The sequence below is a fragment of the Caballeronia calidae genome, from assembly GCF_900044055.2.
Taxonomy (GTDB): domain Bacteria; phylum Pseudomonadota; class Gammaproteobacteria; order Burkholderiales; family Burkholderiaceae; genus Caballeronia; species Caballeronia calidae.
This window is the reverse complement of sequence record NZ_FCOX02000020.1, coordinates 55909-113579: the sequence shown is the minus strand read 5'-3', so window position 1 is coordinate 113579 and position 57671 is coordinate 55909. Positions and strand designations below refer to the sequence as shown.

Genomic DNA, 57671 nt, shown 5'->3' with positions numbered 1-57671 from the left:
GAACAGCTCTCCTGCCACTGGCATTGTTGGAATGTTCACAGACCTCATCTTTACCTTCGATATCCCACGTACTTGACACGAATTTCGCGAAGTTTCGCGAATTACGATGCAAGCGCTAGCCGGTATTGAGCTATGCGGACATTGAACAAGGTAATCACCTACTACATTAAATTCGCACGATCGCTCTTGAATAGCCGAGGGTTTTCCAGCCTCTGCATGGCCGCGAACACATTCGAAGGAGCAACAATATGCTCAGTGGATAAAAACAACAGTTCGCACTCTTTCTTATTATCAAATCCTTTGATCGGCTTCTTGCAGGTACTATTCGGCCCTTGAGGTTTTCGAGTAGAGCCTCAAGTTCATATTCCTCGCGCCGTTATAAATCGAAGCGACAGACTTCACCGCAAAAGACGATCGTTCGAAATAATTCGACGGCGCCTTGCGGCGGGACGCTTTTTGTCGCCATGTGCAGAGAAACCGATAACAAGGCTCGATATGCCGGCGGCATCGAAGACCAATCGACAGTTGTTCAAGACTACATGGCCGTTTTTGGCAGTCGTTGCCTCGCTGCTTGCGCTTGTCGCGACGAGCCTCTCGATCATGTCGTCTGTTCGCGCGTATATCGGTGGTGAGAGCACGTGGTCGAAAGGCCAAAAGGACGCAGTCTTCTATCTCATCCGCTATGCACAGGCCGGTGACGAAGAAGCCTTTCGCCAATATGAGAGTGCGATCGCCTATCCGCTCAATCTGAAGCGTGCCCGGCTCGCGCTCGAAGGTCTGGATCCCGATCTCAGTACGGCCCGACAGGCGCTCCTCGAAAGCGGCGTCGATCCCGCCGACGTCAGCGCGGTCATCTGGGTCTTCCGGACCTTCCGCCGCGACAGCTACTTTGAACACGCTGTCACGTATTGGACACGCGGCGACGCGCTCGTCGACCAGCTTGTCGCAACCGGCCAAAGACTGCGCGTCGCCAAGTCCGCCGGCGCACCCGGCCAGATCGACGTCGAGCTCTTGACGGGCGAAATCTGGAACATCAATTCGGCGATTGCGCCAGTTTCGCGCGCATTCGCCGACGTGCTGGGCTCCGCGTTCCGAAAAACTGCGTTGTTACTCTTCGGCATCAACGTCGTCGTTGCGGCGCTCCTGGTTACCTTGTCCGTGTGGTATGCCCGCCGCTTCATTACCGCGCGACTTGCCTCAGAGCACGCGTTGAGGCGGAGCGAAGCGCGCGCGAAAGCCACGCTCGGCTCGATCGGCGAGGCCGTCGTTTCAGTCGGGCCAACGGGTCTCGTTGAATTCATCAATCCCGCCGCAGAGCGCCTCTTCTGTCGCGAAGCCGACGGCTGCGTGAGGCACGAGTTGACTGCAATCGTCTCCATCGCGCGCGAATGGGACCGACGTCCCGTTGATCCGATCGAACAGGCGTTGCGCGGCCCCGAGCCGTGGGACCCGAGCACCGATCTCGTGCTCACCAACCGACAGGGCACAGAGACCGTGGTTCAAGCCATCACGTCCGTCGTGCACGATACGTCCGATACGATCACCGGCGCCGTGCTGCTGCTACGGAACATGACCCGCGAGCGCGAATACGTTTCGAATCTTTCGTGGCAGGCGTCGCACGATGGCTTGACAGGCTTGTTCAATCGCACGGAGTTTGAGCGGCGCCTGTCCGCATTGTTCGACGCGCAATCGGACATCGAGCGCGCGCAGCGCCCCTGCATGCTGATGATCCTCGACCTTGACCAGTTCAAAGTGGTCAACGATACCTACGGCCACGCGGCGGGCGACACCATGCTGCGTGAGGTGGCGGCCCTCTTCAGGCATTGCCTTCGTGAAGAGGATGCGCTTGCGCGCTTGGGCGGCGACGAGTTCGCCGCGCTCATGTCCGATTGCGACGAGCAATCCGCGATGAAAATTGCCGAGCGCCTCAGGCAAGAGGTCGCCGCGTTCCAGTGGTCGTGCGAGACACACACGTTGTCGACGAGCGTGAGCATCGGTTTGGTCGATCTGCGCGGGCTCGATATGGAGACCGCGATGCGCTTCGGCGATATCGCCTGCTATCTCGCCAAGGAGCGCGGGCGCGATCGCGTGCACCTGGCCGTGCGCGGCGACAAGGAACTCACGCGTCATGCGAGCGCCATGTCATGGTGTGGTCGTATCAAGGACGCATTGGCGAACAATCGCTTTTGCCTCTACGCTCAGGAGGTCCGCGCGGTCCAGCGTGCAGACAGTTTCGACGAGTCCGCGCAGCATCCACGTCACATGGAAGTGCTGCTGCGCATGGTCGGCGACGGCGGCAAGATCGTATCGCCCCACTACTTTTTGCCCGCTGCCGAGCGGTACGGACTGATGTCCGCGATCGACCGCTGGGTCGTGCGCGCCGTGTTTGCGACGCTCGCCAGGACAGGCAATCCCGAGGGCGTTCAGTATGCGATCAATCTGTCGGGAGCGTCGATCGGCGACGAGCGCTTCCTCCAATTTCTGACCGACCAGTTCGAACTGAGCACCATCGCCCCCGAGTCCATCTGCTTCGAAGTAACCGAAACCACGGCGATTGCCAATCTCGCGGCCGCCGCGCGATTTATCCGCGAGTTGAAGAAGCGCGGCTGCAAGTTTTCGCTCGACGACTTCGGTGCTGGCATGTCCTCGTTTGGCTATCTGAAGCATCTGCCGGTCGATTACATCAAGATCGACGGCGGATTCATCAAGGACATGCTCAAGGACGCCGTTAGCAAAGACATGGTGGCGGCAATCAACGACATCGGCCATTCGATGGGGCGTCTCACCATCGCGTAATACGTCGAGAACGAAGCCATCCTGCGCGCGCTGAGCACGATGGGCGTGGATTTCGTTCAGGGATTCCATGTGGGTCGACCGGCCCTTTGGGCGCAGAACGTTGAATTTCTTGCAACGACGTAGGAGGAGATGTTGGATCCCACTTTTCAGCGGGTCAGCGACTTAAAGGACATCGCCAGCTACCCAGCCTGGTTGGGCGATGTTCTGACCGAAACGAACGAGACCAAGCAAACTGTCGTCGTCCATCCCATCTTTGCCGCGATGCGCGAAGCAAAGCTGACGTCGAAACAGGCCGAAGCGTTTCTCGTTAACGGCTGGCCGGTCGTCGAGCAATTCCCACAGTACATGGCTATGAATCTTCAGAAGCTGCGCTACGGGCATTCGCGCGGCGAGGATCTGGCGCGGCGCTATCTGACGCGCAATATCCGCGTCGAGCAAAACCACGCTGACTATTGGGTCGACTGGGCGGCAGCGCACGATGTCAATAAACGGGCTTTGATGAAAGGCAGTGGCCCGTCCCTCGCCTACGCACTTTCTCACTGGTGCTGGAAGAGTAGCAGCGGTGACTCGCTTGCCGCGAGCATCGCCGCCACCAATTTCGCGATCGAAGGCGTCACCGGCGAGTGGTCGACGTTTGTTTGCAGCAGTGACACCTACGCGAACAGCTTTCCCACATCGATGCGCCGCAAGGCCATGCGCTGGCTTAGCCTGCACGCGCACTACGACGACGCGCATCCGTGGGAAGCGCTCGAGATCGTCGCGACGCTGCTCGGCAATGCCCCCGGCGTGGACGAGGTGCACGCCGTGAAGCGCAGCATCGAAATGAGCTACGAGTATTTCAAGGTAAGTCTCGACTGCTGTCTGTAGAGACTGCCGGTCCAATTGCTTTCCTTTGTTGTGCGTTCATCGCCCTGAGCTTGGTGACTGAGGCGATGTGGACGCGCTCGCCTGTCACCGATTGAATCTGAAACGAGAAGAGAAGAAATGAAGCTGAAATACATTGCATGCGCCGCCCTTTCAACAATAAGCATGGCGAGCGTGACGAGCGCACATGCGCAGTCGGCGGGCGATTTCCAGGTCAGTGCCGGCTGGCTGCACTTCGCACCGCAGGATTCGAGCGGCCCGTTCAACGTCACCGCGCTGGGCCAGACTGTCACGAAACAAGGCGCGAGCGCGTCAGTGAGCGATGCGGACACGTTCGGTTTGACGTTGCAGTACTTCGTCACCGATCACATCGCCGTCGAAGCGGTGACCGGCGTGCCGCCCAAGTTTCATCTCACCGGCGAAGGCACGCTCGGGCCATTGGGCGAACTGGGTACGGCCCGCGAGTGGAGTCCGACGCTACTGCTCAAATACTACTTCCTGAATGCCCAGAGCAAGTTCCGCCCCTATGTCGGCGCGGGTGCCTCGTACGTGTGGTATTCAGACGTCAAGCTGAGCCAGCAAATGGCCAACGGCGCATTCCTCTATTCACCGCAAACCGGCACCGCATTGACGGGACCCACCAGCGTGCATATCAGCAGTTCGTTCGCGCCGGTCGTGAACGCCGGGCTTTCGTATAACTTCAGCAAACACTGGTCGGCAGCGTTCTCGGTGTCGTATATGTGGCTGTCCGCGCGCGCGACGCTCACTACGAACTCGGCCGTTGGGCAGGTCAAGAGCGAATCGAAGCTCAAGCTGGATCCGATCGTGACGTTCTTGTCGGTGGGATACACGTTCTGAGCCCCTGAGGTTCCGAGTTGGGAGAGAGAGGTCGCCCCGAACCCTGAGGGCTCGGGCTCTCTCGGCGGGTGCCGATGGTTTTTGGGGAGCTCTACTCTCGGCCCTCGCCTGGATCCCGGTGGATGACTGATGCTGACCTTTTCTGCGGCAAGGCGAGCAGAACTACGCGGATGGGTGCGCCGTACGGGTTTTTGTGTGGTTCGATGGATGGCGTCGTGCAAGCATGGGCAGTCTTGTGAGAATGGCTTATTCTCACGACCGTGGTTTTTCAATGGATGACAGAATCAACCTGTTCTAAGTTTCCCGTCGAGGTAAGGATGTGCGAATAGTCTTTCGTGGCCTCGATCAGTGGAACGGACTTACCGTTGAAATCTTGAGGGGGAACCGACAAAGGTTGTCCGGGGTTAAGCATCTAGAGTTCTCGGCGCCTGACGTCGCTAAAAGGGTCTTCGCTCAGCGCGCTAAACTTGACGCCCCTTGCTGGCCGCCCACCGGTTGCGAAGCCTTTTAATGCGGTTGGTGGCAACGACGATTACTTGGATTACGTCGGCGGATAAACTTCCATCTCGCAAACCGGCCGTTTCGCCGTCTCATGACTCCGCAAACAGTGTGAACCAGCAATGCAATGCGGTGACAGCCCGAGGGTCCCGGCCCGGTCTTCGGGCAAAGTCACGAAACAGCAATCACCTACGGTTACCAATGGGTGAAATCGACCCGTTTCGGACGTTCGACGTTCTCTATGCCGAGCGTCGCTTAACGGAGTGCAACGGCCGCGCATGTGATTTTCCGCCGGTATCGTCGGCGTTTGATCGCCAAATCCTCTTTCGCCTCGCTCCATATGGGTTCCATTCGAATGGATTTACGCCGTCGAGGAGCACACGAAGAAAACTGTCGACAGCCTTGCCGCCGCCGACAAGGGCAAGGCGAAACCTAAAGCCGCGCACAAGCTCGCGCAGGCGAGCAACGAGGGCAGCGCATCGCTGACGCCCAGAAGCGCGCCGCCGCCGTAGGCGAATAAATCAAGGCCAACGCTCAGGCGGAAGCCGCGTGAATCATCGGCTGCTTCCGACGTCAGAACGCATCAAAGACGGAGACAAAGAGGAAATGGGAAAATTGATCGTTCCGTAGTCGGTAGGCAAATCCAAGGACGTCTCGATGCGTTACAAACTACGACCCTGGGCCAGCGCGGTGATGCTCGTTGAACGCGGCGACGAAATCAGCGTGGTAGTCAGCGATCTCCCTTACCGTTGACTGCCAAAGCTCTCTTTTCTCCTCAACTGTCGCAAGATCTTCACACCGTTCCCGTATAAAGTGGAGACGCTCCCAATACTGCTCAAAAGGGGGCCGGCACGCCTCGTTTAGCCGATACAAGTAATATGAAAATGAGCCTAGCGAGTCATCCAGTGTTTTAGCTTCTTTTGCTTTATAAGTTCCCTCTTCAAGTTTGGCCATTGCGTAGTAAAAGATATCCATGGCCTTAAGAAGCTCACTGTATGCGTTACTCTCTTCGGTCAGGCGAACTTTAAGAGCCTCGATATCGCCGGACAGGACGAATTTCGCTTGTTCCAGCTTGGTTGACAGCTCGAGCTTTGAGTCCTCGACCTCCTTAGAAAGGTCAGCCTTATATCGTTCCACCTTCAAAGAAAGTTCTGCTTGACGTTTTACGTTCACGTACGCGATCACTGCGGCTAGCAAACTTGTGAGCGCGGCAACAATCGAAGGGAAGATCTTCGCAAAATTGTCACTGTCAATCCCGTAATGTCTGCGCAAAAGAAAGTAGGCCGCGCCGACAAACACAATGTATCCGGTCGAAATTAACCCGCCAGTCATTTGCATCTGCCTGTCAGGTCGTTACAAGCACATCCATGTTGTTTGCAGCTCCTAGCGCAAGGGGCGTCATGGCAGTCATGTTGACGCAACTCCGCCGCGGACGCGACCGTTTGTGGAATCCATTTAAACGCAACTGCGTTCTGCCCGCGCAGTACGCACTCCGCATATGTGATTTTTTCTTTGAAGACTTTCCGCACCGCTCCGAATTCATAGTCGTCGGCATCGCACCACGGAATTAGGAAGATGCCGGTACCAAGATCGCCTTGTTGCATGTTCGCGAGATGGACCGGGTCTGTTTGATTATGCATCGAAAACCTCCGGGTAAAAAAGAGCTGTCCTGCAAAAGCGGTATTGCAAGCGACAGGGGCATTTAGCAAATGCCTGTCTCTGTTCCTTGGCCGCCGAATCTGGATTTACGATAGAACCCAATCCTTTCACCTTTATTTCAGTATGTGCGCTGACGCACGTTGCGCTTCGCACGAGGAAGCGAGCAAAGCGCAGCACAAGCGGGTTTTTTCGTGCTATGACTTTATAGGCGGTGGGCACAGCAGGCGCGCTTGAATGGTGCGCCGTTACCGCACTGGAACGAGTTCCCCGCGCGGCTGGGGGTGCCCGGATGGACGGGCACGTATTGGGCCAAGCAGTTATCGACCGTCGACGTCTTATCGAAGCCGGAAACGAACTTCTGGATGAGGACCGCATGTCGACTTCCACGCGGCATGTTCAAGACGCCAACCTTCGTCTCACAAGCGACGAGCGCCATCGAGCCGTTCAGCACGATAGTCGTAAATTCTTTGATCACTTCACTCCAGAGCGGTCAGCAGATTGCGCGCACCACGCCGGTTCAAGGCTTTGCGCAGTCCTTCCGGTTCTTGATCTCTTGGGCTGCTCTCTGGCCCGCTCCAACAATGCGCATGAACGCACCATGCGGCATTTGCGCTCGCGGTGATTTCGACGCCATCGGCGGCTCGACTCCCCTTGGTATTGAACCGGCCATTCGAGCGGCCGGGCTTCGAATCAGGCGAGGGGCAGAAATTGGCCGAGAGGAGCGGTGCCCCAACGCGAATGTGGCTGCAGAGCCAAACAGCCTGTCGTGCGGTCGCGGCGAATATTTAGATCTCGGTTTGATCGGAGATCTCGAGCGCATCGTCGACCTCTATTCCGAGATATCGAACGGTGCTTTCGAGTGCTATGACCAAGCAGAAGTTGAATCGCTCCGAGGTTCCTCGTCCGCTTGTAAATCAAAGTCGCCTTCGTCCGACGCAAAGAGTGTGCGCTGTGAGCGGTCAGATCGAGGCCGATCGCAGGAACCCATTGATGCCCCTTCCGGTCGTTTTGTCGCGTTGAGATATGCGGCGACCTAGAAAAGCGGCTTTGGAAAAGGTACTCGTCGGACCTCAGCTTGGCCTTCTCGATCTACGCAGCGACCGCAGCGCGAGCGGGCTCTGTGACCTCGAGCTGCACGGGCCGTTGGTCTTGCGCTGCATTGTCATTGCGCGCGGGAGTATCTGTTTAGGTCTTAACGCATCTGCAGTGCGAGCCTGATGACCATCAGCCACAGAACAGGGCTCGACAAGGCGTAGACGATGAATCTCCACATGACGATGTTGACCGTGCAATGAATGGCGCTATGAACGATGCGCAAACCGACGTAGGTCCAGGCGGCGTAAAGGTAGGCCTCGTCGACCCTTTGAGTGAGTATCAAAACGAGACAAAGTGCATAGAAAAGTACCGGAAGTTCGAAAAGATTTTTCAGATTGTTGGACGGGCTGTTGATATTGGCGGGAATTCTTGAATTCAAAAGCTCGGGCGTGGCCACGCTCTGTGCGTCAATCTTGTTGCCGAGAATATAGGCGAGGCGTCTGATGTACATGAACAGCCAAACCGTGCCGGTCAGGATAAACATGACAATGACGGGATGAAGGATTTGCTGCTGATTCATCGCCAAACCTCCTCTAACTTTTGAAAAGCGATATAACGCCGCTTCGCGACCCGAACAGCCGCAGGTGAACGCAGCGGAGCGCAGAGGCGCGCAGAGTCATTGCGGAAGCCGTTACTCATTTCGCAAACGACGATCGATGCGCGGACCTATCCATCTGAGCGGTCCAACGACTCACCGTCACACCTGTCGATGCGTTGGGGAGTACCCTTGACCAGAGACGGAACTGCCTGTTTGCTGCGAAGGGAAATTTCGGTGCCTCACTTCTGATAACCCGCCTGCTTCACGGCACGATCGGCGGCAGCGTTGCCCGCCTTCAGCGCCGCCTCTACATCAGTTTGCCCAGCAACGACGCCTGAAATCGCCTGCCCCACCACGGTTCCGAAAGACTGGAACTCGGGGATGCCAACGAATTGAATCCCGCTGTACGGTACCTTCTTGAGCGACGGGTCGTTCGGGTCGGCCGATTCGATAGCTTTCAATACAAAATCTCCGAACGGAACGGCCTGCTTGTACTCGGGACGTGCAAAAGTCGACTTCCGGCTCGGCGGAACGGATGCCCAACCCTCGTCCTTTCCAACCATCTCGATGTACTGTTTCGACGTGGCCCATGTAACAAACTTCTTTGCGGCATCCTGCGACTTCGAGGTCTTGGGGATCGCGAGCGACCACGACCACAGCCAGTGCGATCCCTTCGGCGTCACCGCGACCGGCGCCGCAGCGAAGCCAATCTTATCCGCCACTTGCGACTGCGACTTGTTGTAGAGCGTGCCCGCGGCGGCTGTCGCATCGATCCACATCGCGCATTTCCCGGACGACATCAGCGTCAGGTTCTCGTTGAAGCCGTTCGAGCTCGCTCCGGGCGGTCCGTCGTTCTTCAACAGGTCTGCATAGAAGTTGATCGCCTTGCGCCACTCCGGCGTATCAATCTGCGCATTCCATTTCTCATCGAACCAGCGTCCACCGTAAGTGTTCACCACGGTCGACACGTACGCCATGTTTTCACCCCACCCTGCCTTCCCGCGCAAACAGATGCCATACTGACCCTTGGCCTTATCGGTGAGCCTGTCGGCGAATTGCTTGATCTGATCGTAAGTCGGCTGATCGGGCATATCGAGCCCAGCTGCCTGAAACAGGTCTTTCCGATAAAAGGTCATCGAGCTCTCGACATAGAACGGCAGCCCGTACAGCTGGCCATCGTAGGAAAGCCCGTCCCGCGCAGTCTTGACCACGTCATCGAGATCGTAATCCGCCGGCAGATTGGACATCGGCACCAGCCAGCCGCGCTTGCCCCACTGCGGCGCTTCGTACGTACCAATTGCAACTACGTCGAACTGCCCACTGTTGGTGGTGATGTCGGTCGTCGCCCGCTGACGAAGCACGTTTTCCTCAAGGATCACCCAATTTAGCTTGATATCGGGGTTCGCCTTCTCGAAGCTCGCGGAAAGCTTCTTGAGTTCCAGCATGGCCGGGCCGTTGAGAGTAGCGATGGTGAGATTTGCCGCGCTGGAAAGTTGTGCCGCGCAAACCGAAAGGCCAGCAAACGCAACTTTGAGAATCAGCGCGCGACGCGTTGAGTTTTTCGTCTTCATGACAATCGCTCGATCATGTTCGCCTTCGTTTTTCGCAGCGAAAGCTCAAACCGGCTCGATCGCGGCGGACCGCTCCCGAAAGCAGGACGCGGCCCGCCTGCGGCGCACAGAAGGATTCACTTTGATTGTAGCTTCTCGACGTGAAAACGTAATGAAATTGGAAGTAAAGGCTCCCGATGGCAGACCCTGAACCAGTCTTGATCGATTAAATCAGCGGCTCATACATTGATCGTTGTTGCGCGCGTCTTGCATCCCTCGTTTGAAAAATCCTTCCGGCACATATACTTCATAAGGTGTCCTTCCATGCATGTGGTACACACGCGGCATCACATGGAGTACCAATAGGTAATAGCAGCCGCTGAGCAAGCAATCGAGACTCCAGAGACCGCGTTGCCAGGACGACGTACTACGAAACCGAGTCGATGACACCGACTGCTACCTGCTCGCTTCGCGGTATTGTCGATTCTCACTTGGCCTTGCTATATCCCGAATTCCAACAGCGCGGAGGTACCCATGAGAGGCACAGTGATTTTCGCCAGTAGCCTGCTTTTGCTGGATCTGCTCAGCACTAGCCCGTCCATTTTCGCGCAGTCGTCACCTCCGCCATCAGAGGAAGCAAAAAATGTTGAAGCGCTAGTGAACAAGGCTGCAGACCTGATTAATAGTAGGGGGGCGGCAGCATTTCAAGAGTTCCGGAAGAAGGACTCTGAATGGTTTCATGGAACCACATACTTATTCGTTTACGACATGACGTCAAAAGTTCTGTTGAATCCTGCGTTCCCGGCCAGAGAGGGGACAGTCGTCACCGGACAAAAGGACGCGAATGGCAAGTTGTTTCACGATGCCCTGATAGAGACGGCTGCAACCAAGGGATCAGGCTGGGTCGACTACATGTTTCCGAAACCCGGGCAGTCTAACCCTTCACACAAGTGGACCTATGTGAAATCAGTGAAGATCGACGGGGTATCCGGCGTGGTCGGCTCCGGCTTTTATCCTGACTAAGCACGGCCTTCGGGTTGCCGTGCTATTACGCGCGGTCGCTCGGCGGTCTGTGGCTGAATATCTGGCCGTAGGCCGCGATTACCACCTGTGAGCCCGCGAGCACAATGGCTTGCCAAAACGAAGCCTGGTTGGCTGTAAGCACCGGAATTCCGAGAGCGTCCTCGAGAGCTTTGATTATTCCGACGGCGCGGAAACCGTTGCCGCCGATAAAGACAGCGTCGGCGCTCTTAGGCGTGTGGGTGTGGACCCATTCAAATAGCTCGCTGGGTCGAATTGCTTGCTGGTCAGACGGCAGACCTGCTGGCCCGTTGTGAACGACCTCGAACCCGGAATCTTCAAAGTATCTGGCCCCCTTCTCGTCCATGGCCGCCGAGAACCAAGGCGGGCTGATTAACGCGAGCCTCGTGGCATCAAGGAGTTTCAGGGCCGCGACCGCCGCTGCGCTGGGAATCACGACCGGAATGCCCCGTGTGCGAGTCTCGAGACGCTGTCTTAGCTTGGCGTCATCGGCGCGGCCGCGAACATAGCTGCTGCTAGTAAACGCATAAACGATTGCATGCAGGGGCGCTGAGGCAAGAAGTTCAGCCGCATCATCGACAAGAGGCGGATCGGCGAACGCACGCACGGGATCATCAGCAATGGTCGCGTTCATAATGCCGCCGGGCTTATAAGCGGCCAAGGGAACCCGCGCGGCGTGAATCGAAATGCCGTCCGGCGCCATTGCATTGAATTCAGACTCAGGGTTCACATCGGCGTGCGGGGTGAGAACGCCGATCCGCCTTTCGCTCCAACCATCCGGCTGCCACATAAGCTTATCCTCCGGCGCAACTGCGCGCGAGACGCACAAGTTCTTTGGCCGTAGAGAACTTGTCGTCAATAAGGATAGGCTATCCGCCGGCGAACGCCTGTCCTGATTCCGGCCACCGGCGGCTGGCACCGTCAGCCACATTCTTTTGACATTCGATTCTCGCCTTCCCACCCGCGATAGGGCTTTCGCACGCGTCCTAATTCACCGGGCTCGTGCAACTCATTGATGTCGGATCGCAGGACCCCGGCCCGAGCGGGTGCCAACTAAAATAGCCGGCCGCGTCCGACCCTAAGCCGCCGAACATGACGTCGTCAGTCCAGCGCCTCGTTGAGATGCGCAGCGGTCATTGGCTGGCTGTCCCAGGCGCCGGCGCGCCGGTCCAATGTCGCTGTCCGTCGGCAACGCCTACCGTTTGGATACTGCGTAGCAGGCACGCTCGAAATGAATGATAGCCGTGGAGCGATGATCTCCACATTGTGGCCGCCGTCGTCTGTTGTGAAAAGTGAAGAGGATCTGTACGTATGCCGAATGAGGGCCGATCCCTCCACGCAAGCATCTCGGATTTCTAGAAGGACTTCATCGATGTCGCGCGATGACCGAAGGCTCCTCCGCTACGCATCGGTTGTCGGTCGACAGTGCCAATGCAGTCGCCCTCATCGGCGGCCATTGTCAGGAAAGCTTGAGGCTGTGGCGGTAGAAGACGACGTTGGCTCGGCGTTCAAAAATGTCCTATGCTTGATCGGCAGCATCAAAAAGAAAACTCGCCGGGAGACTACGATGTCAAAAAAGACTCAGCCCATGCCGCTTTCGATCGCGTGTCTTCTGCAGATTGCAGGTTCTTTTGCAGTGCGGATGAAGTCGCTGCTTTGGCTTGTCTTCATCGTTACTAGCTTCCCATTTCATGCCCTCGCCGGCGTTGACGACTGCAAGTCAGCGCTTGTTCTTTCCACCTACGCTCGCACAGAAGATCGATTTCACGACGCTCGCATGGCAACTCATGTATCTGAAAGCGAATACAGCGACATTCGGCGTAAGGCGGGTGGCTCCGCCGTCATTTATGGCGTACCGGTAGGCGCAAACTATAGCGACTTTAACCAACGAGCCAACGCACGAGAAAATTCGTCCGGTTCCTCTTTGACAAACACTGAAGCAATCAATGTGATGTGGACGGGCATAGACCAAACGAGTCAGACCGCCTACGCAGATTGCTTGGCGACATTGGCTGCTACCTTGCCCGGTATCCATCTTTCAGTTAAGAGTGCGAGCGCGACCGATGTCGTCATACTGGCCCACTACGTACCGGTAGGAAGCAATCCAAGCTCGCTTCACGTGAAGTGGTCGGCTTTCGAGTATTCAAAAACAGCATTTCCGGACGAGATACCTGCTGGCCAAACGCTCATTCTCCTGAAGCGCCCATCAAAATCACTGCAGCTAGTTGTCAATGCAAGCGCCATCGGGTCTAGCGACGGCGTAGAGATAAATCCTCTTCCGCTGGTGGTATTACCGACTCCGGTCCCGCCTCCTCCGGTTGATATTCCTGAGTCTCGATTCCGGGTGCATGCCGATACGCCACCTCCGCCTTGTGACAGCGCGGGCAGCCCATTGCCTGCCCGTGTGCCGACGCATCTACGCGGCCTTTACAACCTCGCTCTCCTAGATACCGCATCGGCTAGCGCTTCTTCGATCATCCCTGGCTATCCGGCACGTCATCAAATCCGCTTTCTGAACGACGGTTGGTTTAACAACTGTCGCAGTTGGATTCCGCAGACCATGCCCGCCTGGGCGCAGGTAGACCTGGGTGACAATTACTTAATTTCGCTAATCATCTTTGGAAGCGAATACCAACAATTCTACAGAGATCGTCGCCCGACAAATTTTGCAATCGACCTCTCGAAATCGGGCTCGCCGGGAAGCTGGACCACCGTGTATCAGTCAGGACCCGGAGAAATCGTGAGCGACATGAGAGAGTTTCCAATCTCTCCGAATATTGCAAGGTTCGTGCGCGTCACCATTACCGACTCTCAAGGAGGAGCGCCTCGAATTGACGAACTTCAGGTATATGGAAAGCCAGTCCCGTCCGCCGCGAAGTAGTAATTGCGTAGAGGTTCTCTACATGGACGCTTCCGTTATTCGTCAGACCTTGCTTGTCGGCGAATGGTCGCGCTCGGTTATTTTCCTGTTGTTTGTTTTTGCTACACCGGTGGAATGTATTCCGGAAATGCAGTCGCCGAGGCGCCCGTCGCAGCGGGGGTCGCAGGTTTAGATCCACCTCAGAAGCTTGTTCACGATCTCTTCGATTTCTACAAATACCTATCCGAACACGAAGAAGAGGTCAAAAAGAAGGACAAGGCGCGTGCTGTGCCAATCTTAGCTGTGGGCCTACACGTGACGGCTGCGGAACAGAGGGCTCTTGCCAAACAGAGTCGTAAGGCATTAAGACATGAACGCTGGGTATGGCCGAGGATGCGACGTGCATCATCGGTCCGCGAACGCCCGAAGCCAGACAGAAAGCCGACACCTGAATGTCAAGTCCACGACACCGACGAACGACTCTTTGTGGCCGAGAGTACGCATCCGCCGATGCGTAAGCTCGATATTCGCGGTCGCAAACCCTCGATCGACAGAAAAAGAACTTGAAACTATCTCACACGATCGCCCGAGTTACGTCGCGTGGCAGATCGCGGCCCGATGCTCAGATGCGCCTCTTACGATAAATGCTTTAATCAAAAGAGCGCGCATCGCAACCAGCTTCGCTCAACGAGTAACATGGACCCGTCTCGATCTGAGGAGGGCTATGACCATATTCGGCCGTTTACAAGTTCGCCGCGCGGACGCCCGCACGTCTCTCGACCGCAACCTTTTCGACTCGCTATCGCTGGCTGCACCGATAGGAAGGACACCGCCGACGGGCAAACTAAGATGAGATTGGACCTCCCCAGCGCGCTGTCAGATGCCTGTCCGTTACGATCGTAACGATCAGGCATCCGCAGAAAGTTCGCCTTAGTGTTCCACTGGCACGGCCACCAATGCATCCCGCTGATTGCTGCGGGCGAGCGCGTGCGCCACGAACCCGGAGGCCCTGACGTCTTCCACAAACCTCTTCAGGAACTCCAATGCCTTCTGGCGGCCTTTCGGCGTTCCTATTGCCTGCTCGATCACCATGAACCGACCGTCCATGACCCTAAGATCGGGCTGGCCGAAAGCAAAGGCAATCAGCTGTTGACGAACACCTGCCGCAACCTCGAGTTTCTGATCCCGGAACACGTCGATCACCGTGGGCGAGGTCGGAGCACGAACGAGTTGCGCATTTTTGATCGTCCGCGTGAGGTAAAGATCGTATGCGCTCCCTTTCCCTACTGCGATGCGCACGCCCGCTCGGTCAACATCGTCGATTGTCCGCAGGGGCGAGTCCGCCGGTACAAGGTAGGTTCCTTCGATCACGACATATGGCGCGGTGAACGCGACGTCATTCGCGCGTCCGGGATCAATGGCCAGGAACGCGATGTCCCACTTGCCGGCCTTCGCGGCATCTGCGACCTTACCGGCTGCCTCGAACGGAACCAACTCGACAGGCACTCCCAGGCGCCGTGCCAGTTCGCGAGAGAGATCAACCGAGATTCCCCGCGGCTCGCCGGTCGTAGCGTCTCTTTGAGCCAGGACGGGATTGCCAAAGTTGATGGCTGCCCGCAGGGTGCCTTCCGGTGCAAGTTCGCGGACCAACTGAGGCGAAACTGGCTGTGCCCAGGTATGACTGGCGAAAAGGAGAAGCGCCAAGGTTTGTAGAAGTCTCAATATGTTTGTCACGCGTTTGTTCATTTTGCTGCCGTTCTCGTTAAAGGCCACAAATTTCACAATCTCGCTGTCGGGGATCGCCTGGAGAGACGACTGGCGCACATCAGCGAGGGCGAGTCCGAGCTTACTCGTAGCGCTGCCGGTTATTTTCCTACCGGCTCCATGCCTGCCTTCCGGATCGCCGCCGAAGCCTTGCCAGAAGAGAGAAACGCGATCAAACGTTTCGCGTCGTCGACCTGATTTGAACCTTTGATGATTGCGGCCGTAAATTCCTGGACAAGTTGAAATTCGTTCGGAAGTGCACCCACAAAGTCGACACCAGGCAAGTGTACGAGTTCGCTCACCGGCCCAAGGGCCATGTCTGACTCGCCGGCCGCCAACATTTTGGTGGACTCTACGCCTCGGGCCACCACCCTCACACGTACCTTGTCGGCGATGCCAAGCTTTTGAAGCACAGTATCTTTGATGTACATGCCACTGGTGCTACCTGGCATCGTGATCAGACGCGCCTCCAACAGGCTCTTCCTAAGTGCGGCCTCATTAGTTACATCCGGCTTCGGGCTGCCAGCATGGACCGCGGCACCAAGTGGAGTCGTCGCTAACCCAACTTCCGTCCCTCTGAGGATCCGGCCCGTCACGCTCAGCTCGTCCAGTCCTTCCTTCGAGAGGATCACCAAATCAGCGTGTGCGCCGCGTTCGAGCTGGGCCTTGATCGTGCTCGGGCCCGTACCCTGAGACGCGCCGGTCGTTGTCACGATCTTGATTCCTGTCGTTCGCTCGAACTCCGGCAGCACCTCCTGATACGCGAGGCCGAAGCCTCCCGACATCAACACGGTGATCTCTGCACGCGCCCCACTCGAAAACGCCACAATTGCGCCTGCAAACGCAATCGCAAGACCTTTGAATAGACGAGTCGTCATTGTCTTCTCCACAAGTTCTTTTTTTGAAAAACGGTTAGCAACGTTGAGATTTTGGAAGCTTCTCCATGGGATCGGGATCGTCCTATTCGACCACGATCTTGTCGGAGGAAGCCGTTGGCAAATACTCCACCGGACTGAACCTTCGGCCGGTCACCTCTCCGTTTGAGTGGCAGATCTCGCGCGCGACGGCCCTTGCATTGGTTGCGTTGTAGGACCAGATCGTGCCGCTCAAGCCAAAGTCGCTCGCATTCGCGAGTTCTTGGAAGGCACTGTCTGCCCATTTGTCGTCTGGTCACGATCATTGGGGATAAGCGAGATACCGTGCGCAAGGTCGATCCGGTCGCACATCGGTGCGGTTGGACATATCTCAATGCGCGCGACGAGAACTCTGACGATGACTGGGCTGGGGCGTTAGCTACGCGTTCCAGGTCCCATCGAGATAACTCTTCTTTCTGGAGTCCGGCAGCATCAAAGACGCCACGAACGCCACTCCGACCAAGGTGGCGACGTACCACGGGAACCATGCCTCGTGACCCGCCGCCTTGAGCGACAGGGCAACGTACTCGGCCGTGCCGCCGAAGAGTGCATTGCCAACCGCGTAGGTGAAGCCAACGCCCAGGCAACGCACCGTACTCGGGAACACCTCGGCTTTGACCACACCGCTGATCGACGTGTAGAACGATGCAATGACCAGCGCCGCAAGCGCGAGGGCGAAGGCCGTGTAGGGGCTGGACGCTTGACCGAGCGAGAAGAGCAACGGCACCGAGGCCAGCGTGCCGAGCCCGCTAAAAAGCAACATGTTGTTACGGCGGCCAATCCGATCCGACAGCGCGCCGAATATCGGCTGCAAAAGCATGAAGACGACGAGCACGCCCGTCATGACCATGCTCACGGTCTTGGGCGCCATATGAGCCGTATTCACGAGGTACTTCTGCATGTAAGTCGTGAATGTGTAGAAGTACAGCGAGCCGCCCATGGTCAGGCCCATAACGACCAGTACAGAGCGCTTGTGCTTCAACAGCGCGGAGAGCGATCCCGCCTCTTTGCTATGCATCGCCTCTTCCGAGCCGGTTTCCACCAGCGACCGACGCAAATACATTGCTACTACTGCTGTCGCAGCGCCGATGATGAATGGCATGCGCCAGCCCCAATCCTTGATATCGTCCGCTGACAGCAGCGCCTGCAGGAGCACGAGAACCAGCAACGCAAGCAGTTGTCCACCAATGAGGGTTACGTACTGGAACGACGAGTAGAAGCCTCGCTTCCCTTTGCCGGCGACTTCGCTCATGTAAGTCGCCGCGGTGCCGTATTCACCGCCGACCGACAAGCCTTGCACCAATCGGGCCACTAGAAGGAGTGCGGGTGCCCAAGCGCCAATCGTCGCGTAGGTAGGAAGCAAAGCGATCATGAGGGACCCACCGCACATCATCAGCACTGAAATCAGCATTGAGTTCTTGCGTCCATGTCGATCGGCGATCCAGCCGAACAGCCAGCCCCCGAGCGGCCGCATGAAGAATCCCACCGCGAAAATTCCCGCTGTGGCCATCAATTGGCTAGTCCGATCGCCGGCTGGAAAAAACGCAGCGGCAAAGTAGATCGAGGTGAACGCGTAGGCGTAAAAGTCGTACCACTCAACCAGATTGCCCGATGATGCGCCGACGATCGCCTTTATACGCTGGGCGCGGCTGCCCCGACCTGTGACGAAATCAGCTTCATTAGTTGGTGATGCTATTGAATTCATGGTGTCTCCGGTAAGCCTTGTATCGACTGGATCTGGTTGCAATGCGCCTTTCAGCGTGGGTCAAGGCAACGATTGAAATGCAACTCGGCCGATGACAATGCAGGAGCGGTGCCAGTTGTTCACCAAGTAAGGGAAAACCACGAATCTATTGGAGTGGTGCCCACTGGCCGTTGCTCAGTTCGGCCTCAATGACGCGTTTCTCGCGGTCGCAGACGAAAATTCACGGGAAGTCAGCCTGTCTCGAACCCGCGAGGCGCGCAGAAATCCGCTCAGCCGGATCCTAAAATGTGTGGAAGTCCGCACGCGCCAACGTGGGGTGTGCGGACTTCCGCACACCCCTTGATTTCTAGCGCGCGCATAAGCGAGGGCTAAAGGCACACCAGAACGGGCTCCCGCTGCCTGAAGACACGCATCGTTGCGCTGCGGCCCGACGGGGCTGCGGAGACGCCGGACTCTTGCAAGGAGAAAGATCGACGATGATCCGGTGGCGCCCGACTCCCAACACGATGAGGACGGCACGTGTCTGAGCCGTCCGCGTGTCGTCAAGCAGCCGGGAGAGGTCGAGGGACTCGATACATGGCTGGATCGCCGAAGTTGACGATAGCGATCACCATTGACCTCAGCTTGTGGCGGGCAACGTCCAGAGGTGCGACTGCGCTGGTAAAGGAGCGGCGGGACATTATTTTTGATGCTGAGCGGCAGGGGCCGCCATGCCGCATAATTGCCTCCCAACTATTCTTTCGCTGACTCAATGCGGTGTTTGCGCAGCTTGTCGTACAAAGTTCTGCGCGACAACTGCAAGGCCTCCGCGGTCTTCGACACGACGCCCTGATTCTGTCTGAGTGCGGCTTCGATCAGTTGGCGCTCGAACGCATCGACCTGAGCTGGCAGACTTGCGCCGCCGGCTGTGGGCTCAGTCTCTTCTATCGCGTCGATTGCTTCTTCAGCGTCCTCTGCAATATCAAGCACCAGTCGATCGGCGAAATTGCGCAATTCCCGCACGTTACCGCGCCATTCGGCCTCCATCCACTTTCGCAACTGCCCCGGGGTCCACACGGGTTGATCAAGACCGAACCGCGCGCTAGCGATTCGCGTGAAATGCTGTAACAACAGGGGGATGTCCTCTTTCCGATCACGCAACGCCGGTAGGTCGATAGTGACGACATTGAGCCGGTAGTAAAGGTCGCTTCGGAACTTTCCTTCGTCGCTCAACTTGCGCAGGGACTCCTTGGTGGCCGCGACAACGCGGAATGTTACGGGGACGGGTTCGTTGCTGCCAAGGCGCTCGACTTCCCTCTCTTGCAAGACGCGGAGAAACTTCACCTGCATGGCCAGCGGCATGGCCTCGATCTCATCCAAAAAAAGCGTGCCTTGGTGGGCGTGCTCGATCTTGCCGATGCGGCGTTTCTGAGCGCCGGTGAACGAGCCGGCCTCGTGGCCGAAAACCTCGCTATCAAATACTGTTTCGGGAATGGCGCCGCAATTTATCGCGACGAATGGGCCCTTTCGTTGACTGGAGTCGTGAAGGGCTCGCGCGACGACCTCCTTCCCAGTGCCGGTCTCGCCGTTGATCAGGACGTCGACGTCAACGTCCGCCAAGGCTGCCACCCGTCTCCGCGCGCGCTCAATCGCAGCCGAGTGGCCTAAGAGCAGGCTCCCTTCTTCTTGTCGTAGCGCGTCGCGCAGCCGGCGATTTTCCAGAACCAGATGCCGCTTTTCGAGTGCCCGTCGCACGACCTCAATAAGCCGATCGGCGGAAAACGGCTTCTCGATGAAATCGTATGCACCTTCCCGTATCGCCTGGACAACAAGGGCAACGTCTGCAAAACCGGTCACCAGGACTATCGGTAGTTCGACGTCGTGCTGGCGCACCGCGGCCAGCATCGCGAACCCGTCCTGGCCAGGCAGCCGTACGTCCGACACGATGGCCCCAATTTCCGGATCACTGATGCGAGGGACCGCTTCTTCAACCGACGTGCAGACGTCCAGCGGAATCTGCTCCAGCCGGAAGGCCTGCGCCACAGCACGGCTGACGGAGGGGTCGTCCTCAACCAAAAGCACTTTGAGCTCCATCAGGTCGTCTCCTCGTCCCGATCACTCGGGGCCAACGGCAAGATCAATGTGAACACCGCACCTCCTTCGCTATGGTTTTCCGCCCGCAGCTCTCCACGCATCCCCTGAACGATCGCTGCCGAGATCGCCAATCCCAGGCCGAGCCCTGCGCCGGGCGCTTTAGTCGAGAAAAACGGCTCAAAAAGCCGATTGAGCACGGGCGTGGCTATTCCAGTGCCTGTGTCACGGACGCGTAGAAGGACGTGCCGCGCGTCCAGCGTGAAGCGGACACAGATGCGCTTGCGCGGCGAGTCCTTCATGGCGTCAAAGGCGTTCCTCAATAGATTGATCAGCACCTGCTCGAGACGGACGTCGTTTCCGAGCACCCAGATGGGACGAACCGGTGGCAGGACGTCAAACTCGATGCCCGCGTTCTCTCCTTCACGCCGCACGAGGGCGACCGCGTCAGCAACAACGCGTTCGACGAGCACCGGCTCGAATGCTTCCGTACTTTTCTGCGCAAATCCCTTAAGCTGGCCAACGATGGAACCGGCCTTGCGGCACAGGCTGCCGATCTCGATCATATTATCAGCGGCCTCGCCGAGCTCCTGGGCGCTCAACAGCTTGTGCGCGTTCTCCGACAGGATCCGCATGGCGGTTAGTGGCTGCGCGATTTCATGCGCGATGCCCGCCGACATTTGTCCGAGGACGGCCAGTTTGCCAGCCTGGATGGCCTGATCCTGCGTCGCGCGTAGCATGCCCTCTGCCTCGCTCAGTTCGCTCAGTTTGCGTTCCATATTGGCATTAGCGTCGACCAGCACCTGTGTGCGATCGGCAATGCGCATTTCGAGCTCGTCGTTGATGCGCTGCAGTTGGACCCTTGCAGCTTGTCGCTCCAGCAGCCGCCTGCGCCGCAGCCAAAGTGTGTAGGTCAGCAGCGCAACGAGCGCCGAGGCCGAGCCTGTCGCGATGGCAACGTTACGGGCTCCGGCAAACGTCGCCTCCGTGTTGCTGAAGGTCAGGAGCTTCCAGGACAATGGGCCCACCTCGCTGGTCTGCATCAACAAAGGTGACGTCCCGCTGTTGCCGGCAACGTATACCAGGCCTGTGTGCGCAGCCGACGGAACTGCACTGCCCCAGAGCGGCTGCGACGCACGCATGGGCAGTCTCGCGAGGGCAGCGTCGCCGTACTGACGCGTCTGAAGGAGAGTTTTCTGAACATCGGGCGCGAGGGGGCCGAGCGTGCGATATCGCCACATGCTGTTGCTGCTGAGAAATACAACGCCGTCGGCGTCGGCCAGCGCGACCTCGTCGGGCCCATCGCTCCACGCTCGCTCCAGGTCGCCCAAGCTGATCTTGACGACCACAACGCCGATCGGTACTGGCGCAGCTTCGCGCTTTTGAGACGGATCGGCGTCTTGCTTGTAGAGCGGGTAGGACAGGAAGTAGCCCGGCTCGGTGGTGGTCGTGCCCACTCCATAGAAGCGCCCTGCCCGGCCTTGCATTGCGCCTATAAAATAGGGGCGGAAAGAATAGTCGTTCCCGACGAAGCTGCGTGGCTCGCTGGAATTGCTCGACGCCAGCGCCCGGCCTCGGTGGTCGAGAAGGTACACCACTAAAGGCTTTGTCTTTTCCTGAACTCGCTTCAGGTAGTCGTTGACCGACTGTGCCCGCCGGCCGTCCTCCGGATGCTCGAGGAGGTCGATCAAGCTTCCTTGCTGACTTAATACGTACGGCATCGACTCGTACTTCTCGAGTGTCTGGCCAGTCACGGCTGTCAGGAAGTCCAACCGCTGACGGCTTGTTCGGCTCAATTGACCGAGACTGGTTTCAAGGACATGTTTGTAGGTCACAAGCGCAAGCGCCGCGATCAGGACGAGGGCAATCAAGCCAATGAAAGTCCGACGGCGCGAAGCGCGCTGCCCGTCGGCCCTCAAGGCAGACTCACCTGGCGATCTGGCGGACCTTGAATCGTTCCCTCTGTTCGTCATCGATGTTCCTGTAGGTAGTCTCGGTCTTCTTATACTCTCTCGCGACCGCCACTATCGTATTAGCCAAGCTGGCGGAGAAATATGCGCGTGGGGACTTGTCGCACTCACCGTGCAGCGCCGGGCATCCCTGTCCCTTGGCTTGCCGAGCAAAGTGAGTTGAGCGTTCTTGTCTGGCAACCAGCAATCCAAACACGGAACGGGCCGATCGGACAACCTCCGTTAAGCAATGCCGTCCGCCACATAGAACAGAGCGACTCCCGCGCGTGCATGACAAGTAGCCTTAGATTCAACCCCTCAAAAAGCCCGTCGCTTGCGCGCTTTTCTAGGGGAACTGAGGTCTCGGGGTTGTTTTTGAGAGAAAAATGCGAGAAGTCCCTTGTTTTAAGCCCTCTTCCGATTGCGCATTGCAGTAACCGTTGCTACGCTTGCCGGCAGCTTAGGACGGCGCATGTGCCGAGCGCTTGATGCTCCGGGGTGCTTCGTCTTAAGCAGCGTTTCATTTCTCAGGAGAGCCTCAATGGCAACGAAGAAAACTGCTGCACCGAAGAAGACTGCTGCACCGGTTAAGAAGGCCGTAGCCGCGAAGAAGGCTGTGGCTGCGAAGAAGCCCGCCGCACCCAAGAAGATTGCTGCAACCAAGACCGCACCAGCTAAAAAGGCTGCAACTGGCGCAACGCTTAAGCCGGTGAAAGATACGTTCACCAAGGCGTCGCTCGTTACTCATGTGGCTACGCAAGCCGGCGTCGAGCCGAAGCAAGCGAAGGCTGTGCTGGCAGCGCTCGAGGACACGATTCTGGGTGCTGTGAACAAGAAGGGCTTGGGCGAGTTCACGCTGTCCGGCTTGCTCAAAATCAACGCGCAAAAAGTGGAAGCAAAGAAGCGTCGCTTCGGCAAGGACCCGTTCACGGGTCAGGAGCGCTGGTTTGATGCGAAACCGGCGTCGGTGAAGTTGAAAGTTCGTGCGCTCAAGAAGCTGAAAGACGCAGCTGCCTAACGCTCACTCTTCATGTTGTCCCAAAGCCCGCTGCGTGCGGGCTTCTTCGCATCTGCTTCACTAACCCTGGTAGTGGGCGGCTTCGATATAGTAGGCTGCGGAAACCAGTCTGCTGACCACTGCGGTTCGCGTTTTTGAAGAAACGCATTCGCCCCTTCGCGCCGATTTTGGTGTTCGAGAAGCTCAACGAACCGCTCGCGTTCTAGCGCCAGGGCCGCATGACGCGGAACACCTTGTCGTGCAAGGTGAATCAACGACTTGCTTGCAGCTACAATCTGGGGGCTTAACTTGGTTACGCGTGACGCCATCTGAAGCGCGACCTCGACCGCGGCACCTTTCTCGACAACTTCTTCGACTAGCCCAATCCGTTGGGCGGTATCGGCATCGACCTGTTCGCCGGTAAGAATCATTCGCTTTCCAACCTTCGCCGACGAGCCACGGGAGCGTTTGCGTTCCGCAACCTGACGGCAAAAGACCAATCGTTGCTTCTGGCAGTGCGACGCGTGCCTGCTTCTCGGTGACAGGAATGTCGGCGGACAACGCGCATTCGAGACTGCCACCCATGGCGTAGCCGTTGACGGCGGCAATAACCACGGCTCTCGAATTTTGCACGGCTTCGAAAGCACTTCCGAATCTGGAAGCGGCATGCCGCGCTACATCTCGCTCGCCTGAGGCGAACGTGTTTGCGTCAGCCCCGGCGCTGAAAAACTTTGGCCCCGGACCGGTGATAAACGTCTGCCCGAATCCGCTTGTCAGCATCTATTTGACGGAAGGTCTCGCGAAGCGTCAGGAGACCCTCAGGGGTGAACGCATTCGCTGGTGGCCGGTTGAGGGGGTGAGCAATACGAACGTTCCGTCGTTCTGTTCCGAAACACCTCCCCGGCGACGACGATGCCTCGGATCGCACTCCGGGACCCGTGAAGCGCGTTGCCGAGCACCAGTCCCGAGTGGGTGCCGCCAGATGAACTCGCATGCACGATGGTGACGACCTCACGCCCGTGCTCGGCCATTTGCGCGCGAAGCTCGGCATACGCGAGGGCAAAGCCCAAGGAGCTTCTCTCCGACGCACAGCCAATGGGAAGCCGATAGACACTCTCCCCCGCATTCTCGAGTTCCGTCACGACCGCCTTGGCGTGCTGAGCGAGTGCGGCCCAACTGGCATTGCCAACGAATCGCAGATCCGCCCCGAGGAGCCCGTCCAGAAGCAGATTGCCCACTGGCTCGAACGGTTCGTCGCGGCTGGTGCGGGCGCTTTCGATGCTGGAGGACGGGCTAGCGGTGCAGACGGTCGCGTTGGAGTTGGGCTACAGCACTTCGTCCGCTTTCATCGCGATGTTCCACCGGTTGATGGGGGCGACGCCAGACGAGTTCCGCAGACGAATCGTGCAGCTGTAGCCTGGTTGGAGCGAAGTGCTATCCGAGGGTGAGCCTAAGGGACATCTGCAGCACAAGATCTTATGGGTCGCGCAGCGCAAGTAGGCGCAGTCTGTCGAAATCGACTATTGAATGACGGAAGCGAACCAAGATCTACCGGTTGCCTTGTGGGCGGCATAAGGCCGCTATTGGGCCGATCGCAGCCCGAGGCGGCAGGTCGAGGCCGACCCCAGCCGTCACCCGACTACTAAAATTCAGACACTCGGCAGCATCTGTACCATCCAGGGTGGACTTTCGGGGGTTGGTTCTCCTTCTTACAGGCGATCAACGCGACCGATGCGCCAGACCCAAGTGTCTGCTCGGTGCGCCGCGCCTGGTCAGCGCAGTTCGCCCTGAGGGACGACAACAACGGAGCCCACTGTGAGGTTGATGACCATTTTCATTGCCCTGTTGGGCTCGGTTGCCGTGCCCGGCCTCGCAGCCGATGTCGGCTTCGAGGAGGTCAAGATAACGAATGGTGCCGAGCCGCCGCTCACTGCCGGCATCTGGTATCCGACGAATGCGCAGGGGACGTCGCACTCCCTGGGCGATTTCACGCAGACTGTAGCGCCGGAAGCTCCGATCGCTGGCAGCCGTCTGCCACTGGTGGTAATGTCGCACGGCGGCGGAGGCTGGTATGGCAGTCACTACGACACGGCTCTCGCCCTGGCTCACGCGGGCTTCGTCGCGGCAGCGGTCAGTCACGCCGGCGACACTTTCGACGACCAGAGTCGAGTCTTGCAACTCTGGCGCCGTCCCGAGCAGCTTCACCGGCTGATTAGCTACATGCTCGACGAGTGGCGTTGGCACAGGCGGCTCGATGCGGCCCGCATCGGCGCGTTTGGCTTTTCCAACGGTGGCTTCACCGTGCTCGTGGCCGCAGGTGGTGTCCCGGACCTTTCGAAAATCGCCCCGTTTTGCGATGTCCATGCGGATCATGATCTGTGCGATGCCCTGCAGCATGCCGGTGTCGAGCGCCATTTCGGCTCGAATGTTCCCGCCAGCGCCTGGATCCACGATTCGCGCATCAGGGCAGTCGTCATCGCTGCGCCGTCGTTCGGGTTTGCTTTCGGTCGCGCAGGACTAAGCAGCGTTCGAACCGCGGTCCAAATCTGGAGCGCTGCCGACGATCGTCATCAACCGCATCCCTACTATGATGAGCCGGTACGCGACGACTTGCCCCGCGCGCCCGGCTATCACGTGGTTGCCAACGCAGGCCACTTCGACTTCCTGCCACCCTGCGATGCGCGTCTTTCGCGGATGCGGCCGGAGATCTGCAACAGTCGTCCGGGCTTCGACCGGGCGACGTTCCACGACCAATTCAACGCCGATGTGCTGCAGTCTCTCCATGACACGCTGCCATAGGAAACGTTTTGTCGTTCGTGCGTTGACGCCGCGAGCCAGGACGTCGTGACCGTTGCCTTTCGGTTACCTCGGCCGTGCGCCCCTTTCGTGGCCAGCTGCCGAAGATGGCCGCCAAGGCTATAGCCAGATCAGAAGTTGATCATCAAGCGGAATCACACAGGTGGCACTTGCATCTCCGGCAGAGAAATGGCAACACCGCGGCGGTGCAGGGCCGAGAGCACGTGGTAAACGCCCTTAAAACACAACACCGGCAAAGTAGCGCGCCAGCTGCCACGCAGGTTGCCCGCGAGCAAATTCACGATGCCGTCGCGCATCCAAAGCCGATTGGAGGGGCCCATGAACAGGGTGCGCATGACCGGGTCGTTCACACGATAAATCAGCCAACTGATCCGATCCATTGCCTCGGACAGTTCAAGGTTGGCCGCGTCCGCCATCTTCTTTCCTCGTACAGGATCGTCGAGCCAGACGTCGGCGGTCCTCGCACCAAGTTCGCCGCCCGTCATCGCCATGAGCACACCGGTCGAAAACATCGGATCGACGAACCCGTAGGCGTCCCCAATCATCAGGAAGCCATCGCCATTGCCCACATGCGCCCGATAGCTATAGTTTGCGGTGCTGTAGATGTCCGATACGCGCTCGGCACCCTGCGTACGTGCTGAAACGGTCGGGCTCGAAGCGATCCGCGACATCAACAGATCAGTTGGCGTACCGGTGCGCCCCTTCCAGGCCGACTGGTTCCCGACGAAGCCGACGCTCATGGTGTCGTCGGGCAGCGGAATCAGCCAGAACCATCCGTCCTCGGCAAGGTGAATGCTGATGTATCCGGAGAGCTCGCCGGCGCGCCGCGTCACTCCTTTGAAGTGCGCATAAACGGCCGCCGTATTGTTGTACTTGTTCGAGGTCTTGACCTTCATCCGCGACGCGAGAAACGTATCGCGGCCCGATGCGTCGAGCAGGTAACGGGGTTGCCATTCCAGGGTCGCCCCTGATTCGTCCTGCGCCGAAACCACGTGGCGCGCTCCGTCGTGCCCTGGCCGAACGTCGGTGACGCGAGTTCGCTCGAAACATTCGGCGCCGTGCCTGCCGGCATTCCGGAATAACAACGCATCAAGGTCCGCGCGGCGCACTTGCCAGGCATGGGTACGATCGCGATCGAGTGCATTGGCGAAGGGAAAGGCGCAGCTCCGACCGGTACGGTCCGATACGAATTCAGCGCCGGGCTTATGCACGCCGATCCCCCGAACCTGATCGAGTACGCCGAGCCGCTCGAAGATATCGAGATTGCGCGGCAACAGGCTCTCACCGATGTGAAACCGCGGATGCGCATCCTTTTCGACGAGTACCACGTGACGGCCTTTCATCGCCAGCAATGCCGCTGCCGTCGCGCCCGCCGGCCCACCCCCGATAACCAGTACGTCCGGGTTTGCCGAGTGAGTCTTCGATTGATCCATTAACGAGCTTCGGTATGGTTAAAGTGGCCTACGAACGGCGCGAGGGTATGGCAGCGCAATCTTCAGCGGGCAAGAATACACCGTAAGACGTCGCTCTTCGCCGATCAACCGGCGGCGCTTGTATGCTTGCTCCACAAGGGAGCGCTCAGTCCGCATATGATACGGTCTGAGTCCGCGAGACCGTCTCGACGCATTAATCGAGAGATCACCCTCGGATCCAACGCCTGCTCGCTTTCTTTGAGCTGATCACTTGATGCGGAAATACGAATATCAAATACAGCGGTACCGACGAAGCGTGACTGTTGCCTGGCACGCCACGCTGCCAGCCCAAACGTTTTGAATCGCCGCTTTTCAGGCAAGCACGCCAGGTTCAACAGCACGCGCGCCGGACACGTCGTTTGGGTTGAAGCGGCGCTCGAGGCCGAGTCGGCAGCGCCCGCAAGCACGGCCAGATAGCCTTTCAAGCCTTTCCCTCGTGAGGTGAGGTCCGTTTGTCCACAGGGTTCTCAACAGAAAATGTGGATAACATGTCTCAGACGCAAGTACGGACGTCAAGGCTCTCTCGTTACGGGCGCTCAATCAGCGATGCCCACCCTACGCGCGAATAGACCGGCATTAGCCCGGTCAGGACGAGGCCGTCGAAATATTGCGCACATGCGTCCACCATCTTTAGAGCAAGGTCCCTGCGAACGAGATCGCCCGGCACAGCAAGCAGATTTTTTTCGACACAAAAGTCTTTGCATCTCGTGTCACTTACTCATATATTTCTGTGCAAGCGCCTCATACAGCGGGGCGCAAACAGCTTCGACACCTGACTCGAGATCAACGCGGTCGCCATCACCCACAGCATCAGCGCATGTCCATTGATCATCTCGATGACGATCACGAACGCCGTAATCGGACTTTGCGTGACCGCGGCGAGGTGCCGACCATGCCGAACGCGATCAGCATCGGCAACTCCATGCCGCCGAAGACGAGATGGAGCGCGTTGCCAATGCCCGCTCCTATCGCGAGCGACGGCGCGAAGAGTCCGCCCGGCACGCCGGGAAAATAGGAGCCGACCACCGACGCCATTTTCAGCAGCGGATAGCTCGCGCCGAGCGTCGAATTGCCTTCGAGCCTGCCGCGCGCTTCCGCGTAGCCGCTGCCGAAAGTGTGACCGCCGGCGGCGACGCCGATCACTGCGATGAACAGGCCGCACGCCGCGCGGAACGCCACGTAGCAGGTTTGACGTTTGACGAGGGTCGCAATCTGGCTGCTGGAGCTGCGGCACAGCAGAGCACCTTCCCAATGGCCTGGTACCGCGCGATCCTCCACGCTGGCGAGGCGCTCGCTGATCGGTACCGTTACGCGAATCCTTCCGTGATCTTCGGTCTTGAGTGTGCGACGGCGAGAGCGGCTCATGGGATGGTGGACGGCGCTCGTAAAAGTCGCCTGGCAATGGCCTGTATCGAATCATCAGCCACAAGCGCTCGCGATATCTCCTCGCGCTCCTCCAGGGTCAACGCCAATTTCGATCGATGCCTTTGTGGTGGCTGGATCCCGCCTGTCTCAGCGAGAACCCCCTGCACCAACGAGTGGTTTCGGTCGAAAAGCTGAGCAATCTTCTGCAGGGATTCGCCTTTGCGCCAACGCTCCCACATTAGCGCCTTCTGCGTCTCACTGTAGTAAATCCGGCGTCCCTGTTTCAGCGCACCACTCCCGCCCTTACGCAGCGCTTATTGTGTTGCATCGACCGGTTGATTGCGCCGGGTACAACGGACACTCGCGTAGCCGCCTCGGCACGAGGCTGCCGATTTTCATTCCTCTGGCGCCTCACGTGCAGTGCTCTCGTGGCTACTCCTGCTGCAGCCGGGCATGATGGTACTTAATCACATCCATGACCGCAGCCGTCATCACCGAGGTTGAGACTCCGAACATAAGGATGCCGTTGGCAGCTTCGATTGGGCCAAGCATGCGCCATTGCTTGGACATGACAATGTCGCCGTAGCCCAGCGTGATGAAGTTGACCGCGGAGTGATACAGAGCAGTGGCAAAATCGGAAAACTCGCCTAAGAACATGAACAGCGCAGCCCAGATTGCCATTTGGGCGAAATTGCAGAGCAAGGTCAGCAGCATCACGGTTATCAATAGCAGGACATCCACCCATAGCAAGTCCTGGTTCTTAACGTTGCGCCGGAAGCGCGCGTACCGGCGCAGGCAGATGGCTACCACGACGCCTTGCAGCAGCAGGCACAGGACCATGGCCGGAGCGGCCGCCAGTACATTGTGTAGCATGATCGACTCCGTCTTCTTGGAGAGCGCGCAGGCAAAAAACGCCGCATTCGGGACGCGGAGATCGCAAGTTCAAAACTTGCTACCCCAGCCAATCATAGGTCACATTGCGTCAGCCGCACCCAGCCATGTCGCGCTCAAATATTGCCGAACGTTCGCTGAATGAGCGAAGTGGTCGCCAGAATGCTTCGCCATCTCATCCGGGTCGTTGGACAAGAGCGATCGCTGCACGAGCGTGACGGCTCCTCTGTGCACTAGACATTCGCGCAAGGTCGAAAGCCGCGTCATTCAGAGACCGTTAGGGTCATGCACCTGCAGGGACGCAGCGATCGTTTGACCTCCAACACTACGGCGGGAAGCGAGCGCAGACGGCGCCGGAGGTTATTAGATGAAAATCTTTGTCATGCAGCAATGTCATGCGGTAGAGCAGTTCGTTAAGACATCTAGCAGGCGGCACGAGCTCCGCTAACCGCACATCGAAATGAACGTAAGAAGCGCTGCGCTCTTTTAGTGCAGCACCGTGATCGGCTTGGAGCTCAGTCTCCACAAGCGCACGAACATACTCCACTTCCTTACTCGGCCGAGACCACCCGCATCGAGCACGACGACGTCAGCCCGACCGGCATTTGCATATGCTGCGATCGTCCTCTCAGGAGGGCCAAAGACGCGCTTCCATGTGTACGGCACGCCGGCGTCGTCCAACACGGCTCGGGTGAGGGCCAGTGCGTCGCGCATGATGAGTTTTTCGCGTCGACGCCACTGCGCACGAGATCGAAATGCCGCGGCGCGTCCCTGCCCCATCTCCTCCAGTACTTCGACTAGCTCGACCTGAGAGACACAGTTCTCGCTGAAGAGGAAAGCCGCGTGACGCGCCGCTTCAGGTGCACCGGCAGGGCAAATTACGGGAATGAGCAGCTTCAACATCACGACTCTCGACGACGGGGCTTGCGTGGTTGTATTGCATCATCGAACTCGTCAAGAAACTGAAAGGCTTCGACTCATCCATATAAAAAACGCGTAAAAATTTCGACCTCCGGATGCACTTAGCGTCGCGTCAGAGAATGCAGCGGCTATGCTGATTACACTGCCTCCCCGTTGAATGATTTCCGGAAGACGCAATGAGTACGCTCGACAAGATGTGGCGGTTAGTTGTCGGCAACCCGCTCGATCCCCTCGATCCGCGCACCCGGCATGCGATTGCCGTCACGCCGCTGCTAGCGTGGGTCGGACTCGGTGCCGATGGCTTATCCTCTTCCTGTTACGGTCCGGAAGAAGCGTTTCTCGCATTGGGACAACACACGCCGCTCGCGCTTTTTCTTGCGATCGCCACGGCGGCGACGGTCTTTATCATCGCGCTGGGTTACAACCAGGTGATCGAGTTGTTTCCGACGGGCGGCGGCGGATATCGTGTCGCGACAGCCCTGCTCGGTCCGCGGCCGGGTCTCGTCTCAGGCGCGGCGCTGCTTGTCGACTATGTACTGACCGTCGCGACGTCGCTGGCGAGTGGCATTGATGCCTTCTTCAGTCTGTTACCCGTCGGCGCCCAGGAATTCAAGCTCGCGACCGAACTCATACTGATCGTCCTGATGACGGGCCTGAATTTCCGCGGTATGCGCGAGTCGATCCTAGTGCTCCTACCGATTTTTCTAGGGTTCGTCGTGCTCCATCTTGGCCTTATCGTCTATGGCGTCGCCGTGCATGGCAGCAATCTCGCTTCAGTCGTGCCGGACGCGGTCGGTGAAGCCCATGGCATGTCGCACGCGCTCGGGCCCCTCGTCGTCCTGGCGTTACTGATGCGCGCGTTCTCGCTCGGCGGCGGAACGTACACGGGGCTCGAAGCCGTGTCGAACAATGTCAACATGCTTGCCGATCCGCGCGTGCCCAACGGCAAGGTCACCATGTTCTACATGGCTACGTCGCTCGCGTTTACAGCGGGCGGCATCATCCTGCTCTACATGCTCTGGCATGCGAAGCCCGTCGAAGGACAGACGCTCAATGCCGTCGTGTTCGGCAGCGTGATCGATCACCTCGGGCTCGGGTCCGTATTCGCGCGGCATGCGCTGCTTGCCGCCGTCCTCGCATTCGAGGCAGGGCTGTTGCTGGTGGGCGCGCAAACTGGCTTTCTCGATGGCCCCGCTGTGCTGTCGAACATGGCGTCGGACTCGTGGGTGCCGCGCCATTTTCGCGATCTGTCCACACGCCTTGTGCGGCAGAACGGCATCATCGTGATGGGCGTCGCGAGCCTCGCGATCCTGTTCTGGACGCATGGCAACGTCGACGTGCTCGTCGTGCTGTACAGCATCAACGTGTTCCTGACTTTCAGCCTTTCGCTGCTCGGCCTGTGCGTGTACTGGTGGAAGCATCGCGTTGACGGAAGCCACTGGATCAAGCATTTCGCGTTTTCCGCGCTCGGGCTGGCTGTGACGAGCACGGTGCTCGTCATCACGCTGATCGAGAAGTTCACCGCAGGCGGGTGGCTGACGGTGCTGGTGACGAGCGCCGTCGTCGTACTGTGCGTGCTCATCAAGCGTCACTACAGCGATACGCGTGCGCAGATCGCAAAAGAGGATGCCATTTTCGCGGGCGCGACACCCGAAGTCGATGCCGCCGACGCGCCAGGCCGCCCCGATCCTTCCCTGCCGACCGCGATTTTGCTGGTCGGGAAGCACCGGGGCGCAAGCATGCATGCGTTGCTATGGGTGAATCGGCTGTTCCCGGGACACTTCAGGAACATCATCTTTCTCGCCGTCGGCGAAGTGGATGCGCAAAGCTACGAAGGCGCGGAGCATCTCGATAAATTGCGGCAGACGATCACCTCATCGCTCGTTTACTACGTCGCGCATTGCAGACGGCACGGCATTGCCGCCGACTACCGCATCGCTTTCGGCACGCATCCGATCGGCGAATTCATGAAGCTTGCCGAAGCGACGATGGACGAGTTTCCGAACAGCGTCTGCTTTGCCAGCAAGCTGATCTTCAAGCGGGTCAATTTCCTGACGGCGTGGCTTCATAACCAGACGCCGGTCGAAATACAGGCACGCCTGCATTTGCAGGGCCGGCAGATGGTGTTACTGCCGATGAACGTCGGATAGAACAGCGCCTAACTACAGGCGACAGAAAGCATTTAGCGTCTCGAAATTGGCGAACGGCGCACTCATGGCACGCGCGCCAGGGCAGGCTTAATGTTGCTCGCGAAACCATGGGCGGCTCAACTGTATCCAAGCGGACGCTTGTTGCGATCGTCAGCGGCAGGAATATCGGTCGCGTGACCTTCCAATCCTAACGCCCAGCCCAGGTCGTGCGCGAATTCAATGCATACGCGCTCCCACTCCTTGGTCCCTACCGTGAAGTCACGCGGATTGCTTTTGCCGCACGCCCTTCGAATCGCTTCGATGCTGGCCGCGAGCGCGCGAGCTTCGGCTCGCAGTGGATCGTCAAGAAATGCTTTGGGGCGTTGTTCGCTTTTCATTGGTGGGTTTTCGGCGCGTGGCAACCAAACTTTAACGGACGCCCGCAAACGCACGAGTAACACATCGGTTAAGAGCTGTCGTCTCGCGATCGAGCGTTTCGGAATGCCGTAACGTACCAGACGCCCCCAACCGTTACCCGACAGAACGCAACTCGTATCGATGGGGTGCGAATGATATGACGAGCGAAGCGTCGGCGAACGGTTTCAAAGTTACCTCGGCGCCCTCCTCTCCCTTGTTCGATCCGTCTCTAGCGGTATCGCTAGGTTGCAACCGGGCCAATCCGGCAACCGTCGACGAATGTGCACATTTCCGGTCGCTTCTGACCAAGCGCTGATATCGCCTCGTCTATAATCGAGACGTCAGTATGTCAACGATTGAGGGAGCGCTACCCTATGCGTCAAACCCGCGGGCCATATGCGGGATCTCGAAACAGCGGTGAACGTCGACCTCGCCACGTAGAACAATCCTCGCCGAATCGGCAGAGGCAGCCGCACACGAAGGCGCCTGATCGCGACCCTGCCCAAACAGCCTCGATTTTCAAAACGCGTTCGTTTCAGTTTTTGGTCAATGCAGTGGGCGCAGAAAATATCGCGTTGGGACTTGAATCCAGCATGACGCGAGTGGCCGAGCTGATGAAAGGCGAGCGATTTACGCCTGAGACCGCCTTTCACATGGAGACCACGCTCGGGTTGCCGCACGGTTTTTTTGATCAATCCCATCCCGTGCTCACGCCCGAGACCATTGCGCGGCTGAAGTCGCCGCTCGACTTCGTACAAAGTGACGAGGAGCCGGAGGCGGAGTCGCAAGCACCTGAGCCGGCTGCCGCCCTAAACGTCGGCCAGCAATCATTTCTTGAGGAAAGTTTGCCCGAGGAAGCCGAAATGCCAAAGAAAGCACCGATCGGCTCGTCCCCGACCGCCAGGAACGGCGCAAGCGAAATGGCTAAACAACCTCGCCATCGTGCTGCCCGTAGCGAAAGCCCTGCGAAATCCAAGACGTCCGAAAAAGCATCCCAGCAGCAACCACTGGCTTTGAATGACCGCGCAGCGGTTGAAAACATTCGACGCGCTAACCTCCACGTTCTGACGACCCGCAACGGATCAAAAGTCAAACTTGGTGTGGTCATGGCGATGAGCGGATCGAACATGGCCCATCGCCTCCATGGCAAGAAGCGCCTGGACGATGTTGAAGCAGGTCGTTTCACCGAGCGCCTTGGTCTGCCAGTCGGCTGGTTGGACACGCCGCGTTCTGAATCCGAGATTCCAGAGTCGGTGTCGCTTCTTCTTACCCCCGGTTTGCGTGGGCGCGCAGCCGCTCAACAACAGGAACCGCTCTCGACCGCAACGAACGATGGTGGGTCAGAGAAGCGACCCAATGCGACCGGACGCAAGCGAAGCGCGCGCAGGGTCAACCTAGGCGATGCGCAAGAGTTGACGGTACCGGCGAATGTCCCAAATGAGGAACCGATGGCCGTCGGCCTGCAAGATCCCGTCACTGATTCTCCTGGCGAGCCTGCCGGTCGCTCAGTGGACGAAAGTGAGGAGGTTTTTCCAGGCCCCTCGCCGACAACGATCGAAGCGCTGCCCGCGCCCATGGCGCAGCGAGATCTCGCATCGCCCCCCGTCGCATCCGTGACGAGCCTGGATAATCTTGACGGGATCGCACCGATCGCGGAAGCGCTGATCAAGACGCTAGCCGGAAAAGCCCGCACGGGTCGACTGGATGAGTTGAAAGCGTTGGAACTCCTGCAGCAAGCGATTCGGTTGTAAATGCGCGGCGACGCGCGAATGTCGATCGTGCTGGACGCCAGGCACCCCTCTAGAGAGCGGTGCCTGGCGTCAGCGACACATTCGCCTTCTCTAGCGACGCGATGCCTAGATTAAGCTCGACCGCAGCGTCCCAGCGCCACTGACACTACACCAAATCTTGCATGCATCCGCAGTACGGACTGTTCGCTCATCGCAAAACAGATAGATGCTACTTCGGCATCCTTATAGAATGGGGATGGAAAAAGGAGAAAGGAGCGCTCAGTGGAACGTTCAGACGGCACGCGAATATCGGAGGTTCCAGTCGCGCGACCCGCGGGTCGATTTCTGGTCGACCGAACAGTCGTTGAGATCAGCAACGAAGCGGCTGCCTTGAGGGAGAATGCTGGTCGCTTTCGCTGGAAGCTTCGAACACCGGGAGCAAGATGGTTCGCGTGACGACCTAGGCTGCTCGATGCTCCGAGGGCACAATTGATACGATAGTGCGATCGCATGGCATCGGAACCAACGAGGTACTGAGTAACGCATGGATATTTTCTATCACTCGCAGAGTTTCGAGCAGAACGTCAAGAACGGCTCCGTCGGCTTGATTGGCTCCAGTAGCACGAAGATCGTCGAACTCTCACAGCGCTTGCCCAAGCTCGTATGGGTTTTCAAGACTCCAAAGGGCATGAAAGGCTCAATACAGCTCGTGGCGTCGCTGCTCATCAGCGAAGAGCCAAGCGTCGCGGTGCAAACTGACCAGCCACACGTCATCTACTACGATGCCTTCTCCCCGCAATCCGTCATCTACACGAAGACTGGGACGCCGGATCGTATTGATGAAGTCTCAAGACATTTCCAGTACCGATGGCGTACTGCATTCAGCACGAGCTTTCGAGGCGACGCTGGATTGCAGGCGATGGAAGCAGATGTCGTGCGTGGGTTGCAGGCGATGGTCACAGAGTGGGAGACGGTGCAGATGCTCGAACGTGTGAAAGATCGCGACAGCGTGCGACCGATCAACCCGTTCGCTCAGCCGCGCTGAACGGCTCTTGCGGCTAGAAGCTCATCGAGAAAAGAGCCCGCTGAGATCGGCGGGCCAAAATGAACACGCGTCATGCACGCGGTCGCGCGCTGCAGACGCTTCTCGTCAGGCAGACTCGAGCACGACGTGAGCCAATTGGTGGTTGCTGGAGATTCAGGCGCCTTCAAAAAGTCAGCCGTCTACTTGGCCTTTTGCTCGTTTATGGCGAGCGTTTCGACGCGAGTAGCGCGTCGAACTCATCCCGTGCCCTCTGCAGTTCGCTCATTGCTGCCGCAAGCCTCGCCAGATGTAGGGTGGGTGCGTCCGCGCCCTCTTGTTTGAAGTGCGTTTCCAGCGCGATCGACGCCGCTTGCACGTCCCTCGCCGCTTCGGCGACACGAGCGATCGCCGCAGCCTCAATTGCATTCTTTTCGACTTGCCCCATCACCTTGTCCACAAAGTTTCGAGCGATGCTTGCACCCGCAGCCATGCAGATGGTACGCCCGAATTACCGCATTATTCGCACTCTCAAGAGAGTGAACCAGACCGTGGGAGGTCAGTTCACGCCGCTCGGCGGGCACTCGGCGAGTTTGCAGCTGCAGAAGTAGTCGCGGTCAACACGGCGAGTTTCTCAACCGAAATTCAATACGCAGGCGAGCAGCATGTCCCACCCGCCTGACCGACAACGATTGAGCCGGCACCCGCCTCCGCCCTGCCCCAGTCAACAGCCGCATCGCTGCCCTTCCCTTCCCTGACCAGCCTGGACAATCTTCACGGTATCGAGCCGATCGCGGAAGCTTTGATCGAGACGCTAGCGGGCAAAGCACGCACGGGTCGATCGGACGAGTTGAATGCGTTGGAGCTGCTGCAGCAAGCAATATTGCTGTAACGCCAGGGCCAACTGCCGCCAGCCATCGTACTGCGATGCCGGGTCTGGCGAGCGGCGCACAGCGCGAGCGACCGCTGTCTTTTGAGCGTCGATACGGCAAGGGCGCCTGCTCGTCTCATCAGGCCCGCGCCGCTTGCCGCCACGGCGCTGACTGATGTTCGCGTTGTCGCATCGATCTGGCATCGATGCGGAACTGCGACTGAGTGGTCGGAAACTTAGTGGTCGAGAAATTGCCGGAGCTTGTCCGCCCGACTCGGGTGCATCAGTTTTCGCATCGCCTTGCTTTCGATCTGCCGGATCCGTTCGCGCGTCACGTCGAATTGCTTACCCAGTTCTTCGAGCGTGAAGTCGGACGCGGTATCGATGCCGAAACGCATCCTCAGTACCTTCGCTTCACGCGGCGACAGCGCATCGAGCGCCTCGTCGATCGCATCGCGCAGGTTGGCATGCACGGCCGCGTCTGCGGGTGACGCCGCCATCGGATCTTCGATCATGTCGCCAAGCGTCGCATCCGCGTCCTCGCCCACCGGCATCTCGAGTGACACCGGTTGCTTGGCGACCTTCAACATGCCGCGAACCTTTTCCTCTGTCACTTCCATGCGCTCTGCCAGTACTGCAGGATGCGCCTCCTGACCGGTCTGTTGCAGAATCTCGCGCGAAATCCGATTGAGCTTGTTGATCGATTCGATCATATGCACCGGCACACGAATCGTGCGCGCCTGATCCGCAAGCGAACGCGTCACCGCTTGACGCACCCACCATGTCGCGTAGGTGGAAAATTTCCAGCCGCGTCGATATTCGAATTTGTCGACGGCTTTCATCAGGCCGATATTGCCTTCCTGAATCAGATCCAGGAAGTGCATGCCGCGGTTCACGTACTTCTTCGCGATCGAGATCACGAGGCGCAGGTTGGCTTCGATCATCTCGCCCTTGGCCTGCCGCATTTTCGACTCGGCCGCCATCATCTGGCGGTTGATTTTCTTCAGTTGCTGCAGCGGCAGAGCGGCAGCGGCTTCGATCTCGATCAGCTTTTCCTGCTCCGCCTGAATCGCCGGCAGACTGCGCTCCAGCGCGGCGCCATACTTGTTCGAGGCCATGGCCATGCGTTCGGTCCAGCCCAGATCGGTTTCGTGTCCCGGAAAGGACTCGACAAACTTCTCGCGCGGCATCCCGCACCGGTCGACGGCAATCTGCAAAACACGGCGCTCGATCGCGCGCACCTGCGCGACCTGCTGCTGCACGTCCGCGCAGAGCCGATCGATCGTGCGCGCCGTAAAGCGAATGGGCGCCAGTTCGCGCTGCATCGCCTCACACACGTGTGCGAAGGCAACCGCGTCCGCGCCCTGGGTCACGTCGGCGCGTGGAAGTTGAGCGAACAACTCGCGCACGCGCGCAAAAATGGCAAGGCTGTCGTTCGTGAGCTGTTTCAGGCGAGCTTGGTCTGCCTTCGCCGAATCCCCTTGCTCGGTCTCGCCGCATTCGTCGATCAGTTCATCGCCCTCTTCGTCGGCTTTCTGCTCATTGCCGTCATTGCCATCATCGCCATCGGCTGCGTCCGCGGTGAGCTCAGCCGCATCAGATGAGTCCGGGCCCCCCGCATCCGCCGGGGCGTCTTCATTGAGACCGTCAACCAATTCGTCAATGCGCAGTTCACCCGCCTCAATTTGCTCCACGCTTGAAAGGATCGCGGAGACCGTCGCCGGACAGGCCGCAATCGCGTGGATCATTTCGTGAAGGCCGTCTTCGATGCGTTTCGCAATCTCGACTTCCCCGGCGCGCGTCAGCAATTCCGTCCCGCCCATTTCACGCATGTACATCCGCACGGGATCAGTGGTGCGGCCGAATTCAGAATCCACCGTGGCGAGGGTCACTTCCGCTTCCTCGTCAGTCTGATCGTCCGACATGGCGGCCGGCGTAACGCCGTTCAGGAGCAGCGTCTCCGCATCCGGCGTCTGCTCATAGACTGTCACGCCCATGTCGTTAAAGGTGCTGACGATGGTTTCGATGGCAGCGGTCTGCGCGAAGTTGTCGGGCAAGTGATCGTTGATCTCTGCGTGAGTCAGGTAGCCGCGCGACTTGCCCAACTGGATCAGCGCGCGCATCTGGCGCTGCCGCTCTTCGTCCTGCAGTGCCGAGGACATCGTGTCCATCGGCAGCAAAAATGCAGCAGCCTTGGCCTTGGGCCCACGTCGGCCTCGGGCCTTAGGCACGAACGCGGTTGTAGCAGACTCAGAAATCTCACGATCAAAGCTTGTCATGCATTCTCCTTGGCAGGTGTGCTCGGCGACGGCGAGTCCGGCGGCTGAGAACATCGCGGCCGGCGCGTCAAAGACATTCAAGGGCTGAAGGCAGACGCGGCTTGTGATATCGCAACGAGCGGGGGACGCGGCCTGCTTACACGAGCGGGCCGGATGAAATGGCGCTTCAAGAGTCAGTGCGATGTAAGCACTGCCTAAAATTATAGCACGAATTGCTGCGACGCACCAAATTGAGGCGCGATCGAACTCCTCGTGTCCTTCACGAGGTAGCCAGACGTCGCATCCACAGCCAGTGCCGGGGCCACTCTAGAGCGCCAACGCGGGTGGCTATTAGACCGTAGTACGCAGAAAACGTATCTCTCGATACGAAACAGGAGGACATTGATACGAAACGCGAGAAAAGTGCTCGCATCGCGGCGACAGGTCCGCTGACTGTCGATTTGCCTTGGCCCCGGGCGCCTGCTCCCGTGAAACATACGAGGCGAACCGCGATATTAGGTTTTAATATTTATAATAAACAATAGGTTACATCGATTAACAAAAATCGACTTTATGTTTCACGAAATAAGGGTCATAGCATGCGACTTTCTGGATGAAATTGCGCAGGATTCTTTTGGCCTCCACCGGGAGCGATCCTTAGATTTCCCTGCTTCGTCGCCGCCACAGCGAGCTTCGATCACCTAAAAAGTTGAAGACGGCGCCACTCTCGGGGGCGCCGGACGCTATCTTCGGCTGTCAGCGCCGGTGTGGCAATGGGGCCATCAAACTAAAACCACGGCTCAACGCGCGCGGGCGGTTGAGGCGTCAGACATGTTCTCAATCGTCATTTGCAGATGATCGTTCGATATTTAGACTACGGGTATACCCGTTTGTGATAATTGTGGTGCTATTACACTATCAGGCATGGTGGAAGCCGCTCGCTCCTCCGCTGCTTCGCCTCACGCGTGCGAAAACGATACGAGCGGCCGCCGTGTGCGGCCCTCGATTCGCTTCTCGGCGCGCGCCTGAGTCGACGTTTGGAACCGCCCCCACGCACTAGCGACGCTCTCTTACACCGATCGGCGAGGACGGAACGAGCACTGAGCACGCAAAGCCGCCGGCGCGGTCTGAAGGTCTCGACCGGTCGGGCGGTATCCGCTGCATGAAAAGGTACTCGCGAGATCCGCTCCGCCACCCTCAGCGCCGCCCCGCGTGGTCGCTTGTCGTGACTCACGAGATTTAACCGTGCCGGCGAAAGCCAGCGGACCGGCCTACCGCGTCGTCTCCCAACCGACTTCGTCGATCGCTAACTTCGGCCCGCAACGCCGAGTCAGCGCCTCATCCTCGTCCTGAAGGAGCAGATTGCCGCACACGCGGCAGGCGGTGTTGCACGCCGAAATCGCAGGTAGGCGCCGTAGGTCGTCCACCGTTGTGGCTTCTTGCGCCGCACTTTGGACCGCTGTCGGTAGTCTGCGACGGCTGCAGAGGTCGCCCGCGCGTTCGTCACTCTACGAGTGAGCGGCGCAAAAAAATCCCATAGTCGTGCGCCCCGCCCTGCCCTGCTCTCGCCCTCACCTCCCTCAGCCCGTTCCGCCCTGGCGTCTCGACCGCCTTTTGGGAAGCGGGGTTTGGAGCGCCCATCGCACCTGCTTGTAGTGGCAATGTGCGGGTGTCGGCGGAAACGATCGGTAGTTACATTTCTAGCTGAACCATCGGAACGGCCTTCTCCAAGCGTCGTTGGACCCCTTCGTTCGAGCGCGTCGCGAGGCGGCAACGACATTTCGTGTTGCCGCATGCGCGGCGTCACGCGCCCGCTCCCCGCGCTTTCAAGAGGTGACGCAGCCTGGCGATATGGTCCCGCACCGCACCCGTTACCGGAGGCTTCTCGTGCACCAACGTTGCCGCGCAAGGCTGGGATTTTCCCAACGCTTCCCGTTGGGCGTGAGCGAAGCGTTCGAGGTCCAGCGCGGTGGCGGGACGGAGTTGCCCGGACGCGAGGGCTGTGGCAAACGACGGCATCCAACCGGCCGCCTGGCGGCCAATGCGTTCTGTGAGGCTGAAGATCGTTAACGACTGACCACCAGCCCCGATTACGAACTGGCGCTCGTTGCCCGCGTCGATGAACGTGCGGCCGGCATGTTGGAGGGCGACGACCTGGGCGTCCGCGTGCTGCTGCGCGCGCGTTTGGGCGGCGTGATGATCGACGTGCCGACGACGCACCAGGAGGGCGAAATCGACCGGATTGCGGAGCAGGGCACGCAGGTAGTTGATTGGAGCCTTGGCAAGCCTCAGGTGGTCCCAGGTCGCTTCCACGACATCGGAGAGGCGCTTGCCGTGCTCACGCGCTTCGCGCATGAGTTTGAAAATCAAGAAATCAAAAAAACCCAGGCGGCGCAGGCGCTGAAGGTCCGCAGGCAGTCGGCCCGGTTGTCTCTTTTGAAAAACAGAAGGGCTTAGATCCTTATATATTGCACCGTCTGCCAATGTGGCAGACGGTGCAGTCAAAGAAGGCTGGGGCGAGGCGGATGCGGTTGATGCAGGCGTCTGGGCGGGTTCGTCCTCGTGCGTATGCGGAGGCTCAATGAGGCCGAGAAGGGAAGCAGCATGCTCGGTGAGGTGCAGGTAGGCGCGACCAAACAACCCTGCTTCGACATAGCGTGATTGGGGCCGACGATCGATTAGTCCGGCCGTCTCGAGATCGTCAAGGCTTCGGTAGAACGTGCGCATTGATTGAAGCGCGCGACCCGTGAGCAACTCGCGGCGCGCAAAAATCGCGGCGAACGGCTTGGCAGCGTCGACGGTACGGGCGAGGGCAGAGAGCACTGCGCGAGCGCGCGGCGAAATCTGTTCGATGTGTGCGGCTCGGAACGCTGCCCGGAAGATGATCCAAGGCAGGTTGGTCGAGTCGCAGCGAAAAGCGGTGAGGGCTGCCGAATCTTCAGGATGCGATTCACCCTCGCCAGCAACGAAGCGTTGCGCGATAGACATGTCGAGCAGTCCATTTGTGGAAATGGCTGGAATTTGCTTGACTGTCTTTCGCGTTTCGCTACACTCGGGCTTTGGAGAGGCACTGACCGGTTGGAGCCGGTGAGTGTAGCGGGTGCGGCCGAACAGCCAAGCCCCCAAAAGCCTTCGGTTGGCGCCGAAGGCTTTTGTTTTTGTCGCTTCTTACTACGAGGTGAGCATTATCGGACTCCGATAATCAATATAATCAAAGACTTAGTTTTTGCTGTCTGCAACCAGACTCTCGAGATGTCTCTGGATCGCCGCTTGAACCGCCTCCGCGATCGCTTCGGATTTGAATTCCAACCGCATCACGTTTCGAGCGCGTCGAACATCACACCACGTACTCTTGCCGTCCTTCACTTTGAAGGTCGAAGCTTCTGGCTTGGTCGGCTTTGGTTTGTCTGATTCTCTGACGAAACGAACCGCTTGCGCCTGGTCGAAAATTTTCTCCGACAGCCGCCGCACCGCCTCGGTGACCCTTTCTCCTTTTCCCATTTCAGTCGCGGATGCAAGTTCAGCCGCCGCGGTCGCACCGACTAGCGCCTTTTGCTTTTCGAGGAACGCATGTACTTCGCTCGGCAAGCGTTCATAAGAGAGCAGGGCGCTAACATGCGACTGACTGATTCCGACGCGTTCCGACATCTCTGTTTGATTCAACTCGGGATGCTTGCTCTGGAATCGCTTCAGGCCGACGTACTTTTCGTAGTCGGTGAGGTCCGACTGCAGCAAATTTGCGAAAAACGCGCCGTCCTCCGCCTGGTCCTCGGTCCCATCTTCCAAAACGCAACGTATTGTCTGTCGATCTAGCTCCCGGTACGCGTCGACCCGATGATGACCCGAGACGATCTCGTAACTGCCGTCCCCTGTAGCTCGCACGACGACCGGATGAACCAGCTTGTTGTGGCGAAGGTTTTCGCGTAGCTCACTGTACTTTGCTGGCTCCATGTAGCGCCGACGGCCCGGCACTTCGTGGAGGCGCGCAAGAACAATTTCCAGCGTCGAAGCGTTCGCAAGCTGCTCTTCCAGCTCTTTGATCTTTGCCTGCGAGGCGTCAGACGCCCGTTCATCCTGTGCATCAAGCTGCGACTTCAGATCGGCAATCTGCTTCCTCAAGGCGTTTATCGTCATCGTCTGTCCCGGGCCTGTGGTCGGTGCAGTCGGTTTCATCGATGCAGCTTGTGCTTCGTCTTCGTCACTCAATGTGATCGAAAGCCCCTTTGACAGTCGGTCCCTAAGTGAGCTCATGCAATCTCTCCCTGGCCCCAAGACCGACTTGCTTTCGCGTCAACTAGATCAACGAATTGATCGATCGGGTTGCGAATTCGTCTCAGCGTCTCCATCCCGCCTTCGTACTTATCGATGTCATAGATGGTCTGGAAATGCATATTTGTGTTGCGCGCAAGGTCGGTTTCCGGAATTTCGACCGGGATGACGCGATTCCCATACAGGTTTGCGATCCATTGCTGAAGTACACGTGTCGCTGGCTTGTTGGGCGCCACACGAGTCACAAGCACGTCAACAAATTCAAACCGTTTCTTTTCGGCGTCACCGAACTCTTCCATGCCTGTGATGAGATCGGAAAAAAGGTGCCAGAACTGAACCATCGAGGCGAACGACAACATGTCGGGCACAACTGGGACAATGACGCCGTCGGCTGCGAAGACCGCGTTGATCGTTAGGTAGCTCAGCGTTGGTGCGGTGTCGATCACTACGTAGTCGTACTCTTCGAGCAAAGGCTCAAGACCGCGGTGCAACACCTGTTCGAAACGCACATCCCCAGGACGCGCAAGATTAGCGCGGGCGGGAAGCATGAATTCTGCATTGAAGAGTTGCGGCGACGCGGGGATGAGATCGAGATTCGGCCAATATGTCTGAACTGGCAGCCGCCGCATATCGTACGGCTCGCCATCTACGTAGGCCTGAATTAGCGGAATGATCGTGTCATCTGCCTCAATCTCAGCGTGCGGGTTGTAGCCATATAGCGTGGTTGCACTGCCTTGGGGGTCGAGATCGATGTGGCAAACCTTGCGGCCCCAGCGCATCGCAAGGCCTTGAGCAAGGAGAGTCGAGGTCGTGGTTTTGGTCACGCCGCCTTTGAAGTTCGCGACGGTAATGACCTTTCCGCGACCTTTTCGCTGAGGTGGGCGCCTCTCGGCCTTCACCCACTGAATCGCTTCCTCCAGCGTGAAGGAACGCTGGCCGCCAGCCCGACTCTGTTGCCCCTTCGGCAAAGGCGTAGTCTGAAGCGCATAGCTCATCCGCTTCCGGTCGATGCCGCAGATTTCTTGCACGCGAGTGGAGGAGACGAGCGGAGGAGTTTTACGGGGTTCTGGTTTGAGAATCTCGTCCCGAATCTTCCGAAGCATTACGGTCGATCGGTTGGCCAACAGCAGTAAGTCCTCTGCCGTTGTGTCGTCTGGACCTGACAAGAGAAGATCCGACGCTCCGATGTTTTCGTTCACTGCGTTCACTTGGGCACCTTGGAGTGGATTCGGACAGCGAGGGGGAAAACTGCGCGTGGCTGTCGAATTGGACGCAGATTAGACTGAGTCACAGGTAAACGCAAGTAAACCGTTGCTGCGAACGCGCGTATACGCTGGCGCTCCGGGCGAAACCTCGAATCGTTCTCAACATGGAACACGCCGTGAAACAATCGCGTCTAATTGCGCGCACCTCTAATCGTTCAAAATCAATGCGCTAGAGCAATTCACCCGTCAATGTTTCACGAAAAAAGCCACTCTGCCGCCGAGGCGCAAACTTCTGTCGAAATGACGAGACGGTTCGCTGCGCCGCGAGTGATCGCGAGCGACTAAACGCCGGTGGCTTCCGGTGGTCACAAGCGCGATTGGTCGCCCGATTTGCTTTTCTTCGCGGCAGGGGATCAAGCCGGTAGCACGGGTACACTGGCAACGGGAACGTAACTCCTGAACGGCCCCAAACCTAACGTCTTCCCGGCATGCGGCGTGAACCGGTTATTTCCCATTCGATGCCCCGTTGGAAGAACAGTCTCCATCAAAAAAGCAGATCAAAACGTCCGGAAAGCAAACGAAAAGGCAGCTCTTTTCGCGCTTTTGAAACGTACCGCATCCGAAGACGACCGGCAGTCAGGCAGTACAAGCTTTCCTTGCGCTATCAGATCGTGGTGCCTACCACTGACCAGGCACTGACGGGAAATTTGTTCGGTATCTATATCTAATTCACGTCAACCAAGTCGCGCACAGAATTGGCCAGCGCAGCCGGGGCGAGCTCCTTCAGTTGGTCTAGATCGACCGACTTCCGCGGGTCACCGCTGGCGCCTATTGAGACCGGTTAGATCATGTGGCCGGACGGCAGAATCGCTCCGGGGACAGTCGGTTCTTCGCTGGGGAGCATCGAAGGGAACGCCGTCGGAATCTCGGATATCGACCAACGGGTCTTTCCCTGGCATCCCGTCGCGCAGCATACATCGTGGGTAGAAGATGACCTGAGGACGCGCTGCCAAACGCCTGAAAAGAAGCGTGAATCTGCCGCCTTTCGTCCCTTTGCACAGGCGGCTACATCAGATAATTGCCGGTGTAATGGGACAGAAAGAATGACTGCACTAGCTGGAACACCGATATCTCGCGACCCGCTCGCCTTGGCCGAGCTCTACCAGTCGGGTCTTGGGACTTCATGGAAAACGCGCCGAGAAGCGGTTGCTGCTTTCGCGCGATTTACGCCAAAAGTGGCCGCGGGAGCATTGAGTCGTGCCATCACTGTTTCGAAACTGCCGCCGCCGGTATTGGCGCTGTTCGAAACGGCGGGCGTGTGGCCCGAGACGGCCCGGCACTTGATCCGACTTGCACGGAAGCATGGACCTGACGTGCTTTGTCAGAGTGCGATGGAGATTGACCCTCTAGGATTAGCGTGGTCCGAAATCATCGATCGTCTCGACGGCAGAGAAGTGCGCCGACCCAAAAGAATCGTCTCCCCGATCTCGCCTTTGGCACTCGCTACTGAGTACAAGCGAGGAATTGACGAGCGGCGATGGACGTCGATGGTCACTGCTGTGGCCGCGTGCCCAACGTGGGAGCGGACCCGTCTTGCAAAGGCGATCGCAATCTCGAAGCTGCCTTCTGAGGTACTGCAGCTTTTTGAATTGAAGCGCATCACGTACGACCTCGGTGCTACGCTCGTCAAGATCCGAAAGACAATCGGCGAAAGGGAGATGACTGCACGGGCAAACAAAATGTTGAGCGCACCTCGTCGAAGGACAACCAACGAGATCTTAGCGAATCTGCTACAGGTACGGCCTGAACAGGGAGTGGAACTGGCGGTACGCCGAGAACACGGTGCAATGGTCTTCGAATTCAAGGTCACGCTAGACGAGGCCGAAGAGCTAATGATGGGCGCCAACGAGATCGCAGCGCTGGTTCAGGTTGCGGTCATGAACGTTCGGTACAAACGCAACGTCGGTGCTATTTCCATTCGAAGACAACGATAACCGGGATCACGCATAAACCGAGATGCTGAATTTTTTTCTGCTGCCTCAACATGGCAGCACCGTTCCCGAAACGACGTATAGAGCGAGCAGCTAAAGGCGTCAGGATACTGTATGTCCAACGCAGTAAAGGACGTGCAACTGCAGTCTTTGGAGATCGTGCTTACCCGGATGTAGCCAAGACAAGTCCGAATGGGACTCGTAAAACTGAATGGTCCGCCGAGCGTCGAGTTCGTGTATGCAAGCATCGCCGCGCGCATCAAAGACCGCCCAATTATCGTCTGCTTCAGTAGTGGTGAGTTGCGAGTCAGCGGATTTCATCGGGCGCCGCAGTACATCAGGCTCTAACGCGCCCGGATGTAGACCTCAACCTATTCACTTCGACTGCCAAGGCAACTCATCGACGTTCACCCTGCGTGAAACGTTGATCTTCTACGTCAAACCCGACGGTCAGGCGGGTGTCACGCGCTCTTCAGCCTTTCTGAGGTGATGGGGCAACACTGGGCAGATCCTCCTCGTCATCTTGTTCGCCAGCGCGACATCACTAATTCGACGGCCGCCGCGTCTTCTCTGATCTACCATTGTTCGGGTTCATTAGTCAGTACGGTGCGCACTCCGCGGACCAGCACCTTGCGTAGATACACGTTACCGCGCTGATTTTACGGCGGTGATCGGCGACAGCCGGATTATCGAGGCCGGGGCGTAGGGTTCGAGCCCCTTTGTCCAAGTCCGTCCAGAGATTTCAGCACACCCGAGCAACGATACCTACGACGCGCCGCTCCCCGCGGCCCGGGATGTTACGCGGAAAGACAGTGTTGAGCGTCGGCCCGCTTCGAAACGCTAGGACGAGATCTTGGCTTGCCGACACGAGGGGCTTAGAAGAGCCCGTGCACAAGAGAGACGCTATCCGGAGAGCGTCCCACTGCGTTTGGGCATTTGGTTAGTGCCTTGAATCTAAAGAGAAAAAGGCTTGTTGCAAAACGTGCCGGATATTCACACCCCCCTTATTCGGCACGCTTCTCGTATTATGAAATGCGGCGTCGGAGGCAATTTGCTCATTGGTCCCTGACGCTTCTGAGGCCAAGTGTGCGCTGGACCATGGAAATGGCGTGCGAAATTGTCCGCCTTTCGAAAAAACAGAGGACGCTCGTGCTGTTCCAATGGTGACCATTAATTAAGGGTTGCCATGCGTCTTTTTAAAAACAAGCGTCGGGCCGCGCTGTCTACGGCTCCTGGCATGTACGCGGAGGAAGATCCGAGCCAAGTTATCTTCGAGACAAGCACGAAGCTAAAGCTCGAAGCTAACCGCTGGATGCTGATTTCGTTCGGCCTTGCCGTGATTGCCGTCGGCGCGGTATGGACGCGGCAACCTCCGCCCTCGGTCACTCGTGTCGTTGGCGTGTCTGCCGATACCGGCGGCCATCCGATCGTAACCGAACTCGTCGCCTATAAGCCCGACTCGCAAGCTGTGCGGACGACCGTCAAAGAGATGGCCGTTCGCTGGTTCACGATCGAGCCGGTGCTGTCAGACCGGCTCGAGACTTCGCGCATGACCGCCAACATCAACTCGGTGAAGGCGCAAATGATCGGCGCGGCAGCCGGTCAGTTCCGCGACTGGCTGAAGGCCGACACACCGTTCCAGCAGATCACGGCCAACCCGAAACTGATCCGCGAAGTCGACGTGCGCAACATCGCGTTGCTTGAAGACTCGACGGTACTCGTCGAATTCACGACGACGACGTCGCAAGCTGGCGCCACGGGTAAGCCGGACGTGAAGTCATACGCGCTCACGCTGCGCTATCAAATCGTCGCGCCCACTGCTGAGCAGGCGCTGACGACGAACCCCTTCGGCATCTTCATTCCGTTCTTCCGCCTTGAGCGGACCGCATAAGCATGACCGCAACCATTCTCCATCAACGGCCGGTCATCGGCATGTGCCTTGTCGCTGCGTGCGCAGCGTTCCTTGCTCAACCGGCTGTAGCCAAGAAAGCCGCAAGTGACTCGGCGTTTAATGCAGCGATGGTCGCGGGCGACCCTATGAGCCCGATCAATCCGTTCAACGGCGGGGCGGACCCTTTGACGATGCCGGGCGACGCGCGCATCGGCGTGTTTCCGTACAGCCGCGACCAGATCTACCGCGTTCTGACCGCGCCGCTGAAGCTCACGACGATCGAACTGGAGAAGGGCGAGAAGTTGATCGCCGACCCTGCGATGGGCGACAGCGTCCAGTGGGAGATTGACGACGACAAGATGAACCATGTGTTCATCAAGCCCCACAAGGCCGACCTCGTCAACACGCTGCATTTGACAACGAACCTTCGCGAGTACGACTTCACGCTCATCGCGTCGCCGGCGGGCGGCATGTTCTATCAGACGGTTCGCTTCCAATACCCGCGTGCGCCCATCGCCCGCGTCAGCGCACGCGAGGACGCGGCGGCGAACGGCGGTCGCGGTGGTGCGGACTCGGGAAGCATCGGCGTTGCACCGGACAAGCTGAACTGGGACTACAGCGTCGATGGCCGCGCCGAGTTCACGGCGGAAACCGTCTTCGACGACGGACATGCGGTCTGGATGCGCATGCCTGCCAAGGCTCAAGAGTGGCCGGTTCCGTTCGTTCTCGACCACGGCGATCGTGTCGTAGCGAACTTTATCCGCCGCGGGGACTTCCTTGTCCTCCAGCGACTGGCCGACGAGATCGTCCTTCGGTCGGGCAAGGACGAGGTGACGGTGACGCGCGGCCGCCGCCGCTTGTTCGGGGTGTTCTGATCGTGGCGAAAAAACCGGACTCGGCTACGCCCAGCGCGGAGCAAGAAGCACTCGTCAAAGGCAAGACGCCACGCAATGCGATCATGAGCATCGGCATTCTGGCTGCTGTCGTCATCGGTGGCCTCGGCTTTTACTATCAGTTGCAGGCGACGAACAAGGCCGACGAGGACGCTCGCATCAAGAAGGCGACCGCGCTTAAGTCGAGTACGGAAGCGCCGGCTGCTGCGAACAACAACGACATCGACCAGATGATCCGTCAGCAGCGCGACGCAGCGGCGTCGGAGGCTGCAGCGCGCGCAGCGTCTGAAGCAGCGGCTCTGAAGCCCGCCGTCAAGCCGATGCTGACCGGCGCCGACTTCCAGGAAGAAGTCAAAGGTTCGGGCACGGACACGCGCGAGCTTTCCCGCCAAGCGGCGCAAGACGCGATCTATACGTCGTCCATCTTCAAGCAGGCTGGCGCTTCGCGTTCGCCGAACCAAGCAACCGGCGTACCGCCCGCTGGCGTCCCTTCGTTGGATGAGGTACGAGTTGCTCGGAACGCTGCCGGAGCTAACACACCCGATGCGATGGCGCTCGCCTTGGCAAAGCAGGGCCAAGCGCCCGAAGATCGCGACCGCGCCTTTCTGCGCGATGCCGGTTCGCAAGGCGGGATCGAACGCACGACTTTCAACGGCCGGTCGACGGGTTGCACGTTGACGCCGCCGCACGTCATTCACGTCAAGACGGTCGAGGGGCTGAACTCGGACAAGCCGGGCCGTGTTTCGTTGATGGTGGACGAGGACATCTATGACAGCCTGCGCGGCGACTGCTTGATGATCCCGAAGGGGGCGTTCATCAATGGCATGTACAGTGCAGACGTCAAGGTCGGCCAAGAGCGCCTGCTGGTTGCTTCGACGAGTCTGCGTCTGCCCAACGGCAAAAGCGTGCCGCTCAACGGTATGCAAGGTGCCGACCAGAACGGCTACGCCGGATTCTCGGGCGATGTGAACAACCACTTCCTGAAGATCTTCGGCGCGGGCTTCATCACGGCGATTCTGCTAAAAGCGTTCGACAGCAGTTCGCAGACCGCGACGACGGCTACGCCAAACGGCGTCACGACCTATGGTGACACTGCGGGACAAGTTGCCGCGGCGACGGCCCAGACCGTCATGCAGCGCAACCAGAATATCCCGCCGACGATCACCGTCGAGCCCGGCCAGAAGTTCCTGGTGCAGGTGACGCAGGACATCGTCATGGAGCCATACCATGACTAAGGCATGGGCGGCTGCCTGCCTGTCTGCGGTCCCGTTCGGCGCACACGCAGCGACCATCGATTCGATCATCAGCCCGACGCGCATCGTGGTCGATGACGGCACCAAACGCGCAATCGTCGAGCTGCCCGGCGAACCGGTCTACGCATGTGGACTCAAGCCGTTTCTGGCATGGGCTAACCGATTTGAGGGCCAAACGGTCGAGGCCACAGCTGGCGGTATTGCGATCAACATCGACGGATCGCCTATTAGCCTCGAGAGTCTGTTCGTGAAGGCGGGCTGGCTGCGCCCCGCGACGCTTACCGATGACGCTCAAGCGAGCATCGCGGAGCGGCGCGGCGGATGGTCGTGCGCATCGGCGCAGGCGCCATTCGACGCGATGCACACCTCGGTTGATCCGAAGATTCTGGCCGGCATCGCACTCAATGAGTCCGCGTACAACGGTCGTGCATGGCCGTGGACGTTGAATGTCGCGGGTCGCGGCTTTTTCTTCCGCACTCGCGAAGACGCGTATCGCGCGGTCCGCTATTTGATCAGCAACGGCCGATCAAACTTCGATATTGGCCTGATGCAGATAAACCGTAACCTTCGAAGCTGTTACACAGATTTTTTTGTTCGAAGGAGGCGCTGCGATGATCTCGCTTACACTCCATCCAAGCAGAGGAGGAGCTGTGGCTTCGTCGATAGTCAACGCGAATGGTCGAACGACTGTGCCTGCAAAGGTGAGGGCGATCCTCAACCTTGAGCCGGGCACACGGTTGAAGTGGTACGTGACGCTTGCCGGAGACGTGATTGTGCGGGCTAAGAATCTATCAATCGTGGACCTCGCAGGATCCTTGAAGTCGGATAAGCATGTAAAGATCAAGGACATGAGTCCAGGTCGCGACTGAGGTCGCGGGCTCAAGGTCACGCTATCGCCGATTGGAACTCATCTCGTTCCAGTGCCTGCTTGACGCATGCGGTCTGTATTACGGCCGGTATCTGGCATTTCTGCAAGATTTTCGCGCTCACAGTGATCCGCTCAGCGGCACTTTCACTGTGGCAGTAAGCTATTTCGATAAGATCGATTATCGAAAGGGCATCGTTCGGGATACGGACTAGGCAAGGATAGTGGCCGTGCCATACCCTTGGGAACTGCTGCACGCGTCAGGAGGGGAACGTGAAGCATTCTTCTGAAGCCAACGACTACGAATATGGGTATGTCCCGTTCCCTGACTATGCGTGCCTGGCGGCGCTGCGGACTTGGTACGAGGGGCTTTCTGCGCGAGCAGCGGTCGACCGTTACCTGCCTCACAAGCGCGTCCATGCGCAGTCCTCGCGAGGGGTCATCGGCCGCATCCGGCGCCGGTTGATCGACATTGCTGAACTCAACGGACGCGGTGATCTTGCTGCTGTTTTCGCAGCTCGAACGACACACCGAACTCGTACGGGTATGTCGATCGATCGCGCGATCGAAGCATTACGGGAGCTCCACGGCCGCGAACCTCAGATCACCGACGACATCGGCGTCTGGTTGCCGCAACGGGCGAACCGGGCACTAAAGAGCCAGGGCATTACGACGCTCGCCGAACTGACCCTGCGGGTTCCTCGCCGTCGTCTCTGGTGGATCGACATCGATGGTATTGGGGTAGCGTCGGCACGGAAGATAGAGGCGCTCTTTTTGTGTCATCCGTCGCTGACCGAGTCTGCACGCCGACTGGTAGAACGGCTCGAGCCGAGCAGACGTGTCGTTTGGCGTCACATCGTGCCTACGCGTAGCCGGGACGGTTCGCGAGGTAGGTACCGCGCACCGAAGGCGCGTTGCCTGCTGAACGTGACGACCGATAGGCAAGCGATCGAAGCATGGCTCGCGCTGCATGAGACGGGCACTACGGCGAGGGCCTATCGCAAGGAAGCCGAGCGGCTCTTGTTCTGGGCGAACCTCGAACGCAAGCGGGCCCTCTCATCATTGAACACCAGCGACGCCATCGCTTATCGAACGTTCCTGCGCTCTCCGGAGCCGAGAGCACAGTGGGTGGGCCCACGTCGATGCCGTCTCTCGGACGAGTGGAGCCCATTCTTCTGCCGGCTACGTCCGTCGTCGGTTGCCTACGCATTGTCCATTCTCTCTGCGATGTTCCGATGGTTTGTCGCGCAGCAGTACGTGGTTGCAAATCCGTTCGCCGGCGTGACCGCAGCGGGCGGGCGGTCGACCCAGTCGACGCAGCTCCGATCGCTTCAGGACGACGAGTGGCGATTCGCTAGACAGATCGCCAACGAATTATCGGCGCAACACGGATGGTCGGTCGAGGCAGCTCAGCGGCTTTGCTTTATTCTCGACTTCGAGCTCGCGACCGGTCTACGTGCAAGCGAACTGATCCAGGCGCGGATTGGAGACATCGTCTTCGGCGACGCCGCGGACGTTTGGCTGCGCTTGACAGGGAAGGGGCGACGCGCTGCACGAGTCGCGGTGCCGCCGCTTGCGATGCAGGCACTGCAGACCTATCTCCGGCAGCGAGGCCTGCCTGCGGACCCCCGCCGTTGCAATCGGAGCCTGCCGCTTGTGCCCGCATTGAGCCCCGATGAATCGGTGAGCGTTTCTGGGACCCGCTTGCGCGCCGTGCTGAAGCGATTCTTCCGTCTCGTCGCCGAGCAGATGCGCGTCACTGATTCTGCCGCCGCTCACAAACTCGCAAGGGCCAGTCCTCATTGGCTTCGACACACACATGCCACGCGCGCGCTCGCGCGCGGGGTGGAACTGCGTAGCGTTCGCGACAATCTTCGCCATGCTTCGATCGCGACGACCTCGCAGTATGTTCATGGCGATGAGCTGCTTCGGATGCAACAGTTGAGCGTCGCTTTCGCGGCGGAGCGATAGCCGATGCACACTCGTCTACGTCGCTTTCTGCAGACGCGCACGCAGCATCTCGTTTTCTCGCAGCAAGCGAAGGTTGATCGACTGAGACTTCACTAGATCCTTCTTGAGTTGATCAATCTCCTTGCGCGCCTCTTGCAGCTTTTTGTGAAGGATGTCTGACGTATCGGGTATCGCTCTGGTGACGTCTCTGGCGGTCCGGGCATGTAATGCTCGAATGCGCTCGGCAATTTCCGGGTAGCGGTTATGAATCGTGGCGTTACTGACACCGGCCTCGCGGGCCACCGCTGCAATGCTGATTCGGCCGTCATGGTTCGATCGCATCTTTCCGTGCTGCAACCGACGTAACGCGAGTTCCAGACGCCGCTTGGTGGGGCTTTTCTGCTCACTAGTCACGACGCATCCTCGGCACTTTGAACGGGGTAACTTCGCTGCCGAGATCGGCGAGCACGCTTTCGGCTTTACGAAGATGATCGATGCATCGCTGCCGAGAAGGCATCCCGAGGTCCGTGCAGTTCAAGACGTCGATCTGTTGCTGCCGTATGCCCGTCCAGATGTCCACGTGAGTCGAGTCAATCACGGCTTCACCGCACGAGGTACATCGAACCGCATCGTAGAGCCCTTGGCCTCCGCAGCCATTTCCGCTTGCCATGCACCAGGAGTGACCTGTCCCGCGAATGAAGACGCTCTCGCCAAGCTTTCGGCAGAAGTCCCGCATGTCGCGCACGGTCTTGAGTTCGCCACGGCTCCGGAACGCCATGATCCGCCGGCCGCCGTCGCCCGAGAGGTTAGTATGAGGATGCATCCAGCTTTGAACGATCAGGCTTTGTAACTCATCGCGTTCAGTGATGATGTGGTCCATGAGCGATCGATCCGCGGGGCTGTCGTATCGCGCATAGTAGAGCGCCATGTCAAGGGACCAGTGCTTGAAGTGCTCCCGCAGATATCGGATATCTCCCAAGACGTGGCGAGCAACATAGACCGCAAACGTCCGTCGGAATTGGTGTGGAGCGATCGGCCACAGTTCTCCGCAACGAATCCGATCGCGATGGATGATGCCGTCCAGATCTTCTTGTTCAACTCGCAATCCCGCCATCTCGGTGAATGTCCACAACCCCTTTCGTGCGCTGTCGCGGCCCACAGCAGAGACGCGCCCGCGATGCTTATAGGAGAGGAGCAGCGCGTTGCGATTCCGACGGCCGCGGTCAATCTCCATCTTTATCTTGATGCGAGACGGCTCATCGAGATTGCGATCCTTTGCAACGCGTTCCATCACCCGGATGCGACCGTCAATGATCGCTCGCTCAGGCGCTCCAAGCCGTGTTGCGACCTCGACTGCCTTGCCGACAATCTCCGGAACCATCCATTCCGATGGCGTCGGCTCAGACATCAGCTTGTATGTCGTGCCTTTCAACCAGCAGAACGTCTCACCATCGTATCCCTTCCTTTTTATAAAACAGCCCACCTCCAACGACGCTAGTTCGGAGTCGCGCATGCCCGAGAAGGCGGCGCATACGATATAGCATGCAGTGCGCAGATGAAGAAGATCGACCGATGCTTGCTTACGTCGCGCATACCCATGGCTGGCAAGAAGTCTTTTCTCCTCGGTCGGGTGTCGGTGATATGCCTTCAATCGAATGTACTTTTCTTCGCTCTCGCAAACACTCGCGAAACCGTCAGGATGCATCTCGCGATGCGTTCTTCTGGCTTCTTCGAATCGGTACGTTTCGCATGCGCTGAGTTGGTCCCGCAGCGACAAGAGCGCATCTGAGCGATTTTCGACGTAGTCAAGCGCGGTATTCACCAGCTTGCTCATGAGCCGCTGCGGAATGACAGCTGTCTGTGCCTGCTTCCAGCTCTGGAATCTGGGTTGGCGGCCTGCACGGGCGAGCTTCGTTGTTCCGCCGGATTCAAGCGGCCATGGATACTGTGGAATGCGATCAAGGAGATGCTCGCCCACCTCGTAGTAGCTCGTGATCAACGTGAGCACGCCCGCGACCGTTGAGGCGTCAAGGCCGCTATCGGTCAGATGCGCAGCAAAGCGCGCGCATTGCTCCGGCGTGAGCGCGCCGAACGTGGCGATATCCTCCTCCATCATCCATCCGACCAACTTTCTCAGCTGACTCCAGTTCGAGAGCAATGTACTGACGGATACCGAGTGACTACGCTCGCCGCCCACGCGCCATCGGGTATATAAAAAGCGCTTCACCGACGCGAGCAGCGGCGCATGAGCAGGATCTGTCAGCCGTCGACCGCTTTTGTATCGATAGCTAAAAACCATGCAGATCCGTTGATAGTTTTTCGCGGCGGCATACGGCGACAGATTCCATGAATCGTCTCCGTAGCGCGACACTACTGTGCCGTCTTGCAGACTCACGGCGACAAGCGGCAGATCCTTCGCTTTTACGCGGGCGAGATCCACAAGGTGAGCGGGAGGTTTAGCCATGGCTGTGCCCCTGGAGCATTGATCGATCGCGCCACATCGGATGGGGATCCGCATAGGCTTTATCCTTCGCCTGCTTTACGGTTGCCGCCGCGAAGCGCGGCGCGATGATTTGGTCGATCTCTCGGGCTACCCAGCCATAGACCTTTTGCCACCGATTTCTTCCGAGCAGGTTTCGTTCTTTCACGAGCAGCCAATAGAAGCTGTACATGCGGTACAGATCGCTCTCCATGATGACCTGGTTCGGGCACTTGAAACAATGCAGAAACGCAGAACATGCAGTGTGACCGTCCTTGGGCGCATATCGCCCATTTAGTGGCGACGAGCATCGACCCACACCCGTGTTGCTCGCGCCGCTGAGAAGGCGCCTGGCCTCGTCGACGTCGATCTTCATTTCCTTGGCAAGCCTGCTCACCGTCGATACATCTTTCGACGTGCCCCGTAGTTCGATCTCGAGACATCTCCCGAGGAAGTGGTGGTTACGGACCATCTCGGGCGTGACCGCGAGATAGTGAGTGTCCGTCACATGGGGCTGGTTGCCGAGTAGCACCGCGGTCATGGCCACGTCGCCCCCTGTGAGCTCCCACATGCGAGACGCAAATGTTTTGCGTAGTCGCATCACGGTCAGCGCCATCGGAGGCTGATCGTCGGACGGTCCGGCGGGCTCGAGAGTGACCAGCTGATGGCGCTTCACGAAGCGATCGATTGATACGTAGAGCACCTTCTTCGAGAAGACGGTCACTGCGCCCAGATTGATCCATCGACGAGATCGTCGGTAGAGCCAGAGCCTATTTTTCAAATCTGCAGGTGCCTCGGCGACCAACTTGTCGGTCATGGCCAACACATCGCGTATCAACGAACTGGTGTCTGCGGCAAGCACGCTGATTTCCTCCACCGCGCTTGCCTTGCTAACCGAGAGGGTAGAGACGGTGTTGCCGCGCCGCTTGTACGTGGTCAGCAAGGAATGACTATCCGGCTTGAGCGGATGCGGTTGAACCGCATCTCGTTTCAATTCGCATAGCGACGTCGGATTTCTTCCCGTCCTTATCGCGATCAAGAGGTAGTACACCAGCAAGCGGTCCGGCTGGGTGCCAATGAAGGTTTCCGCACGGATCGCGCGGAGATCATCTACAAGTGCCGTCATCAACCCTTGCATCTCTTCTTTCGTGTAGGGAGTAGGTGGCTTCAGCGCGCGATCCACATGCGGAAACAATCCTCGCGGAAAGCAGTCTATGGGGAGTTCGCCCGCTGCAACGCAGCGCGTCAGCACCGTCTTGAGGCCTACAAAGAGAGAGCGAACGGTCCCAAGTGAGAGATAACCGCTGTTCGTCTTCGCGCTGCGCGTCCGTAACCAGGACACGTAGTCTCGCAATAGTGAGCGGTTGATATCCGACAGGCGCCGCACGCGCCGATGCAAGGGCGTGGGTGCGTCTAAGAACGCGAACCACATCGACACGGCACCGTGATATAGAAAGCTAATGGTCTCGTTCGACTGGGTCGACTTGAGCTGTCGTAGCGCTCCAGCTATCGCAATTAGCAGCTCATCTCGCCTGGCATGTGCTCCGCTCGTCGCGTGATGTTGCCAGCGATGAAAGTCGAGATCGGTTTTTGCCCGTACAACCAATGGATCCGCGATCTCTTCGGCCGATGAGGGCTCCGGAACTTGATCGAGTGTGTAGACCTTTCGTTTCATTGCTTTTCTCCCGCAATGAGCAGTGCATCTATCTCTCGTTCGTACTGGTTCAACAGTTGCTCGCCGAGCATGTCCAGGCAATGAACATACGCGGTGGTGGTCGTGATCGACGCATGTCCAAGCCGATCACGGACCCAGGCGAGCGCGAAG

The 57671-nt window shown here is 58.5% G+C and carries 43 protein-coding genes and 5 pseudogenes (1 of these 48 running past the window's edge); 20 read left to right on the top strand and 28 right to left on the bottom strand.

The window, feature by feature from the left end:
- The first annotated feature begins 600 nt into the window (after positions 1–600).
- From AWB78_RS19730 to AWB78_RS19720, 3 genes are all read left to right on the top strand, one after another.
- On the top strand, positions 601–2796 hold the full coding sequence (locus tag AWB78_RS19730; protein ID WP_198399302.1) for an EAL domain-containing protein: 2196 nt from the start codon (positions 601–603) through the stop codon (positions 2794–2796).
- A gap of 129 nt (positions 2797–2925) precedes the next feature.
- Positions 2926–3663 (top strand): iron-containing redox enzyme family protein, encoded by a 738-nt coding sequence (locus AWB78_RS19725; RefSeq protein ID WP_062607267.1) that lies wholly within the window; start codon positions 2926–2928, stop codon positions 3661–3663.
- Between the two features lie 117 nt (positions 3664–3780).
- Positions 3781–4518, top strand: coding sequence for an OmpW/AlkL family protein (locus AWB78_RS19720; protein ID WP_062607265.1), 738 nt, complete (start codon positions 3781–3783; stop codon positions 4516–4518).
- 1167 nt (positions 4519–5685) lie between these two features.
- Here the strand turns inward: AWB78_RS19720 and AWB78_RS19715 are convergent.
- A complete protein-coding gene (locus tag AWB78_RS19715) occupies positions 5686–6354 on the bottom strand; it encodes a hypothetical protein (RefSeq protein WP_062607264.1) in 669 nt (222 codons plus the stop codon).
- 551 nt (positions 6355–6905) lie between these two features.
- Between AWB78_RS19715 and AWB78_RS49325 the strand changes: the two are divergent.
- Positions 6906–7025, top strand: a pseudogene (locus tag AWB78_RS49325) (molybdopterin-dependent oxidoreductase); the annotation flags it as partial.
- Between the two features lie 340 nt (positions 7026–7365).
- Here AWB78_RS49325 and AWB78_RS49730 read toward each other — a convergent pair.
- The 3 genes from AWB78_RS49730 to AWB78_RS19700 form a co-directional block, all read right to left on the bottom strand.
- Positions 7366–7698 (bottom strand): site-specific integrase, encoded by a 333-nt coding sequence (locus AWB78_RS49730; RefSeq protein ID WP_374729479.1) that lies wholly within the window; start codon positions 7696–7698, stop codon positions 7366–7368.
- A 169-nt stretch (positions 7699–7867) separates the two neighbouring features.
- On the bottom strand, positions 7868–8290 hold the full coding sequence (locus AWB78_RS19705) for an MAPEG family protein (RefSeq protein ID WP_062607260.1): 423 nt from the start codon (positions 8288–8290) through the stop codon (positions 7868–7870).
- A 257-nt stretch (positions 8291–8547) separates the two neighbouring features.
- Positions 8548–9879, bottom strand: a complete 1332-nt coding sequence (locus AWB78_RS19700) for an ABC transporter substrate-binding protein (RefSeq protein ID WP_062607258.1) — start codon at positions 9877–9879, stop codon at positions 8548–8550.
- A gap of 513 nt (positions 9880–10392) precedes the next feature.
- On the opposite strand from AWB78_RS19700, the gene AWB78_RS19695 reads away from it, so the two are divergent.
- On the top strand, positions 10393–10881 hold the full coding sequence (locus AWB78_RS19695) for a cache domain-containing protein (RefSeq protein ID WP_062607257.1): 489 nt from the start codon (positions 10393–10395) through the stop codon (positions 10879–10881).
- 25 nt (positions 10882–10906) lie between these two features.
- On the opposite strand, the gene AWB78_RS19690 is transcribed toward AWB78_RS19695, so the two are convergent.
- The gene (locus AWB78_RS19690; protein WP_062607255.1) at positions 10907–11689 is read right to left on the bottom strand and encodes a maleate cis-trans isomerase family protein; all 783 of its coding nucleotides are present in this window, start codon (positions 11687–11689) and stop codon (positions 10907–10909) included.
- A gap of 777 nt (positions 11690–12466) precedes the next feature.
- Here AWB78_RS19690 and AWB78_RS45280 point away from each other — a divergent pair.
- A complete protein-coding gene (locus tag AWB78_RS45280; RefSeq protein ID WP_157697572.1) occupies positions 12467–13780 on the top strand; it encodes a discoidin domain-containing protein in 1314 nt (437 codons plus the stop codon).
- Positions 13781–13843: 63 nt separating this feature from the next.
- The gene (locus tag AWB78_RS46635) at positions 13844–14326 is read left to right on the top strand and encodes a hypothetical protein (protein WP_157697571.1); all 483 of its coding nucleotides are present in this window, start codon (positions 13844–13846) and stop codon (positions 14324–14326) included.
- Between the two features lie 363 nt (positions 14327–14689).
- Here the strand turns inward: AWB78_RS46635 and AWB78_RS19685 are convergent, their stop codons facing one another.
- The 5 genes from AWB78_RS19685 to AWB78_RS19665 all read right to left on the bottom strand — a co-directional run bounded on the left by AWB78_RS19685 (position 14690) and on the right by AWB78_RS19665 (position 22083).
- Entirely contained in the window at positions 14690–15505 is an 816-nt protein-coding gene (locus AWB78_RS19685) for an ABC transporter substrate-binding protein (protein WP_082883348.1), read from the bottom strand.
- Between the two features lie 119 nt (positions 15506–15624).
- Positions 15625–16401 (bottom strand): molybdate ABC transporter substrate-binding protein, encoded by a 777-nt coding sequence (locus AWB78_RS19680; RefSeq protein ID WP_062607253.1) that lies wholly within the window; start codon positions 16399–16401, stop codon positions 15625–15627.
- A 415-nt stretch (positions 16402–16816) separates the two neighbouring features.
- Positions 16817–18142, bottom strand: coding sequence for an MFS family transporter (locus tag AWB78_RS19675; RefSeq protein WP_062607251.1), 1326 nt, complete (start codon positions 18140–18142; stop codon positions 16817–16819).
- 732 nt (positions 18143–18874) lie between these two features.
- A complete protein-coding gene (locus tag AWB78_RS19670) occupies positions 18875–20215 on the bottom strand; it encodes a sigma-54-dependent transcriptional regulator (protein ID WP_062607249.1) in 1341 nt (446 codons plus the stop codon).
- Complete coding sequence (locus AWB78_RS19665) at positions 20215–22083, bottom strand: sensor histidine kinase (protein WP_157697570.1); 1869 nt, start codon at positions 22081–22083, stop codon at positions 20215–20217. The genes AWB78_RS19670 and AWB78_RS19665 overlap by 1 nt, the downstream gene beginning before the upstream one ends.
- A gap of 619 nt (positions 22084–22702) precedes the next feature.
- Here AWB78_RS19665 and AWB78_RS19655 point away from each other — a divergent pair.
- Positions 22703–23179, top strand: a complete 477-nt coding sequence (locus AWB78_RS19655) for an HU family DNA-binding protein (protein WP_062607243.1) — start codon at positions 22703–22705, stop codon at positions 23177–23179.
- On the opposite strand, the pseudogene AWB78_RS19650 reads toward AWB78_RS19655, so the two are convergent.
- Both AWB78_RS19650 and AWB78_RS48355 read right to left on the bottom strand, forming a co-directional pair.
- Positions 23176–24023, bottom strand: a pseudogene (locus AWB78_RS19650) (enoyl-CoA hydratase). The gene AWB78_RS19655 and the pseudogene AWB78_RS19650 overlap by 4 nt on opposite strands.
- Positions 23977–24396 carry a hypothetical protein gene (locus AWB78_RS48355; RefSeq protein WP_232477756.1) on the bottom strand — a complete coding sequence of 140 codons (420 nt, stop codon included), beginning with the start codon at positions 24394–24396 and terminating at the stop codon, positions 23977–23979. Before AWB78_RS48355 ends, AWB78_RS19650 begins: the two are co-directional and overlap by 47 nt.
- 40 nt (positions 24397–24436) lie before the next feature.
- On the opposite strand from AWB78_RS48355, the gene AWB78_RS43595 reads away from it, so the two are divergent.
- A complete protein-coding gene (locus AWB78_RS43595) occupies positions 24437–24574 on the top strand; it encodes a helix-turn-helix domain-containing protein (protein WP_198399303.1) in 138 nt (45 codons plus the stop codon).
- A 408-nt stretch (positions 24575–24982) separates the two neighbouring features.
- Positions 24983–25957 carry an alpha/beta hydrolase family protein gene (locus AWB78_RS19640; RefSeq protein WP_062607242.1) on the top strand — a complete coding sequence of 325 codons (975 nt, stop codon included), beginning with the start codon at positions 24983–24985 and terminating at the stop codon, positions 25955–25957.
- A gap of 152 nt (positions 25958–26109) precedes the next feature.
- On the opposite strand, the gene AWB78_RS19635 is transcribed toward AWB78_RS19640, so the two are convergent.
- The 6 genes and pseudogenes from AWB78_RS19635 to AWB78_RS19615 all read right to left on the bottom strand — a co-directional run bounded on the left by AWB78_RS19635 (position 26110) and on the right by AWB78_RS19615 (position 30606).
- Positions 26110–27408, bottom strand: a complete 1299-nt coding sequence (locus AWB78_RS19635) for an NAD(P)/FAD-dependent oxidoreductase (RefSeq protein WP_062607240.1) — start codon at positions 27406–27408, stop codon at positions 26110–26112.
- A 104-nt stretch (positions 27409–27512) separates the two neighbouring features.
- Positions 27513–27872 carry a hypothetical protein gene (locus tag AWB78_RS46630; RefSeq protein WP_157697569.1) on the bottom strand — a complete coding sequence of 120 codons (360 nt, stop codon included), beginning with the start codon at positions 27870–27872 and terminating at the stop codon, positions 27513–27515.
- Positions 27873–28157: 285 nt separating this feature from the next.
- Positions 28158–28626, bottom strand: a pseudogene (locus tag AWB78_RS47665) (chloride channel protein); the annotation flags it as partial.
- A gap of 188 nt (positions 28627–28814) precedes the next feature.
- A pseudogene (locus AWB78_RS50135) lies at positions 28815–29051 on the bottom strand (helix-turn-helix domain-containing protein); the annotation flags it as partial.
- A 193-nt stretch (positions 29052–29244) separates the two neighbouring features.
- Positions 29245–29685: a potassium channel family protein gene (locus AWB78_RS19620; RefSeq protein WP_062607236.1), complete on the bottom strand. Its 441-nt coding sequence runs from the start codon at positions 29683–29685 to the stop codon at positions 29245–29247.
- A gap of 504 nt (positions 29686–30189) precedes the next feature.
- Positions 30190–30606, bottom strand: coding sequence for a universal stress protein (locus AWB78_RS19615; protein WP_062607235.1), 417 nt, complete (start codon positions 30604–30606; stop codon positions 30190–30192).
- Between the two features lie 194 nt (positions 30607–30800).
- Between AWB78_RS19615 and AWB78_RS19610 the strand changes: the two genes are divergently transcribed.
- Positions 30801–32774: an APC family permease gene (locus AWB78_RS19610; RefSeq protein WP_062607233.1), complete on the top strand. Its 1974-nt coding sequence runs from the start codon at positions 30801–30803 to the stop codon at positions 32772–32774.
- A gap of 116 nt (positions 32775–32890) precedes the next feature.
- Here the strand turns inward: AWB78_RS19610 and AWB78_RS46620 are convergent, their stop codons facing one another.
- The gene (locus AWB78_RS46620; protein WP_157697567.1) at positions 32891–33151 is read right to left on the bottom strand and encodes a hypothetical protein; all 261 of its coding nucleotides are present in this window, start codon (positions 33149–33151) and stop codon (positions 32891–32893) included.
- A 393-nt stretch (positions 33152–33544) separates the two neighbouring features.
- Between AWB78_RS46620 and AWB78_RS19605 the strand changes: the two genes are divergently transcribed.
- Together AWB78_RS19605 and AWB78_RS19600 are read left to right on the top strand one after the other, a co-directional pair.
- The gene (locus AWB78_RS19605) at positions 33545–34921 is read left to right on the top strand and encodes a hypothetical protein (protein WP_062607232.1); all 1377 of its coding nucleotides are present in this window, start codon (positions 33545–33547) and stop codon (positions 34919–34921) included.
- Positions 34922–35444: 523 nt separating this feature from the next.
- Entirely contained in the window at positions 35445–35945 is a 501-nt protein-coding gene (locus AWB78_RS19600) for a hypothetical protein (protein ID WP_062607230.1), read from the top strand.
- A gap of 199 nt (positions 35946–36144) precedes the next feature.
- Here AWB78_RS19600 and AWB78_RS19595 read toward each other — a convergent pair whose 3' ends face one another.
- Positions 36145–36381: a hypothetical protein gene (locus tag AWB78_RS19595; protein ID WP_157697566.1), complete on the bottom strand. Its 237-nt coding sequence runs from the start codon at positions 36379–36381 to the stop codon at positions 36145–36147.
- A 222-nt stretch (positions 36382–36603) separates the two neighbouring features.
- Here AWB78_RS19595 and AWB78_RS48350 point away from each other — a divergent pair.
- A pseudogene (locus tag AWB78_RS48350) lies at positions 36604–36813 on the top strand (hypothetical protein); the annotation flags it as partial.
- A gap of 215 nt (positions 36814–37028) precedes the next feature.
- On the opposite strand, the gene rpoD reads toward AWB78_RS48350, so the two are convergent.
- The 4 genes from rpoD to AWB78_RS19575 form a co-directional block, all read right to left on the bottom strand.
- Positions 37029–39071: an RNA polymerase sigma factor RpoD gene (gene rpoD / locus AWB78_RS19590; RefSeq protein WP_062607227.1), complete on the bottom strand. Its 2043-nt coding sequence runs from the start codon at positions 39069–39071 to the stop codon at positions 37029–37031.
- Positions 39072–40853: 1782 nt separating this feature from the next.
- Entirely contained in the window at positions 40854–42038 is a 1185-nt protein-coding gene (locus AWB78_RS19585) for a hypothetical protein (RefSeq protein ID WP_062607224.1), read from the bottom strand.
- A gap of 231 nt (positions 42039–42269) precedes the next feature.
- Positions 42270–43301: a ParB/RepB/Spo0J family partition protein gene (locus tag AWB78_RS19580; RefSeq protein WP_063958985.1), complete on the bottom strand. Its 1032-nt coding sequence runs from the start codon at positions 43299–43301 to the stop codon at positions 42270–42272.
- Complete coding sequence (locus tag AWB78_RS19575; RefSeq protein ID WP_232477751.1) at positions 43298–44527, bottom strand: ParA family protein; 1230 nt, start codon at positions 44525–44527, stop codon at positions 43298–43300. The genes AWB78_RS19580 and AWB78_RS19575 overlap by 4 nt, the downstream gene beginning before the upstream one ends.
- A gap of 1100 nt (positions 44528–45627) precedes the next feature.
- Between AWB78_RS19575 and AWB78_RS19570 the strand changes: the two genes are divergently transcribed.
- The 6 genes from AWB78_RS19570 (at position 45628) to AWB78_RS19545 (ending at position 53388) form a co-directional block, all read left to right on the top strand.
- Positions 45628–46518: a hypothetical protein gene (locus AWB78_RS19570; RefSeq protein WP_157697565.1), complete on the top strand. Its 891-nt coding sequence runs from the start codon at positions 45628–45630 to the stop codon at positions 46516–46518.
- Between the two features lie 1183 nt (positions 46519–47701).
- The gene (locus AWB78_RS19565; RefSeq protein WP_062607219.1) at positions 47702–48406 is read left to right on the top strand and encodes a VirB8 family type IV secretion system protein; all 705 of its coding nucleotides are present in this window, start codon (positions 47702–47704) and stop codon (positions 48404–48406) included.
- Between the two features lie 2 nt (positions 48407–48408).
- On the top strand, positions 48409–49281 hold the full coding sequence (locus tag AWB78_RS19560) for a TrbG/VirB9 family P-type conjugative transfer protein (protein WP_062607217.1): 873 nt from the start codon (positions 48409–48411) through the stop codon (positions 49279–49281).
- A 2-nt stretch (positions 49282–49283) separates the two neighbouring features.
- Positions 49284–50534 (top strand): TraB/TrbI/VirB10 family type IV secretion system protein, encoded by a 1251-nt coding sequence (locus AWB78_RS19555; RefSeq protein ID WP_062607215.1) that lies wholly within the window; start codon positions 49284–49286, stop codon positions 50532–50534.
- A complete protein-coding gene (locus AWB78_RS19550; protein ID WP_198399300.1) occupies positions 50527–51276 on the top strand; it encodes a lysozyme family protein in 750 nt (249 codons plus the stop codon). The genes AWB78_RS19555 and AWB78_RS19550 overlap by 8 nt, the downstream gene beginning before the upstream one ends.
- A 414-nt stretch (positions 51277–51690) precedes the next feature.
- Complete coding sequence (locus AWB78_RS19545; RefSeq protein ID WP_062607213.1) at positions 51691–53388, top strand: site-specific integrase; 1698 nt, start codon at positions 51691–51693, stop codon at positions 53386–53388.
- Between the two features lie 15 nt (positions 53389–53403).
- Here AWB78_RS19545 and AWB78_RS19540 read toward each other — a convergent pair whose 3' ends face one another.
- The 4 genes in view from AWB78_RS19540 to AWB78_RS19525 are tightly spaced (each overlapping or abutting the next) and all read right to left on the bottom strand, a layout consistent with a single transcriptional unit that may run on beyond the window.
- Positions 53404–53781 (bottom strand): hypothetical protein, encoded by a 378-nt coding sequence (locus AWB78_RS19540; protein ID WP_062607212.1) that lies wholly within the window; start codon positions 53779–53781, stop codon positions 53404–53406.
- Positions 53774–55831 (bottom strand): site-specific integrase, encoded by a 2058-nt coding sequence (locus tag AWB78_RS19535; protein WP_074173479.1) that lies wholly within the window; start codon positions 55829–55831, stop codon positions 53774–53776. Before AWB78_RS19535 ends, AWB78_RS19540 begins: the two co-directional genes overlap by 8 nt.
- Positions 55824–57521, bottom strand: a complete 1698-nt coding sequence (locus AWB78_RS19530) for a site-specific integrase (RefSeq protein WP_062607209.1) — start codon at positions 57519–57521, stop codon at positions 55824–55826. The genes AWB78_RS19535 and AWB78_RS19530 overlap by 8 nt, the downstream gene beginning before the upstream one ends.
- A protein-coding gene (locus AWB78_RS19525; protein ID WP_232477753.1) for a tyrosine-type recombinase/integrase crosses the window boundary here: on the bottom strand, positions 57518–57671 show its final stretch. Its footprint extends 659 nt past the window's final position; only the last 154 of its 813 coding nucleotides appear in the window; its start codon lies beyond the right edge, outside the window; it ends in the stop codon at positions 57518–57520. Before AWB78_RS19525 ends, AWB78_RS19530 begins: the two co-directional genes overlap by 4 nt.

Coding starts and splice junctions, on each gene's coding strand:
- AWB78_RS19670 (WP_062607249.1), bottom strand. CDS start 20,215: ATGGAGCTCAAAGTGCTTTTGGTTGAGGACGACCCCTCCGTCAGCCGT.
- AWB78_RS19640 (WP_062607242.1), top strand. CDS start 24,983: ATGACCATTTTCATTGCCCTGTTGGGCTCGGTTGCCGTGCCCGGCCTC.
- AWB78_RS19580 (WP_063958985.1), bottom strand. CDS start 43,301: ATGAGCTCACTTAGGGACCGACTGTCAAAGGGGCTTTCGATCACATTG.
- AWB78_RS19705 (WP_062607260.1), bottom strand. CDS start 8,290: ATGAATCAGCAGCAAATCCTTCATCCCGTCATTGTCATGTTTATCCTG.
- AWB78_RS19615 (WP_062607235.1), bottom strand. CDS start 30,606: ATGTTGAAGCTGCTCATTCCCGTAATTTGCCCTGCCGGTGCACCTGAA.
- AWB78_RS19730 (WP_198399302.1), top strand. CDS start 601: ATGTCGTCTGTTCGCGCGTATATCGGTGGTGAGAGCACGTGGTCGAAA.
- AWB78_RS46635 (WP_157697571.1), top strand. CDS start 13,844: ATGGTCGCGCTCGGTTATTTTCCTGTTGTTTGTTTTTGCTACACCGGT.
- AWB78_RS19675 (WP_062607251.1), bottom strand. CDS start 18,142: ATGAATTCAATAGCATCACCAACTAATGAAGCTGATTTCGTCACAGGT.
- AWB78_RS43595 (WP_198399303.1), top strand. CDS start 24,437: ATGCTGGAGGACGGGCTAGCGGTGCAGACGGTCGCGTTGGAGTTGGGC.
- rpoD (WP_062607227.1), bottom strand. CDS start 39,071: ATGACAAGCTTTGATCGTGAGATTTCTGAGTCTGCTACAACCGCGTTC.
- AWB78_RS19535 (WP_074173479.1), bottom strand. CDS start 55,831: ATGGCTAAACCTCCCGCTCACCTTGTGGATCTCGCCCGCGTAAAAGCG.
- AWB78_RS19655 (WP_062607243.1), top strand. CDS start 22,703: ATGGCAACGAAGAAAACTGCTGCACCGAAGAAGACTGCTGCACCGGTT.
- AWB78_RS19715 (WP_062607264.1), bottom strand. CDS start 6,354: ATGCAAATGACTGGCGGGTTAATTTCGACCGGATACATTGTGTTTGTC.
- AWB78_RS19605 (WP_062607232.1), top strand. CDS start 33,545: ATGCGTCAAACCCGCGGGCCATATGCGGGATCTCGAAACAGCGGTGAA.
- AWB78_RS45280 (WP_157697572.1), top strand. CDS start 12,467: ATGTCAAAAAAGACTCAGCCCATGCCGCTTTCGATCGCGTGTCTTCTG.
- AWB78_RS19550 (WP_198399300.1), top strand. CDS start 50,527: ATGACTAAGGCATGGGCGGCTGCCTGCCTGTCTGCGGTCCCGTTCGGC.
- AWB78_RS46620 (WP_157697567.1), bottom strand. CDS start 33,151: ATGAAAAGCGAACAACGCCCCAAAGCATTTCTTGACGATCCACTGCGA.
- AWB78_RS19685 (WP_082883348.1), bottom strand. CDS start 15,505: ATGAACAAACGCGTGACAAACATATTGAGACTTCTACAAACCTTGGCG.
- AWB78_RS19530 (WP_062607209.1), bottom strand. CDS start 57,521: ATGAAACGAAAGGTCTACACACTCGATCAAGTTCCGGAGCCCTCATCG.
- AWB78_RS19725 (WP_062607267.1), top strand. CDS start 2,926: ATGTTGGATCCCACTTTTCAGCGGGTCAGCGACTTAAAGGACATCGCC.
- AWB78_RS19600 (WP_062607230.1), top strand. CDS start 35,445: ATGGATATTTTCTATCACTCGCAGAGTTTCGAGCAGAACGTCAAGAAC.
- AWB78_RS19560 (WP_062607217.1), top strand. CDS start 48,409: ATGACCGCAACCATTCTCCATCAACGGCCGGTCATCGGCATGTGCCTT.
- AWB78_RS19620 (WP_062607236.1), bottom strand. CDS start 29,685: ATGCTACACAATGTACTGGCGGCCGCTCCGGCCATGGTCCTGTGCCTG.
- AWB78_RS19720 (WP_062607265.1), top strand. CDS start 3,781: ATGAAGCTGAAATACATTGCATGCGCCGCCCTTTCAACAATAAGCATG.
- AWB78_RS19635 (WP_062607240.1), bottom strand. CDS start 27,408: ATGGATCAATCGAAGACTCACTCGGCAAACCCGGACGTACTGGTTATC.
- AWB78_RS19585 (WP_062607224.1), bottom strand. CDS start 42,038: ATGTCTATCGCGCAACGCTTCGTTGCTGGCGAGGGTGAATCGCATCCT.
- AWB78_RS19610 (WP_062607233.1), top strand. CDS start 30,801: ATGAGTACGCTCGACAAGATGTGGCGGTTAGTTGTCGGCAACCCGCTC.
- AWB78_RS19695 (WP_062607257.1), top strand. CDS start 10,393: ATGAGAGGCACAGTGATTTTCGCCAGTAGCCTGCTTTTGCTGGATCTG.
- AWB78_RS19565 (WP_062607219.1), top strand. CDS start 47,702: ATGCGTCTTTTTAAAAACAAGCGTCGGGCCGCGCTGTCTACGGCTCCT.
- AWB78_RS19570 (WP_157697565.1), top strand. CDS start 45,628: ATGACTGCACTAGCTGGAACACCGATATCTCGCGACCCGCTCGCCTTG.
- AWB78_RS19690 (WP_062607255.1), bottom strand. CDS start 11,689: ATGTGGCAGCCGGATGGTTGGAGCGAAAGGCGGATCGGCGTTCTCACC.
- AWB78_RS19680 (WP_062607253.1), bottom strand. CDS start 16,401: ATGACGACTCGTCTATTCAAAGGTCTTGCGATTGCGTTTGCAGGCGCA.
- AWB78_RS19700 (WP_062607258.1), bottom strand. CDS start 9,879: ATGAAGACGAAAAACTCAACGCGTCGCGCGCTGATTCTCAAAGTTGCG.